Here is a 57,671-nt window from a genome sequence, read left to right on the forward strand (position 1 = left end):
GTTAGTTTTTGGATTTTCTCCCATAGCTCTACTATCAAGGCTTCTTTTGCCTCGTTCGATAGCTGTTTTAGGTCGGGGAGTTTTTCCATTCCTTGATCTAATGTCTATCTTGTTTTCTTGTCAAGGGGGTTGAGCAATTACGTTTTTTTGTTGGTTCGATATACAAAATTAAATCAGCAACAGATAAAGATAAAGACGCTAAGTATTCTTTTCTAGCTCATATTGACCACAAGCGTATTACTCACAGCACGTTGGAAAAGGTTATTGGCAGCTTTGTTGTAGAGCTTGACAAGGCTCTGCGATCTAAATCATCTGTCACAAAGCGAGAGGATGCGCTCAAATGGCTAAGTAAAGCTCATGCAGAGTTAAGCAAAACAGCTTCTAACTTACCACCTCTCAATGACCTTGTTGTGGAGCTAGAGTATGAGTTACGAAATACTATACCGAAAGTTATTGATGCCACCAATCCAGATAAGGAACCAAAATACAGCCCAGGTATAAACATTCTAATTGGAGGAAACCGCTTGGGGCGTGGTGTAACTATTGAAGGATTGATGATTACTTATTACGGGCGTGATGCCAAACAAAAGACGATGGACACAGTTCATCAGCACGCGCGAATGTTTGGTTATCGCCAGGAATTGTTAGATGTTACTCGCCTCTTTTTACCCAAACACATTTTAGAAGATTTCCGCGCTATTCATGAATCAGATGAGGGTATGCGTGAAGTAATTGATGAGGACACTGGCAAAATTAAGCTTACGCCAGTGTGGGTTGGTCGCCAACTTAGACCAACCCGTGCAAATGTCCTTAATCCAGCAGCTATTGGTGTATTTACCCCAGGATCTTCTATTTACCCCCGCGATCCATTATGGAAATCTTCGGAAGTTAAAAAACACACAGAAGCACTCGATAAACTTCTGTCTACATTTAACGGAGATGATGAATATCATGAAGTAGACATCGACTCTTTAATCGAGATTATTTCAGAAATGCCAAGCCGTTCCTGTTCTGGGTATGTCTGGGAAGATGAGCGAGTCAAACAGGCACTTCAATCAATGAAAAAACAAAAGATTCATAAGGGTATTCTCAACGTTCGTCGAGGTAAAAGGGGTGGTGATGGGCTGGGCTTGAAAAATCAAACTACTCGACCTTGGCGGGATGGTTTTGCACAAAGTCAGTGGCTAAGTAAGCCCAGACAAAAATACACTGATGTCCCTGTACTCGTTGTTATGTATGAAAAAGGTGAAAAACAAGATTATTGGGACGATCAACCTCTGTATTTGCCAACACTGATTCTGCCTAAGAACAAATTCGTCTTTATGTTTAATTACTCAGAGGAATCAGAAGAAGTAGAAGAGCAGCAAGAAGATGAACTAGAATGGGATGATTCAGAGAAAATAGACGAAAATTAATTGATACCACAAGCATCATCTAATTCACCATAAGTCGTCAGAGAAGGAGGATGATAATTTTTTGTATAGGTATAAAAAGCTTAGGAAAAATATTCTGGTGGTAGGGTAGAGATTCAATTTTTATTTGCAGAAGATGGATAGAAGAAACTACCGTAAAAGTGCGGGTACTCATCGCGCAATAACTTCTCATCATATCAGCCATAATAGTAACAAGTAAGTTTACTAAAAGCGAATAAATAACTATGGTCACTGCTACTGCTGCACAGAAGAATTTTACTTTAGAAGACTTCATGGCTAATCCCCCCGACAACATGGAATGGGTGGACGGACAACTCGTGGAGAAAAATGGAGCCACGCTCAAGCATGGTAAAATTCAATCAAGCCTGGGTTGTGCTTGGGCAAATTACATGATTTCCAGCAAACAAGGAGGAGAACTTTATATTTCACCACCTTGCCACACTAACCGACAAATTCGCCGGCCCGATGTCGCTTATCTCATACCCGAATTAGTTGCAAAACTTGGCAACCTTGCCACTTTGCCCCAAAGTTTTCCGTTAATTTCCGAAATAGTTTTACCCACCGATATTGCTGAAGATGTCTTTCTCAAAGCACAGGAATATTTAGAATCTAGCTGTCAGGAAGTTTGGCTAGTTTTTCCAGAAAGTCGTTTAATATTCGCGATGACTCAAAATCAAATATTGACATTTAGATCCGGCGATACCGCCAGCACCCAACAAATCCTGATCGGTTTTAGCATCGATGTCGATCGATTGCTAGCTTAAACATCAAACTAAATTGCTACAATATCTTTAAGACTCCCCCAGTCCGCGCAGGCGGACTTCGTTTGTATAGCCCCGAATTCTATTCGGTGGCGTTTAATCGAGACTTCGTTTGTATAGCCCCGAATTCTATTCGGTGGTGTTTAATCCTTCGTTTGTAGGGCCTCCGAATTCTATTCGGTGGTGTTTAATCCAGATTTAATATCCCACCATTATCGGAGCAAACCGCCATGTCAGACGACTTTTCCTTAAACGAGCTTTTAAATAGAAGTTACTACGCCTTCAAAGACGCAGAAAACCAAGTGGGACAGTGCAATGTTTTAGTCATCGGCAAAACCGGTGTCGGCAAAAGTACCCTGATCAATTCCGTTTTTCGCCAACGCTTAGCAGAAACCGGAGTCGGCCGCCCCATAACTCAAGGCATTCGCCAATATACCAAACCGAATTGCCCAATTACAGTCTACGATACTCCCGGACTCGAACTCAACGCCGAACAAATTAAAGTTATTCAATTAAACGTTGCTAAACTGATTGAAGACCAAAGACTCCTGCACCCAAAAGAACACATTCACGTCATCTGGTACTGCATCAATCACAGTGCCAATAGAATAGAATCTGTGGAGGAAAGCTGGCTAAAAGAAATGGAAGTCAAAGAGGTACCAGTTCTTTTAGTGCTGACTCAGACGACATCTAAAAAGCCGGGTGAGTTTTTCAAGCAACTGGAACACATGAATTTACCAGTCAGTCAAATCATCCCTGTGATGGCTGAGCCGGAAGAAATCGATGAGGATTATACAGTAAAGTCTCACGGTTTAGACAAGTTGGTAGATGCAACTGTTCAACTGTTGCCGGAAGTAGCTAAAAAAGCTTTTGTTAAAGAACAAATTGCCAATATTGCGCTCAAATCTGACATGGCATTTAAGTACCTAAGTGCTTATGTAGCCGGTTCTGCCATTGTCGGTGCGACTCCTGTACCGTTTGCTGATGCGCCGATTTTGATGACGATGCAAACGGCAATGATTGCTAATATTACTGTGATTTTTGGAATGCCCTTTGATAAGGGGTTTATTTCGGCCATGCTGTCTGCTATTAGCGGCGCTGGCGGGGTTACTGCTATCGGCAGAAGTATTGTTACTAATTTGATTAAAATGATTCCTGGTGCGGGTACTGTTGTGGGCGGTGCTATCTCCGGTGCAACGGCCGCAACTCTCACGCTTGCCCTCGGTTTGGCTTACATTGAAGTGCTTAAAGCTTATATGAAAGCTCAAATTAATGGGGAACAACTTTCTTTGCAGCAGTTGACAAAGATGTTTGTGGATTTTTATAAGGATTATGCTAGTTCTGGGCGTAAAACTTTGAAGGATGACAAACCGAATCAACCTAAGCCTCCCAATCAAATTAATATTGAGTAAATTGGGCATGGGGCATAGGGCATAGGGCATAGGGCATAGGTTATTTGTTAGTTCCAATTCCCAATTCCCAATTACCAATTACCAATTGATTGCTACAATATGAGTTAATTCTGCAAAAGAGAGTAAATGGCTATGGTAATGGCTGCCGTTTTATCAGAAAATGTTTCTCTAGAAGACTTCATGGCTAATCCCCCCGACGATATGGAATGGGTGGACGGGCAAATTGTGGAGAAAAATGGCATGACAGTAAAACACAGTCGAATCCAATCTAGACTTGATCGTTCTTGGGGAAATTACAAAGATTCTAGCGGACAAGGCGGCGAAGTGTATACAGAAGTTCCTTGCCGTACTGACAGGCGAGTGCGCCCTTCTGATGTAGCTTATCTGACTCCTGAACTTGTTGCTCAATATGGCGATGTTCCTAGTTTGCCTCAAAGCCCGCCGTTAATTGCAGAAATAGTTTCTCCTACTTATATTGCGGAAAAAATATTTCTGAAAGCACAAGAGTATTTAGATTCGGGTTGTCTGGAAGCTTGGATTGTTTTTCCAGAAAGTCGCTGGATATTGATAATGACTCAAACTCACAAGTTAACTTTTAACCTGGGTTATACAGTCAGCACTCAGCTAGTGCTGCCCGGTTTTAGTGTTGCGGTTGATGAGTTGTTGGGTTGAAGGCAAAAAATTAATTAGGTATAAGTGCTTTGTGGCACAGTTCCGCCGTGAGGCTTGTAATAATTTGTGAAAAAGTCATTGACAAAATGCCGCTCGCTCGCCCCAGCCAATTAATAAAAAAAATTATCAATAAAAACAGCAGTTGTAAATTTGCACAAAAGCACAAACAGCGGTAAAATACTGATTGCTTTGTTTCCAAATCTAGCGTAAATTCCAATTGGGGAATTAAAACCAATAATTGAAATATGTCTAAGACTTACACTGTTGAATTGATCCACCAAGGCTCTACCTATACCGTAGAAGTACCCGAAGATAAACAAATTCTCCGCGCCGCCAACGCGGCCGGCATTGAGTTGCCGAGTTCATGCAATGCGGGGGTTTGTACTACTTGCGCTGGTAAAATTATTGAAGGGAAGGTCGATCAAGCTGATGGTATGGGCGTTAGTCCGGATCTTCAGGAAGAAGGTTATGTGTTGCTGTGTGTTGCTTATCCCCGATCGAACTTGAAGATAGAAACAGAAAAAGAAGACATTGTGTACGATCGCCAATTCGGTAAATCCTAGGACTAAGCTAAAATTGACCTAAGTACCGTTAGCGGTAAAACCACTATGGATCGCCCTATGACCACCCATTTCATTTCCGCAGAAGTTGACCTCCACGAGACCGCCGAGCAACTGCACTCGGCTATTGAAATTGAACTGCAAAAGTACGGCGAACCCCTGCGGTGGGCAGTCACAGATGTGGATGTCGATCGGCAAAAGGCTGTGGTAGAAGGCTACGTGCTCGTGGAAGCATCCCCCGCAACACCGTGAACCCCCGCCCTTTGACAGTGGTTTTGATAGTCCCCACAGGCGTTGGAGCCTCGATTGGTGGGTTTGCAGGAGATGCGCTGCCGGTGGCTAGGGCGATCGCCCAAATTTCAGACACCCTGATCACTCACCCCAACGTCCTCAACGGGGCTCAACTTTATTGGCCGATACCTAACGCTCTCTACGTTGAAGGTTACGCTCTTGACAAATTTGCTGCCGGAGGCTGGGGCCTGCAACCGGTACATCAAAATCGCATCGGCTTAATCCTCGATTCCGCGATCGAACCAGACTTGCAGTTGCGGCACTTGCAGGCGGCTGATGCAGCGAGAGCTACATTGGGCTTGAATATAACTGATTGTGTTTTAACCGATCGCCCTCTGCAAGTAGAATTGCGTATTTCTGAATCAGGCGCATCCTGGGGGACGATCGGCAATCCCGACAGTTTATTGCGCGCGGCAGAAAAATTAATCACACAAGCAAGAGTAGAGGCGATCGCAGTTGTAGCCAGATTTCCCGACGATCAAGGCAGCCTCGCCCTCGAAAACTACCGCCGCGGCAAAGGAGTTGATCCCCTCGCCGGCGCGGAAGCTGTGATCAGCCACCTCGTCGTCAGGACGTTTAAAATCCCCTGCGCCCACGCCCCCGCGTTGTCTGCGCTTCCCCTCGATCCGCACCTGTCCCCGCGATCGGCTGCTGAGGAAATCGGCTATACTTTCCTACCTTGCGTGCTTGCCGGCCTCAGCAAAGCTCCCCAATTGGTAGCGCCAGAAAGCCAGCAGCACAATCAATTATCAATTACCGCCGATCGAGTCGATGCGGTGGTGATACCCGCCACAGCCTGCGGCGGCAGTGCTATTCTGAGTTTGAGTGGGCGATCGTCCGTACAAATTATCGCGGTGGGGGACAACAAAACCCAGATGCAGGCGACTCCAGAAAAACTCGGAATCAAAGCTTTGCAGGTAAACTCATATTTAGAGGCGATCGGAGTTTTGGTCGCTTTGCGAGCCGGCATCAGTCCAGCTTCCTTGGGTGCAGACATCTCCTCCCTGCGTTGTTTGTCTGACTAAACCCAACAAATCTCAAATCTCAAACCTCAAATCTAAAAGTGATTAAGTGGCAGAAAAAATTCCCGGAAATCCTGAAATTGAACCCTTGACGCGCACCCAAGTTTTAGTAGCAATGGGCGTGACAGCAATTATGTTGCTGGCGGTAGCTAAATTGTGGTTGCTATTTGGATCGGTATCGCTTTTGCCAGTCAAATTGATAGGAATGGACTTGCTCAAAGGATGTGCGCTCGGACTGGCAATTACAGGCGGCAGTGCGATCGTTTATCACCTCTGGCCGGGTTATCGCCGGAGTGCAGACGTTTACTTGGAAGTAGTTCTCAAACCTTTGTTTTGGCCTGATTTAATTTGGCTGGGACTGCTGCCGGGACTTAGCGAAGAATTGCTATTTCGAGGCGTGATGCTGTCTGCTTTGGGATTGAATCTTACCAGTATAGTTTTATCGAGTTTTTGTTTCGGCATTCTGCACTTGGGAGGCATGGATCAGTGGCCTTATGCTGTTTGGGCAACGGCTGTCGGATTGCTGTTGGGTTACAGCGTTTTAGCTACTGGCAATTTGTTAGTGCCAATTACGGCTCATATCTGCACGAATTTGATTTCGAGCTGTGTTTGGAAGTGGGAACACAATCTGGTGAAGCGTTAGCTCGATCGCAATTTTAAAGCGATTGAAATCGCGCCTGCGCGGAATATAGCAATAAATGCCAACGCGCAAGGGGGTTTTTAGATTGAACGAACCGCGAAGACGCTAAGGGCGCGAAGGAAGAGGAAGAGTTCACCAAGGTGAAAAGGTTTTAACCGCCGAGTTTTATCTGTCTTAAGGCAGTTTGTAGCTGCTCGATCGCACAATCAACTCACCTTGACTGGGGTTACGGCTGAAAATAAAAGCTCCTTCTTGAGTTTCACCACTTGACAAAAAATCAATTTGTTGATCGCCGGATTCTACAACTTCACCGTTGACGCGCAATTCGGCAATAATTTGCACTGATTCTGCCGTTTCGCCGCCCGTGTTTGTCACTGCAAACGGTACGTAAAATTGCCCTTGAGTTTCGCGAATAGGCGTGTTGCGAGTGACAGAAATAATCGGAGGTTCCTCTTTTTTAGTCACCCAGTTGTAGATTACGAGTCCGGTGAGGGTAAAAAGGATCAAGCAGGCGATCGCAAATGTCACCCATTCAGCAGGAGTTCTTTTTTCTTGCTGTTCGTTATTACTTTCACTCATACTGCCAACCTCCCCGCCGCGCCGCCAACAGCCGCCGGCAATCCCAATACTAACGTATAGTTCAACCAAATCGACCACGGGTCGTCAAAACTGAGTTTGTCGAAGAAAAACATCATAAATGCAGAAGCCGCCAGCGACACTAAATAGGCCATGACAGTTTCGCTGAGGGGACGCTGAAAAATCCCTTGCTGCTGCTGCCGTTTTGCTTGATAAGTAAAGCCTGCTACAAATACAATACCGTAGGAAATTAGCAGCGAAGCGGCGATAATTCCTAATTGCCAAGGCGGCGAAATCGCTGCTGCTAGCATGGGAATTTCGTCAGTTGGGGCGATGTTGAAAGCAATGATCATCGCGCCGATTAAAGTAGCGCCGATATCTGCTACAGTTGGATTAATGCTAGGTTCGTTTTCGCTGTCTGAACTTTGATAGCGATCGCCGCTCAAGAAACCGTTGGCCAGGGCTACTCCCAACGCAAACGGCAGGCCTTCAAAGATGATTTTCCCCAAAGTTTCTTGCAGCGGAGTCTCCGGGGTAATTTCTCGGAGCAAAAACAGGACAAAAGCGGCGCAGACAATACCAATGGCGATCGCTTCTACGGTATCGATTGCAGCATCTAGCCAGCGGATGTCTTTAGTTTTGCGAAAACCTTCCGTGCGAGTCAACAAGAAAACGACGAGAAAAGTAGTTGCGATCGCGATCGACATTGCCGCTGGTTTAGTATACGAACCGATCCACCAAACCTCCATCGTATAAAGAAGGGGAATTCCGAACAAAAAGCCACCCGATGCACCTCGAATGATGTCGTTTAGTTCATTTGACCACTGATTTTTACGTCTTTTTGATTTTTTCATGTTTGATTGAAAACGCACCTCAAAAAAGGCAATCTCTATTTTTACATATTTCAAGTGTTATCGTAGATAGCATCTGCACTCAAATTTGTGCCTAAGCTATTAAAAATTCCTCTCGAGAAATTCCCACCTGAGTATAAATTGCTCTCAGTGTCCCTGATTTTATTTTATCGTGGTTAGGCATTACTAACGGAGTCTCCGTGCCATCCTGATTCTCTCACACCATGACAATGTGTTCGCCTTCTCTAATAATCCGCAAACCCAACAACTGAAATGTTCTGATGACTTGTCTTTTAGAAGCATCGACAGGAAAGTTAGACATTAAATAGCCACCTCTGCTTCTACTAAAAAAGTCTCTATCGCAGGTGATTCCTTTTCCATTGTTTCTTTGCCAAATACTTCGATATAGCAGCGAATAACTGACGTGACATCCGCTAAGGCTTCTTCATAGGTGTCACCTTCACCAACTACGGCACCTTTCATACCAAGGGGATAGGCTACATAACCATCGGAATGTTTTTCAATGATGATTTTAAATTGTTTCATCTTCGCCTCTTTATTTTTAAACTAATTTAATTCACCACACCCGCGCGATCGCATAAGCATCAAAAATAGCATCAACGCTCAAAATCGGTATCTGTTCCGCCACAGATTGTGCAATTATCAGCCTGTCAAATGGGTCACGGTGATGCAAAGGCAGTGAAGCCACAACCTCAATGTGGTCGAAAGTTATTTCCAGTATATCAATTCTATTAACTGCGAGCTGCTGCTTGATAAACTCCATAAAAGGCATACTAAAAGTTAGCCTACCTATACTATGTTTGATCGCCATTTCCCAGACGCTAGCTGTACTGAGGAGAATATCGTTCTCTCCGTTGTCAATTAGCGATCGCCCTGTTGCGGTGAGTCTCGAACTGTCTGTCGTATACCAAATAAAGGCATGAGTGTCCAACAACAACCTCATTCCATGTACTCCTTAAACTCTTCTAGCGGTTCGTCAAAATCATCGGACATCCAAACCATTCCTTTGGCACTTCCTGCTTGCCGATTGGGTTTAGCTTGTTTGGGAATTACTACCAATTTTACAACAGGCTGGTTATCTTGAGTAATCGCCACTTCTTCGCCTCTCATCGCCGCTTCGATTAATTCCAGAAGCTTTTCTTTGGCTTCAATAATGTCTACTTGATACATAATTTGTGCCTGCTTACTATCAATCTATAACATCACCATTCTAACTCAATTAAACAAATCCTCTTCCTCCAAATCAACCGACTGCAACTGAGCCGGTGTAGCAGGAATCGCGGCAATAATTGCATCGATTACCTTCGCCACCGGAATAATCTCCATTCCTAACTCCGGCACCGGTTGATTCTTAGGAATAATCGCCCTTTTAAAACCCAATTTCGCTGCTTCCCTCAGCCGCAACTCTAATTGCGAAACCGGCCGCACCTGTCCCCCCAAACCCACTTCTCCAAGCAAAACAGTGCGCGCATCAACCACCCGATCGCGAAAACTGGCCACAACGGCGATCGCAACTGCCAAATCCGCCGCCGGTTCGTCCACCTTCAACCCGCCCACCGTCGCCAAAATCACATCTAATTTAGATAAAGGAATCCCCACCCTTTTCTCCAAAACAGCTAAAATTTGCTGCAATCTAGCATTATCCACACCAGTAGTAGTGCGGCGAGGCGAACCGAAACTTGCAGGGCTAACTAACGCCTGAATTTCCACTAAAATCGGTCGAGTTCCTTCGCAAGTAACAGTCGTCGAAGTACCGGGAGAAAATTCATCTCTATTCCCTAAAAACAACTCCGACGGATTATCTACTTCTCGCAAACCGTTGGCTACCATTTCAAAAACACCGATTTCGTGAGTAGCGCCAAAACGGTTTTTCATCGATCGCAAAAGCCGATGAGAAGCAAAGCGATCGCCCTCAAAATACAGTACAGTATCTACCAAATGTTCCAAAACCCTCGGTCCGGCCAAAGCTCCATCTTTCGTAACGTGACCGACAATAAATAAAGTAATATTTTCCCTTTTCGCTACCTGCATCAAAGCAGATGTACATTCCCGCACCTGAGCCACCGAACCCGGAGCCGATGTTAAACTAGCAAAATAAATAGTTTGGATGCTGTCAATCACCGCCACATTCGGTTTCAGCGCTTCCAACTCCCGCAAAACAACTTCTAAATCCGTCTCTGGAAGCAAATAGAAATTCTCCGCTGAATTGTCCTCGGAATCCTTTTTAGCTTCCCCGTTACTGCCAGATTTATGCCCGCCGTTGCTTGACAATTCAACCGGATTAGCCACGCCCAAACGCTGCGATCGCAACTTCACCTGCTGGCCGGACTCCTCCGCACTGACATACAGTATCCGATCCTTGCGGGCCAACATATTCGCCACCTGCAACAGCAGCGTCGATTTCCCGATTCCCGGTTCCCCCCCAATCAACACCAGCGATCCCGGAACAATCCCGCCTCCCAAAACTCGATCGAGCTCCCCGTAACCAGAAGGCCAGCGAGACTGAGTTTGGTCGGAAATCTGCGATAATCTGAAAGATACCCTTGGTTGACCCTTCGACTTATCAGGGGGCGAACCGCCCACTGTCTTAGTTGTCACCCCAGTTAAACCAGCCCGCGGCACACCAGCAGTAGGTTGCTCTAACTGCTCGTCAAAAGAATCCCACTTCTGACAGCTAGGACATCTGCCAAAATATTGTGGTGAATCATACCCGCATTCCCGACAAATATATTGTATTCGAGGCTTAGGCATTGTTTACTATGATAAATAGTCACCCTTAAAATTTGGAAAAGTCTGAGTTAAAGCAATTATCAAGCTTTCAGACCGATCGCCGCCCATGATTCAATTTGTGTCTTCTATGATAGGGTACAAAAAATTAACATTATCTGAAATGTAACTTAAGGAGTGCTCGGTAACTTGGAAAATCATAAAGAAAAAATTCTGGTAGTCGATGACGAAGCCAGTATCCGCCGCATTCTGGAGACTCGCCTTTCCATGATTGGCTACGATGTCGTCACCGCTGCTGACGGTGAAGAAGCTCTCGAAACATTTCGCAACACCGAACCCGACTTAGTGGTTTTGGACGTGATGATGCCAAAGCTAGACGGTTACGGCGTCTGTCAGGAGTTGCGTAAAGAGTCAGACGTGCCCATCATCATGCTAACTGCTTTGGGAGACGTAGCCGATCGCATCACCGGTTTAGAATTGGGCGCAGACGATTACGTCGTCAAACCTTTCTCTCCCAAAGAACTTGAAGCCCGCATCCGTTCGGTACTGCGGAGGGTTGACAAAAACGGCGCATCGGGGATTCCTAGCTCTGGAGTCATCCACGTCACCAATATTAGGATTGACACCAACAAGCGCCAAGTTTATAAAGGCGACGAACGAATTCGGCTCACGGGCATGGAATTCAGCCTGTTAGAACTGCTTGTGAGCCGTTCTGGAGAGCCTTTTTCGCGATCGGAAATTTTGCAGGAAGTGTGGGGATACACGCCAGAACGCCACGTAGACACCCGCGTAGTGGACGTTCACATCTCGCGGCTTAGGGCAAAGTTGGAAGACGACCCCAGCAATCCCGAATTAATTCTCACCGCCCGCGGCACCGGCTATCTCTTCCAGCGAATTGTCGAAATTGGAGAAGTAGGATAAAGTCACTTGGCAGTTGGCAGTTGACGGTTGACGGTTGACGGTTGACAACCAACAGTCAACAGTGAACAGTCAACAGTGAACAGCCAACAGTGAACAGCCAACAGTGAACAGCCAACAGTGAACAGCCAACTGACAAATGACTAAATCTGATCCCAATAAAGTTTTGCGGCAATTGCCCTTAGTTGCAGGAGGGTTAGCAGGTACGCTGCTAATGGTAAACCGCTTGCTGACAGAGCAAATTACAGATTCTCAAGCTCGATCGGACGCTTTGGGAGTAATTATCAGCGCTCTGCTGATTTTAACAGGTTTGCTGTGGCAGCAGGTGCAAGCGCGATCGCCCGATTCCGTAAAACTTATCGGCGAAGAAGGTTTTGAATTTGCGCCGGATTTGCCGGAGGCCGTGAAAATAGAATTAGCCTGGGCGTCGCGTTTGCTGTTGACAAATACCGCCACAAGGTCGATCGTAATTGTGTATCAGGGAAAAGTTCTATTGCGACGCGGTATTTTAGGCATCAATCCCGAAGTCAAACCAGGGCCGATTTTGCAGCGAGTGCTCGACAAAAACAAACCAATTTATTTAGTAAATCTCAATATTTATCCCGGCAAAATTGAATTTGACTATTTGCCAGAAAATACCCAAGGAGTCATCTGTCAACCTATCGGCAGCCAAGGCGTTTTAATCTTAGGTGCTAACGCGCCCCGCAGCTACACCAAACAAGATGAAAACTGGGTTGAAGGCATTGCCGACAAACTAGAAAATACCATCAATCAATTTTAGATTTTAGATTGTGGATTTTAGATTGTGGATTTTAGATTTTAAATTTTAGATTGTGGATTGCACAATGCCAGCTCTGTCAAGGTGCGATCGTCTTCGAGGGCTGCGCTAACGACGGATTTGCCTCATTCTCGGTGTTGGCTATCGGCAATAAACAAGATTTATTACCGATAATATCTTTTGAAAATAAAAAGAGCTAGCGCTGCCCCCAACAAAATTTCCAGGGTTTGAGGGTCTTCTTAACCACCCAGACGCGGGCTGCGTGTACAGGGCGCATCTTAGTCCTCAACAACGCTCTCCGGGTGCGCTAGGCCCACCTTACTAGCTCACAAATCGCAACTCAAAACTCAAAACTACTAGCGAGCCCAGTCAGTACCGCGCCACAGTGTAAAAAACAAAACACTAGAAATCAGCGCGCCCAGCAGCCACTTAACAGCATTTTTAAATAACCCCACGCGCTGACTTTGCTGAACCGCAGCACTTTGCGTCTGTAACCGTTCCTTAGCCGGAGTAATTCTCGAAAGAATTTGCTCTTTCAATTGCTGTGGGTTTTGGGTATCCGTTTGTACCCCCAAACGGGTAAGTTCCCCCGCCAAATTCCTTAAATCTTCAGGACTACCCTTCTTTAGCCGATCTTCCACCTGCTGCAACTGAGCTAATTGTTGGTTTGCTTGAGTAGTAATTTGCTGGTTGTTTTGGTTGTTCACATAGATAGTGCCAAAAATTCCCAAAGGCAGCATCAACAGAAAAACCAGACCTAGCAGCAGACAAACCCAAGACAAAACCTTCAAAAAAACGTCTTCCAAGCCTCTGCGATCGTACCCTTCTCCAAAAAATATCAGCGCCATTGCCAGTAAAGGAACTGGCACCCGTTCCACTACTGCCCCAATCGTCTGCAATTCCCAGAGGCGATTGCCAAAATTTGCTGGTATAAGAACTGCAATCGTATCTAATACAGACAAAATTAATAGACCGTAGCCAATCCAACGCAGTCTGTAGATAGAAAAACCTTGTTCGCCTTGTAAGTCATTCATAAAATAATCAGAGTTGTTGTTAAGAAAAATCTCTCTTGACCCCGCCCAAGAACGGATACAAGCCCCCGACAACAGTCGTGGAGAGTCAAAAATTTTAGACTCTTGTTCCAGCTTCCAGATTCACCTGTGGAGTAAGTCTAAAAGCTAAAAGCTAAAAGCTAAAATCGACTGAATCGAGTCAAGGCTCGGGGAATCGCGGCTGCCACCACTCATACCAAGAAACCCAAGCATTCTCTAGAATTTTTTTGGCATCTTCTGGAGTTGTTTTATCCAAAGGCACAGACATCTGAGTCCACAAACAGCGCCGGTCTTGAATATTTCCCCTACCCAACAACCAAAACAGAATACGGTTTGGCTGCCAATCGCGAGTATTTCGATTATATCTAAACTGTTGGGAAGTTACTGTAGCACTGCCACGAGGATTGATACACGAACTCAAATACAGTCGATTTTGCTGTTGCAAAATTCCGTGAAACCCCGCGCCTTGAGTGTTTACTAATGCTAGTTTACCAGGAGACGACTTGAGAACTGTATGTCCCTTCATCATACCTTCCACTTCCGCAATGGTGTCTACGGCATAGCGCATCTCTATTTCTAGAGCCATGCTATTTTTTTGATATTCATATTTCCTGGCAGCTTTGAATTCTGAATTCTTGCTAAGTTCGATCGGCGCGCTCTTGTTTAGTTTCCAATCGGCTAGAGGCACCGACTCGGGAAACTCAAACGGGGTTGCCACATTCTTGCCTTCCGATGGATAGAAAACCAATTTTCCGGCAACCAACAAAACCCCCCCCAAAGTAACAGCCAACAGGGAAAGCCTAAGTGGTTTCCAAGAGGTAATAGCCATTAGCAATTCTGTCCTTCCTTATTTTGGGGTTGGTCTTTCAAAATTGCAAACCAGCAGAATAACCCGAAAATAAATACAGCAATCATCGAAAATATTACTGAACCATTTCCTTCGTGCCAGTATTTAAATGCTTCGGGTTGAGATAGCGATACCAGCAGCGCCATGAGAGCAACTCGCGCGGCATTAACTAGAAATGCAGTAATTATGGCCACGAAGGGCAATACAATTTTCTGACCCGTAGTGGTAGGAAACATCAGTAAGAAAACCAGAGCTAGTCCTAACAATTGTAGTATCGCATTCACCCCCGAACAGCCGTGATACACTTCCACGCTGCCATTTTCCAGGATTAGAAAAACCCCTTTCCGCACCACTTCAAATCCTAGATAGTGGAGGAGGAAAGCTGAAAATTTTGCTGTTAATAGGGCGACATCAACGAATACTCCGATCAATCCGGGAGGAATAGCTGTATAGCCAAGAATTAGAAGTTCCTGCCTATATTGTTTCAGTCCTTTTGTTCCAGAAGCCAGCAATGCGAGACTGATTCCAGACAAAAAAGGCGTTGCTCTAATAAAAAAGTCGTATCCAGATATCGACGAACTTTTGAGCAATATGAAAGCAATTAATGAGGTCCCAAAGAAGCTGGCGAAAACTCCGCTTTCAAAAGTTAAGGATTCGTGCCTTTCCCAAATGAGAAATGCTACGACTCCCCAAAACAGTAACATTGTACCGAACAGGTCTGTGTCGTTTGTTCTGGAAGTTAGAGTTAGGTGTAGGGCAATCAAACCGGAGGCGATGCCTAACAGCCAGTATTTAGGTTCTTGGACGTGCTTGAGCCAGTTTATTTCGGTCATTGCTGCTTTTTGTTTTTCCTAAAAGCTTCTAAAATGCTTAAGCTTGTAACTCTATTAAAATTATCAGCTACAAACACTTGAATTTATGCCTTTGTGATGATTTTTAACTAAATCTTCACAAAGATTGACAAGGACAAATATGTGTGATAAGTACCTTCACCCAATTAATTTTGAAGTGAGGAGCAAAGACCAAAAAAAACAGGTTTTTTAACTCGGATCGATCGCACTCAACTAAAAATTTTCCTTTCTATAACCCTGTTTCTGCGCCGGGAGTTTAAATGTAAAGCTTGAAGGCAAGACAGAAACCTTTCTTGGACGCACTCTTGAGCTTGAAAACCAGTTTTTTACCGGTGCTGGTTTTTGGTAGCCCGTGCGTCCAAGAGTAGATTAATTAGAGTAGACTTTCCGGTAGTAAGTTTGATATTCCTCCGAAAGCAGGGGCTCCCACCACTCCCGATGGGCTAAGTACCATTCTACAGTCTGCCGCAAACCTTCTTCAACTGTTACTGAGGGAGTCCAACCTAACTCTGTTTTAATTTTGCTGGCATCAATAGCATAACGCCGATCGTGCCCGGCTCTGTCTTTGACAAATGTGATCAATTGTTCGCAAGGACGGGCGGGTAAATCAGAAGCTAATTCGTCCATTAGCTGACACAGCATTTTTACTAAATCGAGATTTTTTACCTCGTTGTTGCCGCCAACATTGTATGTTTCCCCAGGCTGACCACGGTCAATAACGGCATCTAAAGCGCGGCAGTGGTCGAGAACGTACAGCCAATCTCGCACGTTTTGACCGTCGCCGTATACTGGCAGCGGTTTGCCCAATAGCATATTGATGCACATTAATGGAATGAGCTTTTCTGGGAAGTGATAGGGGCCGTAATTGTTGGAACAGTTGGTGATAATTGTCGGGACGCCGTAGGTGTGGAAATAGGCGCGGGCGAGGTGGTCGCTGCCAGCTTTGGAGGCTGAGTAGGGACTGTTGGGCGAGTAGGCGGTTGTTTCTGTGAAGGCTGGGTCATCGGGGCCGAGACTGCCGTAAACTTCGTCGGTAGAAACGTGGAGAAAGCGCATTTGTGCTTTGAGAGATGCCTCATCAATTGCTTCAAAATGCTTGCGGAAGGCTTCTAAAAGCGTGAAGGTTCCGACAACGTTTGTTTGAACAAAGGCTGCGGGCCCGATAATTGACCTGTCAACGTGGGATTCTGCGGCAAAGTGCGCGACTGTGGTGATGTTTTCTTCTTTGAGCAAGGTATCGACTAAGGTACGATCGCAAATATCCCCCTGCACAAACCGAAAATTTTCGCCTCCTTCCAAAGTTGCCAGGGTTTGTCGGTTTCCGGCGTAGGTTAAAGCGTCGAGTACGACTACTCGATCGCCCGGATAGCTGCTGCACCAGTGATGGACAAAATTCGAGCCGATAAATCCAGCCCCGCCCGTCACCAACAATCGGCGAGGGGCTCGCTCAATGCCTTGAGTCGCGTTGTCTGTCATAAAAATAAGAGTTATTCCAATAACTAAGCCTTTACAAAAGTAGCCTTAAAAGTAGTTTGTCACCAAGTGTTTGCCGCCATGTAATTAAATTTTCTACTGTCTCACCTCAGATTTTCTGATTTGGGCGCGATCGAAGTATTGGTTCACAAAACTTGAACTTCTACCGAGCTGTTAGCCCAAACGCTTACAGAGCAAGCATTGCAGGTTTTTAAGCGGGCAAATTTAAATTTGAATTGCGTGAGGCTATAGTTGATATTTGCGATCGATCCTCGATATGGGCGGCGCGCAGAGTTGATACATTTGTAAAGAGCTGTTACCATTAATTTTTTAATTATCCTTTACAATCTGCACAGCACCATGAAGAAGTTTCAAGTGTTAGCTGGCATTGCTTCCGTAGTCGCGATCGCAAGCAGCATCGCCATAGGTGACGCTGCATCTGCTTTCCCCTGTTCCTACAGCAAATCTGGGGCGGCTAAATCTGGTTCTGCGACAACGATCCTAGGTTCCGGCGGCTCGGAGCGAATGAATCCGTGGAAATCTTACAAAACAGCAGCTCTCGGTTTCCTAGGTTTGGCTGGAGTTTTGGGTGGCGGAGCGGCCTACATGAGCTACCGCGCCGGCAAGCGCGCTTCTGCTGCTTGGGCTGCGATGACCGATAATTTTGAAGTTTCTGAAGAGTCGATCGATCTGATCGCAGATGCAGGTGTTTCTGGACACATGGAAGTTCCTGCCTTGCTCGATTTGGCGCCGGCGGGTGCTGTAGCTGAGTCAGCAGATGCGGTTGCAGCCGTTCGCGAACACCCAGAAGCTCCGGGCGGCGAGCTGGATTTGCCAGTTTCGGAAGTTGCTGAGTTGAGTTCTGAAATTGCGATCGAACAAGTCCAAAGCGCGAGCCTCAAATAGTTATCTCAAACCAAAGTATTCGCTGAGCGCACCTCCAATCTTCCAAGATTGGAGGTTTTTTGATTTGAAGTTATCTACCCCTACAATTTCTGGTCATTGCGATCGCGAAGCACTGCAAACAATAGACAGATGAATCAATAGCGCACAATATCATATTCCTGCGAAGCAAAGGAGCACCGAATTAATACCAATTTAAAAAAGTCTTGCTAAAATCCTCAATCTTATACCACTTATTAAAATATCAATTATTAAAAGTCGCAGCTCCCCGTCAGGACACGGCAGTGCCGTCTCCCTACTGTATTTGATTTGATTGAAAACAGCTATAAAATTAGATGACTAAAAGCGAGACAGTACACCGAGGCGATCGCTTTGAGTTCGACCGCCAGAAATACTCTTCATATCAATCTGAGGGTAGACGGCAAAAGTTCAAATCGCCTGTTACCGTGAGAAATATAGCCCTACAGATTACAACTATAGGTTATTATGAATGCTTGGCGCGATCGATTCAATCAATTTACAGGTAAAACTCGACTGGCAGTTTGCCGGGTGTTCGTTCACCTAACAGGCGGAGAAGTTGCACCGCTGTTAGGAGTTCTCAACCGCACCGCCAGAAAAGCAATTGATGCCGATGGCGACATAGTAGTTTTAGGAGAAGGTCTTGTAGAAATTTGCAATCACCTGTTGCAAGACGACAACTACTGGCAATCAGCCGCCAATGAAGGCGATGTTTTTTGGAATGAAGGGGAAGCCGGCGATTATGTGGATGAACTTTTCATTGATTCAGCCGATCGCTATCTCAGTGAGCCTCAATACAGCACATCTGTTTATGATAAAAATTCCCCCTTGTCTTTGCCGGTAACTAGAAATGTAGTGGTGATGCTGACAGTTGCGTATGAAGGCGAAGTTCCTGCCCTAGAAACTGACCTCGCTGACATCAGCGCGCTGAAAGTCGGTTTAAAAGCCCTGATTAATTTACATTACCAAGAAAGGCTCCGAGCTGTGCAAGTTCACTTTTCTCCCGCACAGTTGGGAGACGAACTTACCAACGACCAAGTGTTGGTCAATTTCCCTGAACTTATTCCGCTTTAAGGAAGGAAGAAGTTAGGCAACGGATTCAGTAACTGATGTCGGGAAGAAGGAAGAAGGAGCAATTATAAAACAACCCATGCCAAATTACAAATTACAAATTAAAAATTACTATTTATGATGCTGCGAAGACTGACAATTTATTTCATGGCTTTAACTTTTTTATGGACGGCAACCGCCTGCGGTTCTCCGAGCAGACAAACTTCGACAAATCCTGCTGGCAATCCAAATATTAACACAGTGCGTCCTGCACCAAATAATAATAACTTGGCTCAAGGTCAATATCCTGTACAGCAAGCTACCTACGACGATGCTGATGGCGAATACAGTTTGATGTTGCTGAATACTCCCCCTGGCAGTCCCCCAGTTTACCGCACTAGGGATTTGCAAATGGCTCGCTTAACAGATGAAGAAATATCGGCAGGCAAGAAAAGTTATCTAAATGTGGATAACAATCAAGCGGTTTTGCATTTGACAGAAGATTTTAAAATTGAGTACGTTCACAACGTTACGGAAACTGTTCCTAATCCTCAAACAGGTCAGCCACAAACCGTAGTGGTGCGTCAGCAATCTGGCTTCTGGGCACCGTTTGCTGGGGCTGTAGCTGGTCAGGCGATCGGCAGTTTGTTATTTAGACCGCGATATTATATGCCGCCAGTCTATCAGCCGGGGATTATGACAGGATATGGCGGGTATGGTAATACTTACAACCAAGCTGTTCAGCAGTATCAAACTCGGTATCGAACTCCGCCTCCTGCTGTGAGAAACCGTCAAGTTTTAAGGACAACCGGCCGCTTGCGATCGCCCACATATAACCAGCCAGTAAGACCCTCAGCACGGCCAAATGGCAATCGATCGACCGGTTCGGGTTACGGTGGCAGCACTTTGAGGCGATCGCCCAACTCAAATTCCCGGCAGCAAAGGCGGAGTCCGAGTTTTGGTAGCGGCAGGAATTCTCGTCAACCGAGTCGGAATCGCTCTTTCGGGAGTGGCAGAAGGCGTTAAGAATGTAGGGTGCGTCGCCCTCGAATATCTGCGCCTTAGTGGGAAGTTTCCCGCAGCGACACACCCTACAACTACCCAGGTAGATCGAGTTATATTGTTACGCGGGGATTTTTACCGACTTATAGGGTTGGATGAGAATTTCAGCGGGAATCCCCAGTTCTTGATTCAACTTCCAAATCATCTCCAATGTCAAGGAACGTTTACGAGATAAAACCTCAGACACCCTAGCCCGACTACCGAGACATGACTCTAAATCGCGACGAGACCATCCGCGAGTTTCCATGTAATAATCAATCGCTTCGATCGGATCGGGGATTGCGATCGGAATGTGTTTCTTCTCGTAGGCTTCCACTAAGGTGCTGAGTACATCTAATCGATCGTACTCAGGAGTGTTTGGGGCGGCATTAAACAGTAACTCGATCTCTCGAAGCGCTTCCTGATAGTCCGTTTCATTTCTAATTGGGCGCAATTCCATACATTCACCTCTGTTTAGACTATTTTTGCATCTACTTTGTCATACTCAGCATGAGTGCCAATAAATCGGATGAAAATAATACCAAGGTCATAGCGAATTGCCACAATCAGCCGATACTTCTATCATAACGCGATCGCATCTTGCTCACTAGAAGGTAAGGTTTTCAATCGGGCGCTCGCACGTTCAAGTAACTTTAACCATGTGCATCACTCACCATTTTTTCACGGATGCAAAGATGCGCGTAACTTTTTAAGCTCATCATCCTGAAAGCACTTGGAAAAAGAACGAGCTTTGTAGGCATTTGGATGTGGAAGGAAAGCAAAAAATCTTTCACTGCTCCCTATCTTTATTGCCTCAGACACTGAGATTTTTTCAGGGATATTGAATTGACTTTGAATTGCTTTCCTTGCACCTCCTCCCAGCACCACAATTACTTTTGCCCCTGCCAGTTCTAAAGTCCTCAACAAATAGGTTTCAACACATTTATATTGCGCTCGTTCTACGCCAATTTCATTATGGGATTTACAATGCACTATTTCGGTAAGCGCATAATCAATTCCTGGAACCACATCCCGTTCAAATAACTCCATAGCACGTTGCCGGACTGCTGCCCAGAACTTAACAGCATGGCTATATGTCCCGTCCATTAGTAAGGATTTCGTACCATTGACGATCCATTCCTTGCGTCCCCCTCCAAAACGATAACTGAAGTAATCTTCCATATCATCGTCTGACCAAGACCAATTTGGGTAGTTTTCAACAGAGCCAATTGATGGATTTGAACTCAGAAAAAGAATAGGAGCTTTCTCTATATGTCCACTCCAAGGCTCAGGTACTTGAAACTTGTCTAAATTGAGCGATCTTTGATAATCAACAATTTCGCTACATGGATGTTCAGCAGCAGGATTTTCTCGACAGAACCGTGCATGGGGGCAATGAGCAATTTCATGTAGCAGAGTTATCTCAGACATTTTAAATGTTGGATTGCTGAATGTTTCAATTATTTGCGGCTTTTCCAATACCCAGGCTCTCGACTGCAATGCGTTACTGCGAGGATCAAAATGTAGTCTTGCTCGATCGTGTAAAGGATGCTATAGGGAAATTTCCGCGTCAAACATCGGCGAACATCTTCATCAACTATAGCCCAGCGAGTCGGAGATTCCCTAATTCGATACACAGCATCCTCAATAGCATTAATGAACATCTGTGCTACTTCAGAACGTTGTTCTGCATAGTATTGGACAGCTTCAGAATATTCAGCAAGTGCTTCAGGATGAAATACATATCTCATGGATCGAGCAACAGCCTCACTTGAGCTAACGCTTCATCCCCCGGAATTGCTTGCACAGCACCACTTCGGATCTCGTTACGTCGTCTATGAGCCTCAGTTGTCCAAGCTGCCTGAATTATTGGGTCGATATCTAATTCTAAACTTTCTGCGAGTTTTTCTGCCAAAAGTGCTCTTGATTCTCTAGGCAAAGATAAAAGCTCTTCTGTCAGTTGTTCAATTGACCGCATAGCTCGTCGCCAAATGCTTAATTACGATCGTAATGTAACAGACTTTAGACAAATAGAAGGTCATTGAGCCGGGGTTGATGTGCTTCGCGATCGCGGCGATCAAACAGTGAGCGACCAACAGTATAAAGCCTCTCAATCGGCGATCGCTATGCTCTAATTAATAAAGCATCTGTCCTTTCACCATCGGATAGCTGACATGACACAAAGCTTCAACCCCACCACATTACCTCCCGCCTTTCCCGATCACACGCAACTCCCAGACTCCGACGGCACGTTTGTGAAAAACTTCCAAGAACATCCCCAGAGTATCCTACTCACCGACTCCCTGGAAACTACACTGCAAACCCTCCACCCGGACGGACAATATGCGATCGGGCAAGATTGTGGCATTTACTGGCGCGAAACCGACCCTCCAGAAAAGGGAGCCGAAGCGCCTGACTGGTTCTACGTTCCCAACGTTCCGCCCCTAATAGATGGGGAAATTCGCCGCTCTTACGTGATTTGGCGCGAATATATTGTGCCATTGATTGCGATCGAATTTGCTAGTGGTAATGGCTCTGAAGAACGAAACAATACTCCCTTATCTCGCTTACCAGAAGGTGCCAACCAGAAACCCGGAAAGTTTTGGGTATACGAGCAGATTATTCACATTCCTTACTATGCAATATACATCATTAAAACGAGCGAATTGGAAGTCTATAACTGGGTGAATACTCGTTATCGCCGTTTGCAACCAAACGATCGCGGACATTATCCGATCGACCTGATGGGAGTAGAGTTAGGTGTGTGGGAAGGTAGCTATCAAAATCAGCATCAGCGATGGTTGCGTTGGTGGGATAATGAGGGTAAGTTGTTGTTAACTGGTAGCGAACAAGCTAGACTCGAACGCCTCCATACCGAACAGGAACGCCAAAGGGCCGATCGCGCCGAACAAACCCAACGGGATGCGATTCCCCAACTGCTGGCAATGGGTTTAACTGTAGAGCAAGTGGCTCAGGCGCTTTCGCTGTCGGTGGAAGATGTACAGAGATTGGGTTGACAGTTAACTTTCATGATTCAGAAACCAAATCTCTTTTCTCGAATTGCTGGTATTTCTACGATCGCCCTTTGTGCAGTCGGCGGATTGTTGTACGTCAAAAAACCCGTACAATCTATTCCCGCAAAACCAGCACCCGAGGAAATTGTACTAGATGCCGAAGTGCGATCGCTCCCCGGAAAACTCGACAACATCCCCCTCTTCAACAGCAACAGTCCCGAATGGGTCAAAAAAGAAGGCATTTTGCTCTCAACCTTTCCCCCAGACGGCAAAAAAGTCCCTGCAGCTCACCTTAACTTTGCCTTTCAAGGGCAATTCAACCTGTTTGCTCACCACTTTTCTCACACTCCGCTGAATTTGAGAACTTTGTATATCGCCGCTTTGCTCTACAATCCCGGCTCCGAACCCGTGACGGTGGAAGTGTTACAGGCAGCCAGTTACCTGATGGAACCAGACGCACCGTTCAAACAAAAGCCAGCACTAAGTGAGAGTCCCAACGGCGAAGTATATTCCGGCCCTGGGATTCGCGCTGTCGATAACGTTTTGCGGGGAATGCGGCAGCCGGATTTTCCCGAAAAACTGCTGATTGCACCGGGAGAAACCGCATTGTTGATGAATCGCCCTATTCCCGTGCGGGGTCTGGAAAAGCCGATAAATGGTCGTTCTACCTTTGTGCGGCTCAAAAGTAGCGGCAAGGTTTATGCCGCTACTTTGGCAATGTATGCACCTCAAAATGCTGATGGGGGCGATCATCGCGCGCCAACTCTGGAAGAATGGCAGCAATTGCTGAATAATGGCGGTTTGGCAGGCCCCCGCGACAAAACCCCGACTCCCCCCGCCGCGACTTCGGGAAGCCTGATTTACGGCCGCGTGGCAGGGGTGCAGCAAGGTTCTGGATGGGAAGCGGAATTAGTCGATCGCGATGCTAAACATCTGGCAATTCCCCAGACTGGAAAAGCGATATCCTATGGGATCTCTACCTTGCGCGGGGGCACTTTGGGAACCCAACAAGTGCAAGCCGGAAAAATGCTGGTGCGCTATCCCGACACCGCTTACGAAGCCCACGGCAATTACGGCGTACACTACAATCTGATTGTGCCGCTGCATAACACTGCCCAAAAACCGCAAACGGTAGCGGTGAGTTTGGAAACGCCTTTAAAAGAAGATCGACTCTCAAAAAATGGATTGCGATTTCGCCAACCTCCCCTAGATTTTCCCTATTTTCGAGGTACTGTGCGGCTGCGCTACCAAAATGATGGAGGTTACGATGTAACTCGCTACGTGCATTTGTGGCACCGTTTCGGTCAAGTTGTGGAACCGATGGTAAAGTTGAGGTTAGCTGCGACAGAAACGCGATCGGTAAAAGTTGATTTTATTTATCCTCCCGATTCCACGCCGCCGCAAGTATTGACAGTGAGAACTTTGGAATAGTTGATTTATTTATTTCAGTCAGTACCAGACCCAAAAAATATGTGATTTAATTTCTACATTGGTATGTAGGTGACAATATGTCTTCTTCACAACCCCCGTCAGGGGAAAGAAACCCTCTAGGATTGGATGAATTGATTGCTATCTTGGTGGCCTTCGGCACGATGGGAGCAATTTTATTTTGGGTAACAGGTAAAAATCCCGATCGATTGAATGCCAGAAATTGGCAATTTCCAGCCGTTTTCTCTCAGCCTGCTGTTACGCCCGCGACTCCGGGAATATTAACGCCAGAATCGCCAAATTCGGATTTGCGATCGCCCGCTACAACCCTGATTCCCTCAGAACGGGAAGTCGCACCTGTGGGACCTTTAGGGCCGATTTTACCGCAAAATCCTCCGGTGGGTGTGATCGTTGTTCCTCCCAACAAGCCAATTGCGCCATCGACTCCCGATCCAGCAATTACCAAACCGAAAGCCGATAAACCGAAAGCCGATAAACCCAAAGTTGGGCCCGTTAGATTCTCCGATGTTCCAGACAAATATTGGGCGCGTCCGTTCATTGTCGCTTTAGTCGATCGGAAAATCTTTACTGATTTCACCGACAGCAAATTTCGTCCCGACGAACCGATGACGCGAGCCGAACTAGCGCGCTTGATTCAGCGAATGTCCGACGACAAAGAGCCGATCCGAAAACCAATTAATTTTAAAGACGTAAAAGACAAGAGTCCTGTAGCTCCTGCGATCGACCACACCGTCAAAACTGGATATCTTAAAGGATACCCAAACAATGAGTTCCGTCCCGACAAAAATATTCCCCGCGTGGAAGTCATCGCAGCATTGGCGAGCGGTTTGAGGCTGAAACCATCAACAAAAGCAAGCAAAACTTTACAACTTTATACAGACAGGACAAAAGTGCCGAAATGGGCAGTTAACAAAGTAGCATCAGCCACAGAAGCTGGCATTGTGGTCAACCACCCGAAGCGCGCACTTTTGCAGCCTAATAGAACAGCAACTCGAGCTGAAGTAGCAGCCATGATTTACCAAGCTATGGCCAAAAAAGGCCAAGTACCTGCTAAGTCTTCTGAGTATGTTGTGAAGCCTGTAAAGCTGTCCAAGTAATATTTTAGGGGCGTTGCTCCTAGCCCGCCCCACAATAACATTTAATCGTTATTGTTTGTAGTCAGGACTGAAGCCTTCACTACGAAGCAGCTAAATTAATCTTGAAACACCATAATACTGCCCGAATAGCAAGCTACCCAAACCTGATTAGTTTCAGGATCGTAAGTAATTCCGATCGGACTTGAATTAACCTTCACTGTTTGCAGCACTTTCATATCGCTTGTCCTAACTTTGCTAACAGTATTCGAGAAATAGTTGACCACATAAAGCAGTTTTCCCTGATCGGAAATTGTCATGCTGCGAGGTGCTTTTCCGGTCGAAACTTTGTCTACCACTTTACCAGTTTTTAGGTCAATTTTTGCCACATTTCCTTCACCATTTAAAGTGGCATAAAGATACCTTCCGTTGGGATCGATCGTCAAATGACGCGGCGCATTGCCAATCTTTCTCAGCCATTCTACCGAAAAGTCTATGAGATTCACTTTCGCAATATTGGAAGAACCCATGATGGCAACATAGGCATTTTTTGAGTCGGGAGTAACAACAATACCCCGAGGATATGCACCCAGTTTCACACGCTCGATTTCGAGATTTTTATTGGTATCAACAACGCTCAAATCCCAACTGCACCAATTGGTAGCAAGCGCGAAGCGATTGTCAGGCGAAACAGCATTGAATTTCGGAACTGCACCTACAGGAATTACCTTTTCTATTTTCAAAGTTTGGGTATTGATGCGGTACAGAAAACTTTGGTCGTGTTTTGCGGCTGGAGAGCACCTGTCGGTTCCCGGATTTCTAAACCCGGAACCGTACATTTTGTAGTTGGAGACGTAGGCATATTTGCCATCGGTTGAAAAAGCAGCTTCTACGGGAGAGCCTTGATAATTGCCTTTGAATTTAGAAAAGCCGAACTTCGACAAGTTTACTGTATCGGGAATAGTCTTGACTAATTTAAAGTTCCTGTCGTAAACTGTGATTGTGTGGCGGTACATCATGTTTTGAGCAAAAAACAAACCCGATCCCGAATAAACTATTGATTTGGGCGATATATTACCGTAAATGGTTTTTTTCAAGGTCATTTTTCCTTGAGTATTATCGGGAGGATTTACGAGCTTTGTGGGTGGCAACTCACTTTCTTTATCCTCGGAATTTTCAGTTTTAAAGGGCGGTAAAGAGGGTTCTTGAAATAGAGGTTCTTGGGTCTGAGTGTTAGTTTGATCTTCGTCGAGTTCGTTTGTGTTATCTGTGGCGGTAGGAGATGGCGAAGATCGATCGACATTTGGCGAGATTTTTTCTGCCGCTTCCATGCTGGCGTCTTCCGGCTTACCTTTCAGTGCTGACAAGGTTTTAGGGCCAACAATTCCGTCAACTTTCAGGTTGTTCTCTGCTTGAAACTTTTTCACAGCAGCCTGGGTGAGAGAACCGTAAAATCCTGTAGCCTTACCGCTAAAATAGCCTGCGTTTTGTAGAGTTTTCTGAAGTTGGGCTACTTCCGGGCCTGAATCACCTTTTTTGATGGCGAGTGCGGGATTGACTAAATTGACAATTGTGAGAGCGATCGTAAAGAAAAGTAAAGGAGTATAGGCTAAATTTCGGTGCATTTTTGAGTGGGTCGATCGAGCTTGACCCGCAGCCGTTTCCCAAGTTTCAGCTAAATGTAGGTAGGCCAGTCCGTCCATAGTTTTTACCGGGTATTTTTGGTGCTATGATACACCAGTTAACTTTGATGAAAGAGAGAATCTTATTATAATCAAACTTAGGGTAAAATCTCCAAGCAGTTTTTAACGGTGCAAGCAAGTAGGAGCGATCGACAATGTGGAGTGGGGAAAAAACAACCGCAGAATCAACGACAAAAGAATCCCGCCAGACGTTGCTGGGGGACGGCGACGGGGGACTTTGCCAGCGGGCTTGGGTAGAAATGGATTTAGCAGCTTTAACTCACAATGTAAAACAGCTTAAAAAGCTCTTATCTCCCCACACAGAACTGATGGCAGTTGTGAAAGCCGATGCTTACGGTCACGGTGCTGTTGCAGTCAGTCAAATAGCATTGCAAGCAGGGGCTAGTTGGCTGGGAGTGGCGACAATTCCCGAAGGAATAGAATTGCGAGAAGCTGGGATAGAAGCGCCGATTTTGCTGTTGGGGGCAACCCATACACCGGAACAGGTAAAGGCGATCGCCCATTGGCACTTGCAGCCCACTATTTGTACTGCCAAACAAGCCCTAATTTTTTCGGAAGTTCTCGCTGGTCTTAACCAATCTTTGCCGGTTCACGCTAAGTTAGATACGGGAATGTCTCGCTTGGGTACGCCCTGGCAAGAAGCTACAGAATTTGTGCAATTAGTCAAGCGGTTGCCAAATTTAAAATTAGCCAGCATTTACTCTCATTTGGCGACAGCAGATAGTCCCGACCCCGCAGTTATGAGAGAGCAGCACCAGCGGTTTCAACAGGCGATCGAGCAAATTAAAATAGCAGGAATTAGCCCCCCTCGCCTCCACTTGGCAAACTCTGCTGCAGCCCTCGCTGACCCGGATTTGCACTACGATTTAGTGCGAGTCGGTTTAGCTACCTACGGTCTTTATCCAGCGCCTCACTTGCAGTCGATCGCCAATTTGAAGCCCGCAATGCAGGTAAAAGCTAGGGTAACCCAGGTGAAAACAATTGAAGCAGGAACCGGCGTCAGTTACGGCTATCAATTTATAGCTCAGCGCCAGACACAGATTGCCGTAATTGGTATCGGCTATGCAGATGGCATTCCGCGCAATCTTTCTAATAAAATGCAGGTTTTAGTCCGGGGTCACTTCGTGCGGCAAGTGGGCGCGGTAACGATGGATCAATTAATGCTGGATGTAACTGATATTCCCAATTTAGAAGTCGGCGAAGTGGTGACGCTGTTGGGCAAAGATGGGGAATATCAAATTACGGCAGACGATTGGGCCGCGACTTTAGGAACTATTTCGTGGGAAATTCTCTGCAGTTTTAAACACCGATTGCCCCGCGTAGCAGTACACTATTAGCAGTAGTCCGGCAGGGGTTTAAACCCCTGCCTCATAGCAAAATTCGGTTAATTAAAACAGACTCAAGATTTAGAGCGAGGAAATTATTGATTTTAGTCCTCTTTGAGAGGACTTTAGCTATGAGACAGGGGTTTTCAACCCCCGTCGGACTCTCGTAATAAGCGATAAGACTGAGACTGCGTTTACCAATGCCCAATGCCCAATGCCCAATGCCCAATTCCCAATTTCCAATTGATATGACAGTTATTCAGACGTTTTTACCAATAGCTCAAACTTTCTATTCTCAGCTAAATGCAGAAAGAACACAAGCCTTGGAAGTAGCCCAAGAATTCTCGAAAAAATTCGTAGAATTGGGGTTTAAAATTGTACCTCAACTGCTGTGGGCGATCGGCATTTTGTTAATTACGCGATTTGCGATCGGCTTTGCGGGCCGCGTGACTCGCCGAGCACTGAGTCGCACCGAAGCCACGCTGCGGAAATTCTTAGTTCAAGCTGCTGAAATTACGATTTTGGTAGTGGGAGTAGTCGCCGCTTTGAGTCAGTTGGGAATTCAAACTACCAGTGTGGTTGCGGTAGTGGGTGCCGCGGGTTTGGCCATTGGTTTGGCGTGGCAAAATACTTTGTCCCACTTTGCTGCTGGGGTAATGTTGATTAGTTTGCGACCCTTTGAAGTCGGGGATGGGATTGAAGCTGGCGATGTTAAGGGAGTGGTGGACAGCATCGGGATTTTTTCAACAACCGTGGTGACAGACGATCGCATAAAAATTATTGTCCCGAACAATCAGTTGTTTAACGGTACACTGAAAAATACAACGGCAATGGGAACGAGGCGAGTAGACTTGAGGATTGATATTGGCGATCGGCCAATTCGTCCAACTGTAGCTGAGTTATTAGAAATTGCCCACTCTCACCCGCTGGTGCTGGAGAATCCGCCCCCGACTTGTTTGGTAGCCGAGATTACTCCAGATACAACTATTTTATCTCTCCGACCTTGGTGCGCGTCGGTGGCCTACGAACAAGTGCGATCGCAAGTTCAACAATACGTCAAAGAGGCAATGGATGCCGAAAACAATCAAGAACAATAGATATCAATCTCAAATCTAAAATCCCCAAGTGATCCGAGGTATTTCCCATGAGCAAGTGGTATCCGCAGCAAATTTTGCAAGAACCCGGTGTCAGAATCACCGCCACCGAAAAACAAACAATTCTCAGCAAATTTCCGCCTCCAGACGAAAACGGTCAAATCTATGCCGACGGTGTTTTTGAAGGCGGCGGCGTGCGCGGAGTTGCGTTTTTAGGAGCACTCCGGTGTTGTAGCGATTTGGGCATCAACTGGCGAAAATTGGCCGGCACTTCGGCAGGTGCAATTACTGCTGCAGTATTGGCAACCGACTTGTCAATTGATGATTTAGAGGAAATTTTAGGACAGCTCGATTACAGCATATTTTTAACTCAAAAAAACAGTCCTCTAATTTTAAACGGCGACCCCGCCGACGACTTGCAATCTCCTGCTTGGACGCTGCTTTTCCTAACAGTTAGCCGTCAGATGGGAGAATATTCGGCGCAGCCATTCCGGCAGTGGCTAGAAGCAATGCTCGGTCGAGGTAACTTGCAGAGTTTTGCCGATGTCAAACAAATCGTAAAAGACCGGGAATTAAAAGTAGTAATATCCAACCTCACTCGCGGTGAAATGTTGGTGCTGCCCGACGACTTACACCGACGCGAATCGACCGATTCCGATACTTTGTATGAGCAGTTGCGACTCCCAAGTGCTGAACATTTTAGCGTGGCTGAAGCCGTTCGGTTGTCGATGAGTATTCCCCTATTTTTTGAACCAGGAAAACTCGGCGATGACTTAATTGTAGATGGCGGAATTTTGAGCAATTTCCCCCTGTGGATTTATGACAAACAATCCGTCGGTTCGACTCCTGCACCGCCGCGCTGGTTTACCTTTGGGTTTCGATTAGTCGATACCGGAATTGAGACTAAAGCTAAGATTGATACTCCCCTGTCGATGCTGGCGGCGATGTTCAGAACGATGATGAAAGCAAGAGACCGCTATCACCAGCGAGAAATGGATAAAGGCAGGGTGATTAATATTGATGTGACTGAAGCTGGGGTGACGACGACGGACTTTAATCTCGATGGCGATCGCAAGGCTAACCTGTACCGCTTGGGCTATTTGTATACTAAGAGGTTCTTTTTGAGTTCCAATTTTAGTTGGGAAAAGCACTTGAAAGCTAGGGGCTTTGGGGAATAGGCTGGAGGTTGAGGTGGCGAAAAGTATACAGAGTAAGGGATTGAGGAATTTTTAAATTAGGGGTTGGCAAGAAGAAGATGTGTGTGCTATAGTTAGTTACTGTCATCTTGGAGAGGTGGCTGAGTGGTCGAAAGCGGCAGATTGCTAATCTGTTAAGGGTGTTAACATCCTTCGAGGGTTCAAATCCCTCCCTCTCCGTTCTATTTAATCATTTATCTATAAAGGTTTTTGGATTGGTCCAACCCTTAAAAGTTGCGTTTTCCGCTCATCTTTTGCTCACTCTTCGCGATCGGTAGTGCCACCTCAGTCTGCCGTGAGGGTCAATGAAGCTATCGCTGCGATCGCAATTTTCCAAACAACGATCGCAATATGGTACGCTCAAGAGCCGGATATTCATCTGTGTTAAGGTGTGAGGAAGTGATTCCAGAATTCGATGAAAACGGCAACTTACCCCCAAGAGTTCATTTTTGCGAATGGGAAGAATTTGTAGAACGATTTGGAAGCAACGAGCTGAGGTTGCGTTTAATGCGCGGACTGCGAATGGCAATGGAGCAACTCAAAGCAGGTGGTTGCCGGACAATTTATATCAACGGCAGCTTTGTTACCATTAAGCCAGACCCAGGAGATTTTGATGCTTGTTGGGATAGCGAGGATGTCGATTACGATTATCTCCGAAAAAATGCCCCTCGATTACTAAATCATTTGGATCGTAGCGCACAGAAATCCAAATATAAAGGTGAAATTTTTCGTTCCGATGAACCTGTAGGAGATTACGGCTTAAATTCTATAGAATTCTTTCAGCGTGACAGACAGTTAAATCCTAAGGGCATTATTGCTATAGATTTATTAAGGTGGAACCCATGATTAAAAATGAAAAAGAGTATGAATATAGTCAAGAATGCGCCCGAAAATTTGAATATTCTATTAGGGCGTTAGAGCAAGAGGAGGAACTGAAGAAAAAAGACCCCGAAGGGTGGCAACTTTCTGGCGATGTCAAACAATCTCACCTGATGGCTTTACAAGCAGAAATTGCTGAATATGACAGGCTTACATCTCATGATCGCAACACCCCAATAGTATTAACACTTGATGATATTGATTATTTACCCCAAATCTTGATTAAAGCTCGCATGGCAGCTAAGCTAAGCCAAAAAGAATTGGCAGATTTAGCTGGGCTGAAAGAAGAACAAATTAAACGTTATGAAGATAATGACTACGAAGATGCCAGTTTTTTGGATGTAAGATTTGTTATTGATGCACTGGATATCAAAATAAAAAAATGTGAGTTTCTAGTTCCTTTAGATACTCTCAGAAGAACGCCAGTTACCAAAGAGGAATTACTTTCCTCAACTCATCGTTTTCACAGCAAACAAGATCAACGAATGATTGGGCAAGTTCAATTTTAAAATTAGCCTTGACAGTTGACGCTTTTAGAACCCCGGCTTCTTTCAGAATTCGGGGCTCTGGATGTATAGTTTTCAATTTATCAACCTAAGTCTAATTCAGTGTCTTCATCGCTTCGACAACTTGCCGCGAGATAAAAGGTAAAATTTCTTCATTCTTGCTATTCTCTTTCCCCTCGGTAAATACAACTAACAAATACGGCCGCAAGCCCGATATTTCAATATAAGCAGCATCGTGACGAACTTGACTTGTCAGTCCTGCTTTTGACCACAATTTTGCTGATTCTGGCAATCCCCCGCCTAAAAAACCTGTAACTTGATTTTCGGGATCTGCCTCTAATTCTGCTGGGTCTAAACTGCGTTTCATTAAACCCATCATTTCTTGCGATGCTTGGGCAGAAACAGCTACGCCGCCGATTATACTGTGCAGCAAACGCGCCGCTGCATTGGTGGTCAGCATATTTCTATTTTCCATTAATTCTCCCACAAATGCTCGCTCGCGACCGTAGGGGCCGTCACACCAGGTTTTTTGATTGGCGTTAATATTTTGTAATTCCGGCCAATCCAATGATTGAAAGTAACGGTTGATGATGTTTCGCTGCTGTTTCCAAGTTTCAAAGGGGGCGGGTGATAATTCTGGGCCGCTGGTGGTGCCGGTGAGGGCGTCTACTACTAAACTGGTGGCGTCGTTGCTGGAATCAACTATCATATCTCGCACGGCGCGTTCTAATTCTGGCGATGTTTGAATCATGCCTTTTTGCGCCCATTCCCAGATGGCAACGAGGTAGAATAATTTGACGATGCTGGCGGGATAAATTCGTTCGGAAGCTCTAGCGCTAAAACCTCGCGGTTGATATTTCCAAAATTCTTCTGCACTCAGGGCGCCGCCTGTATTGACTCGCACCGGCGGATCGTAGACTATCCAGGTAATGGCTATACGATCGCCACTTAATCCTGTAAATTCTGACAATGCGGAGTCTATAATGCTACTGCCGAGGGTTTCTAATTGTTCGTCTTTGTGAAAAAATGTCATGGTTAATGGCTGACGGTTAACGGTTAACGGCTAGCAGCTAATGGCAATCTATCGTTAAATGCGAACAATAAATGCGAACAATTAACAGCAAACAATGAGCAATTAGCAATGGCCAATTATCAATTATCTGATGTTGTGGAGTACCGAGCCCGATCGCACATAAATATTTACGATTCCCCAAAGTGCGATCGATTGGCAACTCAAGCAGCGCTGGGGCGACATTTGCGCGTCGTCGAACTCCCCCTAAGACAGAGCGATGTAAACTTGGATACAACGGCTGTGATGGTGCGGCTGTGCGAAGATGATTATCCGGGATGGCTGGATATTCGAGATGTTGAGTTGCTCGATGTGGCAGAAACAGTGTATCATCCTCTGGTGGTTTCTGAGGCCCAAATCAAGGAAAAATTACCAATTGTAATTGCTTTCGCTCGCGAGGCTATGAACCAATCCAATTATTATCTTTGGGGCGGTACAGTCGGGCCGAATTATGATTGTTCGGGCTTGATGCAAGCGGCGTTTGTGGCTGCGGGCATCTGGTTGCCGAGGGATGCTTATCAGCAGGAAGCTTTTACTAAATCTATTAGTATCAGTGCTTTAGAACCGGGGGATTTAGTATTTTTTGGTACGCCCGAAAAAGCCACTCATGTAGGATTGTATCTCGGAGATAATCGCTACATTCACAGTTCGGGACAAGCACAAGGTCGCAACGGTATCGGTATCGATGTTTTGTCGGAGGATGGCGATCGAGTCAGTCAAGCTTATTACCAGCAATTGCGGGGATATGGTAAAGTTGTGGCAAGTTATCAACCTAGTTAGTTGTTGACGGTTGACTGTTGACGGTTGACTGTTGATATTATCGAATAAAAAAATGGACGCTGCATTATTTTTGGAAAAATTGGCTGCACAGCAGGCTGCCTCTGAGGTTGTTCCTGACGTTTCGGTGGTGGTGCCGGTGTATAATGAGGTGGAAAGTTTGCCTCATTTGATTGAGGCGATCGCCTCTTCTATCCAACCATCTGGACTCAGCTATCAAATTATTTGTGTAGATGACGGTTCTAAGGACGGTTCTGCTGAACTTCTCCAGCAGTTAGCCAGCACTCGCGATGACCTTTGTGCTGTAATTTTGCGCCGCAATTACGGGCAAACTGCTGCCATGTCCGCAGGTTTCGATCGCGCTCGCGGCCGTGCTATTGTTACCCTTGACGGCGATTTGCAAAATGACCCGGCTGATATTCCGCTATTGTTGGCAAAGTTAGATGAAGGCTACGATTTAGTGAGTGGCTGGCGGAAAAATAGGCAGGATAATACTATTAGTCGGTTGATTCCTTCTAAAATTGCGAACTGGTTAATTGGTCGCGTTACAGGCGTAACTTTGCACGACTACGGCTGTTCTTTGAAAGCTTATAAATCCGAGTTGGTAGCAGACTTGAATTTGTACGGGGAATTGCACCGCTTTTTGCCTGCTTTGGCGTTTATTGAAGGGGCGAGAATTGCAGAACTGCCTGTGCGACATCACGCCCGCCGTTTCGGTCAAAGTAAGTACGGAATTTGGCGGACTTTTCGCGTGTTGATGGATTTGTTAACTATTTCTTTTATGAAAAAGTTCCTGACTCGACCGATGCACGTTTTTGGACTTTTGGGACTGAGTTCTATGACGTTGGGGACGGTTTTAGGGATTTATTTAACTTTCCTAAAATTTGCTTTTGGTCAAAGTATTGGCAATCGTCCTTTGCTGATTTTGGCTGTGGTTTTGCTGTTGACTGGCGTGCAGTTATTTTGTTTTGGTTTGCTGGCGGAAGTGATGATGCGGACTTATCACGAGTCGCAGGGAAAACCTATTTATCGAGTGCGCGAGGTGTTTGGTTCTAAGTAAGGGGTTGATCCCAATTGTACTCCTTGATAAAAAGAGGAAAAGTTTTGAGTTGTAAGTTAAATAATTTAAAACTCAAAACTCAAAACTACTTCCTAATCTTCCATTCTCTCATCTAAAATCTCAAATCTCAAATCTAAAATTGATTGACTTTTTGAGCTTGTCGGAGAGATTGAATAGTTGCGATCGCGTGTTCGGCGACTGCATCTATTTCTGCTTCGGTGTTGAACCGGCCAATACCAAACCGAATTGAAGCATAAGCTAATTTGTCCGATCGCCCGATCGCTGCTAAAACATGAGAGGGAGATATTTTCGCCGAAGTGCAAGCAGAACCCGAAGAAACTGCCGCCGCCGGTTGCAAACCCAACATCAACGCTTGACCGTCAACCCCGCCTACACTAATATTGAGATTCCCCGGCAATCTCTTCGTAGCGTGACCGTTGAGAAAAACATCGCCCAATTCACTCAAATTTTCCCACAAACGCTGGCGCAAATTAACCACTCGTTCTGTTTCCGACGGCATTTCTGCAATTGCCAATTCTACTGCTTTGGCAAACCCAACTATTTGCGGTGGGTAGAGAGTTCCAGATCGCATTCCCCGTTCGTGGCCTCCTCCGTGCATTTGCGGCGCTAGCTGAACTCTCGGTTTGTTGCGGCGCACGTAGAGAGCACCGATCCCTTTTGGGCCGTAGATTTTGTGGGCTGTCAAGGACATTAGATCGATATTCATCTCCTCTACGTCGAGGGGAATTTTGCCGATCGCCTGTGCCGCATCTGTGTGAAAAATAATGTCATTTCCGCGACAAATTGCTGCAATTTCTGCGATCGGCTGGATGACGCCAATTTCGTTGTTAGCCGTCATCACTGAAACTAAAATTGTCTCTGCCCGAATCGCTTTGATCAAATCGCCTATATCAATCAGCCCGTCGCTTTTCACCGGTAAAACAGTAATGTCAAACCCCAATTTTTGCAAATAGGTACAGGGGTCGAGAATTGCATTGTGTTCGGTTTTTACTGTGATAATGTGCTTTCCTTTACTGAAATAAGCTTCAGCGATGCCTTTAATCGCTAAGTTATTTGCTTCGCTGGCGCCGCTGGTAAAAACAATTTCTTCTGGGGAGGCGTTGATCGCTTCTGCTATGATTTGGCGTGACTGTTTTACCGCTGCTTCTGCTTCCCAGCCGTAGATGTGGTTGATACTGGCTGCGTTGCCGAATTGTTCCGTGAAATACGGCAGCATCGCATCAAGTACCCGTGGATCTACGGGGGTTGTGGCGTGGTTGTCGAGGTATATAGGACGTTCGGACATAGTGCAGTTTTGGGTGAAAAAAGTGTTAGGTTTATTGTAGACGAGCCCTTTGTTCTACAACAAAACTTTATATTTAACAAATATTTGTAAAGATTTATGCGACCTGACATTCAGGGATTAGAAATTACTCTCGGTGAGCTCAAGCACCTCACCGGCGCCGGGCCCGATCGCGTATACCGGCCGCCGACAGCGACTAAGTTTGCCCGCGAAGCTTTGAAAACAGTCAGTTTAATTGTTTTGGTTCTAATCAGTTGTTGGCTGCTAGTTGCGATATTTCCTAGGGCGTATGTGTGGTGGTTCGTCCTTCACTTCGCTGCGATAGTTGGTTTAATCTTGGAGGATGCCTGGAAAATTTGGTGCAGTCGGCAAAACCAACATTTAATCAATCTTTTTGATGATGTCGATCGCTATAATGGTATAATCAAAGCGATTGAAATTAATGACAAGATAGAAGATGCTGGCAATCCGGAAGTCAAAATCGGCGATCGCGCAAAAGTTATTCAAGCTTTGCAACTAATCAGAGACGATTTAGTTCGAGCTTTGAAAACTGAAAGAATTCTTAGGGAAAACAAAAAATTTGTCGCTACTAATTCCGAATTGTTTGCCAATAACTTAAGAAATTTGAATGCCCTGCAAATTAGCGATCGAGCCAGCGAACAAGGACGATTGCTCAACGAAGCTTTGCAGGTAGCCGTGGAAGTTCAAGCAGAAATGAAAAAGTTGCAAGATCAAAACGCTGCTAATTTTTAAAATGGCAAAATTTAGTAGTGTGCAAGGCTGGATGCGCCTCTTACCCAGTAGCAACATGAAGCTTACTGAACGGATATAACTCAAACATATTCTCCAAATTATAAGTTATGAGAATTGTGAAAAAAATATCATAATTATTGTAAATTTTTTCCTGTTACGTAACAGGTAAGGATATCTTGGAAAGGTGACGTTAACAACCAGGTCAGTATGTCTTCTGTTAAACCCAAGATTATAGTTCTCGACGACGATCCGACTGGTTCTCAAACCGTGCACAGTTGCTTGCTGCTGACACGTTGGGACGAAGACACCCTGCGTTTGGGGCTGCGGGACAAGTGCCCGATTTTCTTCATACTGACAAATACTCGATCGCTAACTCCCGAAAAAGCAGCCTCCGTCACCCGCGAAGTGTGCCAAAATCTAAAAAGGGCGATCGCCAGCGAAAAAGTCGAAGACTTCCTAATAGTTAGCCGTTCCGATTCTACCCTGCGCGGTCACTATCCGATCGAAACCGATGCGATCGCCGAAGAACTGGGCCCCTTCGACGCTCATTTTCTGATTCCCGCCTTTTTTGAAGGAGGCAGAATTACCCGCCACAGCGTGCACTACCTAATAGTTAACAGTGTCCCGACACCAGTACACGAAACCGAATTTGCCAAAGATTCAGTCTTCGGGTACAGTCACAGTTACCTGCCAGACTATGTAGAAGAAAAAACCAAAGGTCGCATCCCCGCTGATGCAGTCGATCGCATTTTACTCGGAGACATTCGCTACGGAAGTTTAGATCGACTGATGGACATGACAGACAACCAATGTGCGGTTGTTGACGGCCAAAGCCAAGGCGATTTAGACACATTTGCCAAACACATTCTCAATGCAGTCAGTCAAGGCAAAAAGTTTTTATTCCGCAGTGCAGCCAGTATTTTAACATCCTTAGCTAACCTCGGCCCGCAGCCCGTAGCAGCCGACGAAATGGCAAAATACGTCAGGGGCGGCAAACCGGGTGCAGTAATAGTTGGTTCCCACGTTAAGAAAACTACGGAACAATTGGAGCGCTTGTTAAAAGAGCCCAATATAGTTAGCATTGAAATAGATGTATCTCACTTGCTAGAAGATTCACCAGAGTATCGCACTCAAATGCTCGATGAAATTCTCGAAAAAGTCCGCACTGCTCATGCAGATGGCAAAACGCCTGTAATTTATACCAGCCGCAAGGAACTCGAATTTGACAATGCAGAAACCCGGTTAAAATTTGGAGAGGCGGTTTCTGCTTTGTTGATGGATATCGTGCGGGGACTGCCTGCCGATATCGGGTTTTTGATTAGCAAGGGCGGCATTACTTCTAATGATGTTTTGAGTACAGGTTTGTCGCTGAAAAGTGTCAGGCAAATCGGTCAAATTATTGCCGGTTGTTCGGTGGTGAAAACAGAGGCTAATCATCCTCTGTTTCCCAATTTACCAGTTGTTTTGTTTCCGGGAAATGTGGGGGATAGCCATGCTTTGGCTACGGTTTACAAGCGGCTGAGCAAGTAGTATAGCTCGACCAATCGCAGATTAACCCAGATGAATTTAGCTTCTAGGCAGGGAGGAGAATGTTCATCTGCGGTTGGTCGATGGGTTTCAATGCTCGATCGAACTTTATGGCAACTGCCACTGCACGACCACTTCAAAAAAAATCTCTCGCCTACTTTTTCCTTGCCCAATCCACCTAACTATGATATCATAGAGAGTCTGTCTGTAAGTAAAGCCGATCGCCCCATCTCCAAATTCCCCCTCAGCAGTCGCTCTCAAAAAAATCAAATTTAGGAAAAAAAATTAAGGCAGAACTCTACATATAGAGCCAACAGCGCAACAGCTACTGCTATCAGTAGCGTTTCCAGCTTGTACCCGCCTAAATTTTAAAATTAAGTAGAAATTTCCACATAGTAATTTTTAGCTGAAAGGATTAGCATATAAGGGTGACAGAACATTATCATCCCCTAAACTCATTAAAAGATGGCCATTGGTTCAAGCTGATCTGTGGGGCGAGCTTTCAACACCTGCCTGCTGTACGGAATCTCACCTTGGCTTACACCTTAGCAGGCGCTGACTGTATCGATGTCGCGGCAGATCCCGCCGCCGTCGCCGCAGCGAAAGAAGCCCTACAAGTGGCCAGCGACTTACAGGCAAGAACTCAAAACCGCAGGTTTGGTGGCAAAGGGTTGCCGTTGCTGATGGTGAGTTTAAACGATGGGGAAGACCCGCATTTTCGCAAAGCCGAATTCAACCCAGCGGATTGTCCGGCGGACTGCTGGCGGCCGTGCGAAAAAATATGTCCAGCCGAAGCAATAGTTTTTCAGAGTGCTGGCAGTGGTTTTTCCGGGGTGATAGACCAGCAATGCTATGGCTGCGGTCGCTGTCTGCCGATTTGTCCGAGCCAACTCATTTATACTCGTTCTTACGTGTCTGCTCCCGCCGCGATCGCACCTTTAATCTTGCAATCCGGTGCGGACGCCCTAGAAATCCACACGCAAGTAGGCAGAGAGGCAGATTTTGCGCGACTTTGGTCGAGTATAGCTCCCTGGGTCGGTCAACTCAAGGTAATAGCAATTAGTTGCCCCGATGGAGACGGTTTGATTGATTATTTGCGGACACTCTATCAAATAATTTCCCCCCTTCCTTGTCCGCTAATTTGGCAAACGGACGGTAGGCCAATGAGCGGAGATATCGGAACAGGAACTACTAGAGCCGCGGTCAAACTCGGTCAAAAAGTTTTGGCTGCCCAGTTGCCGGGATACGTGCAACTTGCAGGCGGCACTAATGCTCACACTGTCAGCAAGTTGAGAGCCGAGGGACTGATGAAGGATGCCGGGAAAAATTTGTCAGCTCCCCCTGTCCAATACATTGCAGGTGTAGCTTACGGCAGCTATGCCAGGGTTTTGCTATCGCCAATTTTAGAACAATTAGAAGCAATGCAGACCGATCGAGCCTATGCCGTTCCGGTGGCAGTCGCGCGGTCAGCAGCCGAAGTTCAAACATCTCGGCTACCTCAGCTCGAAGCCGTCCCAGAACTTCTCTCGGAGGCCGTGAGTTTAGCTTGTTCTCTAGTTTCCCAGCTCAAAGAATTTTAGTCATTGGGCATGGGGCATTGGCCAAACAGGGCATTGGGCATTGGGCATTGGTACTAATGACTAATGACTAATGACTAATGACTAATGACCACTGACTAAAAAGTTGAAAAAGTCACCGAACACATCGAGGCGAATGCAGATTACAGACGACCTCAACAGATTATTAGACATCGTGCCAGATGAGATCCGGCAGCCCTTAGAGCAGCACCCGCAGCGCAACAATCTCATTGAGATTGTCATGGATTTGGGCCGCCGACCAGAAGCTCGTTTTCCATCCTTGGCCGAACCTCTTTCCCAAACGCCGATTTCCAAGGCACACCTCAACTATTGCATCGAGCGAGTCGGCCACTTCGGTGGCGACAACCGAGCCGGTATCGAGCAAACCCTGCACCGAATTAGCGCCCTTCGCAACCGCAGCGGCGAGATTATCGGCTTGACTTTGAGGGTGGGCCGCGCTGTGTTCGGGACGATCGGCATTATCCGCGATTTAGTGGAAACCGGTCAGTCAATTTTGATGCTCGGCCGCCCTGGGGTTGGCAAAACCACGGCCCTGCGGGAAATTGCCCGCGTGCTCGCCGATGACTTGGAAAAACGGGTAGTAATCATCGACACCTCCAACGAAATTGCCGGAGATGGAGATATTCCCCACCCAGCGATCGGCAGAGCTCGCAGAATGCAAGTTTCCCGTCCCGAACTCCAGCACCAAGTCATGATCGAAGCAGTGGAAAACCATATGCCGCAAGTGATCGTGATTGACGAAATCGGCACGGAACTCGAAGCTTTGGCGGCTCGGACGATCGCCGAAAGGGGCGTGCAGTTGGTCGGTACCGCCCACGGGAACCGGATCGAAAACTTGATGAAAAACCCGACTCTGGCAGATTTAATTGGGGGCATCCAAGCGGTGACGCTGGGAGATGACGAAGCAAGACGGCGCGGTTCTCAAAAGACGGTTTTGGAGCGCAAAGCACCGCCAACTTTTGAAATTGCCATCGAAATGCTGGAACGCGAGCGCTGGGTAATCCACGAGCGAGTTGCAGATGCGATCGACACTTTGCTGCGGGGACGCGAACCGCACCAGCAAATCAGAAGCGTCAGCGAGACTGGAGAAATAATTATCGAGCGCGAGTCAGCCGCTCCCCCCGCCCGGTTTCCGGGGATGGCAGCTTCCAGCGGCCCGGCTGCTGTCTCAGCAATCCGGCCCGTCACACCGCTCTCTGGGTGGCGGAGTGCTGGCAAAATGGTGCCGATGCCCGCTCCCAGCGAGAACTTCGCTGCTAAAAGCGCGCCGGTTGCTGAGACTCGGTATTTCGAGCAACTGCTCGAAGAATCCCTGTCCGTCGAACCAGTACCCACCCCCGGACGTTTTTCCCAGAATCTCGGCCCTAACGGCGAAGATTTGCCCCTCCACGTTTATCCTTACGGCATACCTCGCCACCAGCTCGAACAGGTGATTTCGACGCTGAACCTGCCGGTGCTGCTGACAAAGGATATTGAGAGTGCTGACGTGGTTTTGGCTTTGCGATCGAACGTTCGGAACCAGTCGAAATTGAGGCACTTGGCCAAAACTCGCCAAGTTCCTCTGCACACAATTAAGGCCGGCACGATACCCCACGTAGCGAGAGCTTTGCGGCGTCTGTTGGACATGGATGACCCCGGCACCCCGGAAGTGGCAGACCTCGCCTTATTCGCCCGCAGCGGTTCTTCTGACGAGCTCGAAGCTCTCGAAGAAACGCGCTTAGCAGTCGAGCAAATTGTCATTCCGAAGGGACAGCCGGTGGAGCTCCTGCCCCGTTCTCCCAACGTCCGCAAAATGCAGCACGAACTTGTGGAACACTATCACCTGAAATCCCACAGTTTTGGAGAAGAACCCAATCGTCGCTTGCGGATATATCCAGCTTAAAGTTGGAGATTAGTGTTTTGGAAGGCAGAAGGTAGAAGGCAGAAGGGATAATTTTTTCCTGGCTTCTACCTTCTGCCTTTTGCCTTTTTCCTTTAAGTAGCTGGCAAGTTTCTGATATGATGTGGTGTAACACTGTTCTTGTTAATGCGATCGGCTAAATTCTCAATTTATAATTTCCAATTCCCCAATTTCCAATTACCAATACTTCGACTACGCGAGCTTACAAGTTCCCCTATTCTCAATAGTTCAGCTACGCACTTCCCTTCGGCTCCCTTCGGCTTTACGAACGGATGAGCCGCAGGCTAGCAGCTATGCTCAGCACAAACTCAGCACCAGCTCAGTAAAAGTTGCCACTTCCCAAATTATTAAATTAATCTCCCTGAGTTGACATGAATGATTCCATAGTTCAGCTATTTATCAACTTAATTACTACGGAAATTGGTGTGCGAATTAGGTCACAAGATCGAGCTGGTCTGTCTCATAAAATTATGACTCGAATGAGAGCCAAAAAAATCGCAGAACCAGAAAAATATTATAAGCTTTTAACTGCCAAAAATTGGGAAAGTAAAAATGAATGGTCAGAATTAGTATTGCTACTAACAACAATTGAAAGTTATTTCATGCGAGATAAAGGACAGTTTTCTCTGTTAAAAAAAGTAATTTTTCCTGAATTGATAGAGCAAAAAAGAAACTTGCACAAGATATTGGGAATGCAGCCGACACTGCGAATTTGGAGTGCGGGCTGCTCTACCGGTGAAGAACCTTATTCTTTAGCTATTGTTTTAAAAGAATTGATTCCCGATTGGGAACAATGGAAAATATTAATTTTAGGTACAGATATCAATGAAAAAGTAATCAAAAAAGCGCCCCAGGGAGTTTACAGTCATTGGTCATTTCGCTTGGTTGAACCGCAGATACAAAAGCAGTATTTTCATCAGAGGCAAAATGATTGGCAAATCAATAAAGAATTGCGCGAAAGTGTAACCTTTAACTGTGTAAATTTAATCACAGATGAGTTTCCTAATATTTACCAAAATCTTTATAACATAGACTTAATTTTGTGTAGAAACGTATTTGTTTATTTTGAACATAAGTATATTTCACTGGTACTGAAAAAATTTGCCAATACCCTGAGACCTGGAGGATATTTAATGACCGGTCACGCTGAAGTTTACGGTCAAATTATGAACGAGTTTGAACCCAAGATTTTCCCGGAGTCGGTGGTTTATCAGCGTCGGGATGCAGTAATGGAGGAAGGCTCTCAAATAGAGTCTAGAGTTGCGACGGTAGGGGCAGCCAACTTGGCATTTCGGGAATTGCCCAAAGCAGATACTATGGGCGATGATAGTGGTGAGTTGCTAACAGGGGAAACGATGCCACCTCGTTTTACTACTAACAGCAATTTTCCAGAGATAGAGATGCCACCCGTATTAAAAATAAGTAATCCGCTGGGGAAGATGCTGCCCTCTCCCTATCGGGAGGACGGCTTGCCGAACAATGCCGTGTCAGTTACAGAAAAAATAATAGCAGAAAATAGTCAAAATAAAACGCCTCAAATGCTAATTTTAGAGGCTAAGAAATTATTTAAAAATCAAGATTATGCTGAGGCTATCAACAAGGCACAAGAGGCAATAGACTTGCAGGGACATAATTTTGATGCTTATTTTTTAATCGCTCAAGTTCAGGCCAATGCCGGCAATTATTCTCAGGCAATAGAATACTGTAATCGAGCTAGAAAAGTAGAGCCTGGGTCAGTATATACTGATTATTTACAGGCTCAAATTGCTGAAGAACAGGGGCAATTAGAAACAGCAAAGAATTTATTAAAGAGGACTATTTATATGTGTCCATCTTTTGTTTCAGCTTATATAGAACTAGGGAATATATACAATAAAGAAGGTCAAGTAAAAAGAGCTCTTAAAATGTACAATTCATCTTGTGAAATCCTGAAAGCACTACCGCCCAACACTCCCATAGATTCACAGGGGAAAATGACCGCTAGTCAAGTTCTGATGAATGTTAAAAAAAAATTGTTAAAATTATACAGTAAAGAAACTGTACACTAAAATATGGAAACTAAACCGTATCTTATCTTTGAACAGAACGGTTTTCTCTGCGGTATAGAAGCCTGCTACGTTCGGGAAATTTTCTTTCTGCCGGAGTTGACAGCAATTGCAGAAGCACCTCAATATATTGTTGGGGCGATCGACCTTCGGGGCGAAATTCTGCCCGTGATGGATCTGAATCTCCGTTTTGGATACGCTTGGCAGGATTATGCTGTGACAGATAGTACGATCGTCATCGAGTGGCAAGAATCGAAAGTCGGTATAATTGTCAATCAAGTTCGCGAAGTTAGAGAACTTTCAGAAGAAGCCATCACTCGGCAGCTATCTTACGGACGAGAGAACTCAGAAGCCTCTCATTATTTTGTAGCTGGACTTGCCCGCTGCGAAGCCGATATTATCATGCTGCTGAATCTCGATCACTTAATTCGATATTCTCCCGAAAAGTCAGACGACAGTTGGCCTGTTTTTCCAAGCAATCCAGGTAGTGAAGCAGCAGCCGGTGAGGCAGAAATAGAAAATTTACAGTGGCAAATAAATGCAAAATTGTTAGGCAAAGATCCTAAAAATTTGAGCAATCGTCACGTTTTTTGCCCGCAGGCTACCCCGGAAGAAAAAGCAATTTTTAAATCGCGCGCTAATCATTTGAGGCGGCGCGGCGAGGGGGACAATGATGCTGCAATTAATATGTCCCTGGCGGTGTTTGTTTTGAATAGCGAATACTTTAGTCTTCCTTTGGATCTAGTGCGCGAATTTACGGATATTAGCCAAGTAACTCCGGTTCCTTGCACTCCCGATCGCATAGTGGGAAATATAAATTTACGGGGAGAAATTGTGACGCTAATTGATATTCGCAGTGTTTTAAATATGTCTTTAAATATGTCGGAGGCGGCAAATGATCTCTCTAAGGCGATCGTTGTTGAAGTTGCGGATTTGATCGCTGGTATAGTTGTTGACGAAATATTAGATATTATATACTTAAATGTGTCGGAAATTGCGGCTGTTCCGGCAGCACTGCATTCTGCTAACCGCGAATATCTACGGGGGACAGCTATTTACGGCGAAAAAATGATGGCTATTCTGAACTTGCAAAAACTGCTGACAAAAGGAGGAGTAGTTGTTGATGAAGAGGTTTGAATCCAGAACAGGACTTACGCAAAGCATATGTGCCCTGAGTCAAGTGAACCATCTGGCTTGATACTTCCTTTCCTTCGCAATCCCGATCCAACGCAGAGATCAGGACTGATAACCAGCGGGACTTAGCATGAGAGAATTATCTTGAAATGCGTCTAGGACTAAAGAAGTTAGTTATACCAAATCCGCTTTTCAAGCGATATTTGACAAAGGAATCTAATTCGTGTAGGCACTTGTTTAAATTAAGGAGAAAAATATGTTTGCTAAAATAAACAACTTAAACATTAGAAACAAGATGCTGCTCGGATATCTAGCGCCAGCACTTATATACTTAGGGTTTCCCGTAGTAGTTATTGCTACTACAAATCAGGTGTTTAAAACTTTTCAAGAAACGGAAAGGGTAGAGCAGGTAGTCGGAGAAACAACTAATATATCCCTAGGTGCAGAGCAAATGGTACGGGGACTGCGCGGGTATTTAATTAATAAAAATCAGCAGTTTTTAAAGGATTTTCAAGCAGGTGCAGAGTTGGCTCGCCAGTCGGCCAATAATGTAGAGCAGACGGTTAAAGATCCCGAACAGAGAATCCGTTTGCAAAGGATGCGGCAGCTAGTAAATCAATATTATGATGGTTGTAACGAAGAAATTGTTCGCTTATTGCAGGAAAATCAGACTGCGAAAGCTCTCGCTGTATTTAATACAGGCAAGTACACAAATTTTCTGAATGAATTTTTAAAAGTGAACGGGGAATTTCGGGAAACAGAATTAAATATTGTTAAACAAAAAACGAAAATGACGAAGGAAGCTTTAAGCTTTTTGGTATCTACGCTGCTGGTTGGTTCGGTGCTGTTAGTGCTGTTTGGTGCGGGGCTAGCTTGGCTGATTTCGTCAGGAATTGCCCAAACTATCGATCGCGCAATTAGCTCGATCGCAGCTTCTTCCACTGAGATTGCAGCCACCGTGGAAGAACAGGAACGCATGGCAAGTCAGCAAGCAGCTTCAGTAAATCAAACTACTACTACAATGGACGAATTGGGAGCCTCTTCCAGGGCGACATCACAGCAGATAGAAACAGCCGTGGCTCAAGCAATGCAAGCTTTGAATTTAGCTGGAGGTGGCACAAAAGCTGTAGAACAAACTTTAGAAGCAATGGCAACTCTAAAAACTAAAGTTCAGGATATCCAAGGACAAATTATAGAGTTGAGCGAACAAACAGATCACATTGGTAATATCTCAACTGTAGTTAGCGATTTAGCCAATCAGACTAATATGTTAGCACTCAACGCTGCTGTTGAAGCTGTGCGAGCGGGGGAACATGGCAAGGGGTTTGGTGTGGTGGCGTCAGAAATTCGCAAACTTGCCGATCGCAGTAAAAAGTCAGGAGCGCAAATTAATTTATTAGTTGCTGATATTCAAAGGGCGATTAACTCAACGGTAATGGTAACAGACGAAGGAACTAAAACAGTGGAATCGGGCGTGAATATTGCCTCAGAAACTGCCGCAGCATTTGCAGGAGTTGCCAATGCCATTAACAATGTAGTTTTGAACTCTCAGCAAATTTCGCTAAATGCCAAGCAGCAATCGATCGCGATCGAACAGGTAGTGCAAGCTATGAACTCTCTCAATCAAGCCGCAGCCCAAACCGCTTGCGGTATCAGTCAAACTAAAGTTGGCACTCAAAAATTGAATGAAGCAGCCTTAGATTTGAAGGCAGTTTTGTAGGAGAGCGATGAATTATGAGTAGTTCCCCAAAAATGCCAAAACTGCCAAATATATCCTTAACAATAAAAACAATTGCTTTGGCGATTGACATCGCTACAATTCCAGCGATATTAACGGGAGTAATAACTTGTTTTTGAGGAAATCTGAACCTAATCTCAAATCAGCAGTGTAGTTAGTTGTGAGTTGTGAGTTATTATTATTTGGGAGTTGTTATTTTTTTTACTACCCATTCACAATTGCCAATACTTCGGCTACGCGATCGTACAATTTTCCAATTCCCTATACTTATACTATGCGAGCGTACAAGTTACCAGTAACCGATTCCCAGTAACCAATGATTAACAAATTTTTCCAAAAAATGCAGCATCGACTGTTGCTGCTCCTAATTTTAAGTACCTTGATTCCAGTATCCATTGTTGGTTGGTATGGAATTTATTCTTCAACAGAAGCCCTGCAAAAGTTAGCATTAATAAGCCTTAGTGACAGTGTTAATTCTACCGCTACTCAAATGATTAACAAATTTGAAAATTTTAGAGCAGATATTTTGTTTCTCCGCAAAACTCCCGCTGTTCAGGGACTGATTAGAGCGAGAGAAGGAAATGGAGTAGACAAACAGACTAATTCAACTTATAAAGATTGGCTTTATCGAATGCAACTCACATTTTTATCCATGATGGAAGCCAAGCCATATTATATGCAATTGCGTTACATAGATAACACTGGCAAGGAGATCGTGCGCGTAGATTCTGACGGCACAAATATCCAAGTTATTCCAGATTCTCAACTACAAAATAAAGCAGACACAGATTACTTTTCGGAAACTATGAAGCTAAAACCAGGAGAAGTCTATGTGTCTTCCTTAAATCTGAATAAGGAAAGGGGGAAAATAGAAATTCCTTACAAGCCAACAATTCGCTACGCAACTCCAATTTTTGATCCCAAAGGAGAAAGACAAGGCTTTTTAATTACGAATGCTCTGGGTAGCACTCTGATCGATATGGTTAAAAATTTTAATCCTGAACTATCAGACCAATCTTTTATCTTAAATCAAGATGGGTATTATCTGGCTCATCCCAATTCTAAAAAAGCATGGGGATTTGAACTCCAAACTAAGGAAAATGTCCAAAATGATTATTCAGGAGACATTGTTGCTAAAATACTCTCAGGGGGTCAGGGAAATATTGATGATAAGGATTTAGTGATTAGCTATAATACAGTTTTTCCCAGCAAAGAAAATACAAACAAATTTTTAGTAATTGTGGATACTTCACCCAAAAAAGTGCTATTTTATTCTATAGATTCTCTTCAAAAAATTGCTGCATTTATTGCTATTTTTTCCCTGGCGGTGGTGCTGGGATTGGGATGGTTTTTTTTGCAAAAAATTGTTGCTCTGATTCGGGGATTGATTTACCAAATATCGTCATTTTCAATGCAAATAGAATCAAATATGAACCGACAAGAGCAAATAGCAAATAGGCAATTTGTCTCGGTTAATCAAACAACTATAACTCTAGAAAATTTGGGCAGATCTTCTCAGCAAACAGCCGAGCAAGCTGAGTCTGTTGCCATTGCCGCTCGCCAAGCTTTAAATCTAGCCGAAGAAGGTACTAAAAAGGTAGATCAAACTCTCAATCAAATGCTGAATCTTAGAGAAGCTGTGGTGGCAATTTCTAAGCAAAATCATCGACTCGACGACAGCACGAGTCAGATTGGCAATATATCGACTCTCGCAAGTTTGGTTAGCGATTTAGCCAGCCAAACTAATATGCTGGCTCTCAACGCCGCTGTTGAAGCAGTCAGAGCCGGCGAGTACGGTAAAGGTTTTGCGGTGGTAGCAAGCGAAATTCGTAAGTTAGCAGATGAAAGCCAACAAGCAGCACAAAAGATTAATGGTATTATTCCAGAAATTAAGGGTGCGATCGACTCAACGGTAAAAGCAACTGAAGATAGTCGCAAAACGGTTGCAGAAGGGGTGAAAACAGCACAAGATACGGCAGAAGCTTTTACGGGTGTGAGGGAAGCTTGCAATCTGGTGTTTGCTAGCAACCAGCAAATTTCATTTAATGTTAAACAGCAGGCGATCGCAATTCAGCAAGTAGGTGATGCCATGAGTTCTATGAAGGAATCCGCGTCTCAAACAGTCAGCGGCATTACTCAAGTTAAAATCGGTACTCAACAACTCACAGAAGCTGCATTTAATCTTAAAGAAGTAGTGTAGTCATTAGTCATTAGTCATTAGCAATCGACTGACTATTCAACATAATTATCATTACCACTTACCCATGAGCCATGCTCAATTACCTATTACTCAAAAACATATATGATGATTGAAGATCAAGAACTTCGAGATGTATTTAAAGTCGCTAGTCAAGAACACTTGCAGAAGCTAGACGACGGATTGCTGTACTTAGAACAACATCCGAGCGACTTAGCTAAGTTAGAACAATTGTTGCGAGAAACCCATTCTCTTAAAGGTGATGCTGGGATGCTAGGCGTAAAAGATGTAGCCTCTTTAGCTCATCAAATGGAGCATATTTTGGGAGGCATCAAGCGGGGAGAAACTCAACTGAATTCGGATATTAGCGATCGACTTTCGCAAGGTTTAGAAGCCATGCGGAAACTCGTTGACGAAGCCGTTACCGGCGAAGATTCCGGCGTTAATACTTTTTACATCCTCGCTAGCATGATGGGTGCTTCTAGTCAGCCACAGCCACAGGCAGCAGCCTCAATAGTAGATCCCTCATTTTCACAAGTACCAGAACAACCGTTGGTAGAACCGCAATTTACTGAGCATCTTATTCAAGAACTAGAAACAAATGTTGAAACTTCTGAAGTCCTTAACTTAGAGAAAAATTCCTCTTTTTTACCCTTACAATCCAAGCCCGAATTTCTACGGCAAGCTCAAAACTTGCCTGCACCTTCTGAACCAGCCACTGCGTCGGCTTCGCAGTCGGCAGTTACTGCCTCCTCAACCTCATCTTACCGCATTGAAACCATTCGCGTTGCTACTCAAAATTTAGACGATTTAATGACTCAAGCAGGGGAACTTACTGTCACAAAAACTCGGCTAGGACACCGAGTTGCAGAGATCGAACAAATTACAACTTTGTGGGAAGAGTGGAGCCGAGAATATTTTGTAACGAGCTTGAATGTCGATCGGATGGAAATAGATGAAAACGGTATTAAAGCCAACGGTAAATTTAGCCAATTGCAGGATTACTATCAACGTACAGGAGAACGTTTAGAACCTCTCGGAGCTTTAGTCAACGGCTTGAGAAATCGAGTTTATGAAGATACTGCCCGACTCGAATTAATCGCTGAGGCATTAGAATCAGGAATTCGCACTCTGAGACTGCTGCCTTTGTCTACTATTTTTAATTTATTTCCTCGCACTGTTCGAGACTTAGCGAAACGGGAAGGTAAAGAAGTTGCATTAGTGATTGAAGGAGGGGAAACTACAGCAGATAAACGCATTTTAGAGGAAATGAAAGATCCTTTAATGCACATGATTAGAAATGCAATCGACCACGGTATTGAAACTGTTGAGGAGCGTAAAAAACTAGGTAAACCTCCCGTGGCTACTCTCCGAATAAAAGGCTATAATGTTGCTAGCAATATTATTATTGAAGTTGCTGATGATGGCCGGGGACTAAATCTAGAGAGCATTAAACAAACGGCTGTAAAACGTAATATTTGTACGTTTGAACAACTGGCAGAAATGACCGAAAGTCAAGTACAATCTTTAATTTTTACTCCGGGTTTTTCGACAAAAAAATTTGTTACCGAAGTATCGGGGCGCGGGGTGGGTTTAGATGTAGTTCGTACTAATGTTGAAGCTCTAAAAGGTAGTATTCAAGTAGAGTCTTTACCGGGGAAAGGATGCACTTTGAGGCTGCAAATCAGCACGTCTTTAGCTACAGCAAATGTATTAATTGTCATAGTTGAAGACATTCCTTATGCTCTGCCAGTCGAGTTTGTAGACACGGCTCAACAGGTGTCTCAGTCTGAGATATTTGCTATAGAAGGTAAGGAAACTATACTTTCAAATGGTCAGCCTCTGTCAGTTGCTCATCTGACAGATTTACTAGAATTAAACAATAGACAAGGGTGGCAAAAAAATCGGTATTGGAGACAGGAAAACGGGAGCGAAGCTCTGAGAAAAAATCCCAACTACTTTCTAAATTCAACTTCTTCAAAAATGCCTTGTATTGTTTTGAAAGTTGGGGAGGAAAGATTGGGATTATTTGTAGATGCTTTGATAGACGAACAGGATGTGGTGATGAAACCTCAAAGTCAATTGCTGAAACGGGTGCGAAATGTTTCGGGCGCCACAATTCTGGGTACTGGGGAAGTTTGTATGGTACTCAATCCCCACGATTTGATAAAATCTGTACGCCAGCAAGTTTCGTCTCGTGGGGTTTCTGGTGCGCGATCGCAACTTGAGACTGCCAGCAGAAAACAAGTTATACTATTAGCAGAAGACTCGATAGCCACGCGCACTCAAGAAAAGCGCATCCTGGAAGCTGCGGGTTACGAAGTTGTGACTGCGGTAGACGGATTGGATGCTTTCCATAAATTGAAAACTCGCGATTTTGATGCTGTGATTTCTGACGTACAAATGCCAAATTTAGACGGTTTGGCTCTGACTATTAAGATTCGGGAGCAAAAAGAATACAGTGAGTTGCCGATAATTTTAGTGACATCTTTGGCATCGGATGAAGATAGAAAAAGAGGGGCTGATGCGGGGGCAAATGCTTATATTCCTAAAGGTACTTTCAATCAAGATGTGTTGGTAGAGACACTAAAAAGGTTAGTTTAGTCATTAGTCATTACTCCTTGGTTATTAGGCATTTGTTATTTACTAGCAATTAGCAAGACCGAATATCCAGTGCCCAGTGCATCATTACCAGTGCATCGATGCCCAATACCCAATACTTTGACTACGCGGTTACTGAGCGACTCGTGCTGAGCTTAGCCACTCGCCCTGCGCGCCTTGCCCGCTAAGCTTCGCCGAAGGGAAGTAAGTCGAATGGCAGCACAAGTGCCCTATTCCCCATTCCCCATTTCCCATTCCCCATTCCCCAGCAAACTAATGTTATCGCCCATTAAACTATTGTTAGTTGAAGATTCTCCAGTAGTTACGCTCGTCCTCAAACGAATTTTTGAGTCCTCGCCAGACATCCAAGTTGTAGGAACAGCTTGCAACGGATTAGAAGGACTAGAATTAATCCCCAAACTTCAGCCCCAAGTAATCTGTACGGATTTGAATATGGCACCAATGAACGGGTTAGAATTTACGGAAGAAGTAATGAAGAAATATCCGCTACCAATTTTAGTAATTAGTGCTTCAGTGCAAGCGAATGATACTCACAATGTATTTCAAGTGTTAAATGCTGGTGCATTGGATGTTTTTCCGAAACCGATTGGCGGGTTGGTATCTGATTACGCTCGCCTAGCCAATCAATTAATAGCTAAAGTTAAAATACTCTCTGGAGTTAAAGTATTTACACGGCATCAAAAAAAGATGCCAACACAAGATAATAATCAAATTGTAAAAATCAACCAAGCACCTGTTCCTAATTACAAATTTTCTAACGAAAATGTTAAATTCCCAACTATTAAAGTATTGGCTATAGGGGCTTCTACAGGGGGGCCACAAGCACTGTACGCAATTATTTCTAAACTTCCGGCTAGTTTTTCCGTGCCTATAATTTGTGTTCAGCACATCAGTGAAGGTTTTTTACAAGGATTAGTTGATTGGCTGGGTAATGAATCGAAACTGCCTGTTAAGATCGCTTCTTTTGGGGAATTGCCACAAGCAGGGACTGTTTATTTCCCGCCCGAAAAACGTCATTTAGAATTGGACTCTCAAGGGCGATTTGTTTATTCAGAAGCTGCTCATGTCGCGGGACACTGCCCTTCTGTAACGGTGACATTTAAGTCGGTAGCTAATTTTTATGGCCGGACAGCAGCGGGAGTTTTGCTGACAGGAATGGGTAGAGATGGTGCTGACGGAATGTTGGCTATCGCCAGACAAGGGGGGTTGACAATCGCCCAAGACGAAGCTAGCTGCATTGTCTTCGGAATGCCCAAGGAGGCGATCGCCCTCGGTGCAGCCCAATATGTTCTACCTGTCAGTGCGATCGCTCCCCTACTCCTGGCTAAATTAAAAATTTAGGACTTACCCCGCAAAGAGTGCACAATACCCCGCGCCGGAACTGGTTAAAAAAATCGGGGATAAGAAAGCGCGATCGCAACTTTTTACTTCATAATTACTCAAATTACTTCATAATTACTCAAAACTGAATTTTTTTTCTAAGTCCGATTATTTGATTTTGATAAACTTACCAATTACCTCGCGCAACTTCTCAGCATCAAACGGTTTAGTTAAATACTCTGTTGCTCCCGCCAAACGCCCCTGTACCTTATCAAAGGCTCCATCTCGCGCTGTCAGCATTACGATCGGCAAATTCTGAAACTGAGGCAAGCTCCGCACCGTGCGGCAGAGTTCCAATCCGTCAATACCAGGCATCGAAACATCCAGCAACAAAACAGAAATTTGTTCGTGATAAATAGTTGACAAAGCATCCACTGCATTGTCGGTTACGAGAACTCGAAACTCTTTGCTTAAGGCCTGTTTAACAAGTCCTTGCATCACGACGCTATCATCAACTGCCAAAATAGTTGGTACTTGACTGCTACTTGCAGACATATTCTTCTCCCTGTTTATTTATAGTTCTTGAAAATACAAAGCATACTTACCCCGTCATTTTTTTAGAGTTGCCTCTGTGCAATAGTTGCCAACCCCGTTGGAACATTAGTAGAAAGTTTAGTCCTGTTTTTTTACATCAAACTCGAAAAAAGGGATTGGGAGAGTTGTCGATCGGCAATTACAACAGTTGCAAAATGTGCATCTGGGCCCAGAAACCCTAGAAGGTCGAGTTGGAGTAACTATTGTTACAAAGTTTAACATCTTACCAATCTTTTGTAATTCATCTCCTAACTGTAGTTGAACAACCATCTAAGGCACAGCTCGCTAAAGGACACTGGTATTGTGGCACACACCCCTGATTTAAATCTACCAGCAAGCCAGCTACCCAGGATTAGACAAGTTTGTTAAAATACAATTAAACTGATTAAAAAATTCTAGGTAAGCAATCGCGTTATATTTTGGAAAGCTGCTTCCTCTCAACAGAGGCTCTTAGATTTAGAGAGCCGGAGGTATTCAAAAGCATAGTCAACGGGAAGTATAATTTATATAGTCTTAAGATTTGGGGTACTCTAACTCCCATAACTCAAAAGTTTCCAGATCGGTCAAGAGGTTAGTCTGAATTCGGCGCAAGCAACCTGCGCCGAACTTGCGCCCAGAGTCTCACAGCACAGAATTCATAGCTTGTTTTTCAAGGGAAGTATTGAGAAGGGCGGTTGCCAGCAATTAAACGGGCAGTTACACATGATGAAAGCACCCTTGCCTCTTGGTAAAAAAGTGTTCAAGCTCCATAACATTGACTTGTATCAGCTTCTCGGCTCTGCTCCCGAGGCTTGCTTGGACAATTTAGTTGGCTTGGCAGCTCAGATTAGCCGAACTCCTATTGCTTTCTTGAGCTTGATTGACGGTAACCGCCACTGGTTGAAGTCCCAGTTAGGTATCGATCAAAGTTTGGCCCAGCGTTACCTGAATTTTTGCGATCGCGCCCTGAACCAAACTCCCGAAGAGTTTGCCCAGAGATCAAACTCAAACTCGGAATTTGACCGGGCAATTTCCCTGCAACAACCGCCAGTTGCTCCCGAATTTGCGATCGAACCCCCTGCAAATTCCTTCAAGGAACCGCCTGTGGCCATTGTCCGAGACGCTTCCACAGACGTGGGATTTGCCGAGCATCCGCTGACGCTTTCCTACCCCTTCGTGAAATTTTACGCCGGAATGCCAGTCGTCACCTCAGATGGGCAGATGCTGGGAGTGCTATCCGTCATGGACTTCGTGCCGAGAGACTTGACAAAAGAAACGATAGAAGCTATGGAAGCTTTGGGTCGGCAAGTTGCGAGTTTGGTGGATCTGCGCTGGCAATTACTCAAAGCCCAGAAACACTTGCCAGAAGTAGAAGACATCACCCCCGATAGCCAGCTAATCTCGGAGTTAGTTGGTGGCAAGAACCGATCGAGCTTGTGTGGCGAACAGACGCCAGAGAGCGGCACGAGAATATACCGAACAAAAAAGCTCCCGACGCTGGGGGAAACAGGCACATCTCAATATTTGTGGGAAGCTTCAGCGGGCATCGGGCACGCGGACCATACCCAACAAATCCGAGAAATGGTGGCCGGATCGCGGGACACCTCCGATAGTCAACTAACGGCAGCGTCCCTACAAGAGCGATCGCGCTTGGGAACCCTGCAAGGTAAAGTCGGTGCAGCCCTCGGACAAGGCGGGAAAATATCGGTCATCCTCAGCCGCTGCACCGAGGCAATGGTAGATTACCTCGACGCCAAAGAGGCGAGTATCTGGACGTTCAACCCGCAGACAGAGCAGTTAGAATTGCAGGCCGATTCAGGACTCAGCACCGAAGGGTGGGAACGGGAAATAGAAGATTGGGTGCGAGCAGAACCGGGAAAACTCCAAACGGCTCCTGTATGCCTACTGTCGAACCCGTCTCTCTGCGCCATTGCCTATCCGCTGATAGTGGAGGAGCGGCTCGTGGGAGTGATGGCTCTGTGCAGTAGCGCTTTGGTAAGCGAGGGAGCGCTAGAAGTTCTGGGCTGCATGGCTAACGCCATCGCCGTGGCGATAGATCGCATCACGGCCCGAGAAGAATTGTTGAGCCGCCGGGAAGGCCTGCTCTTCGGCCTCGCCAGCCAGATGCGGAATTCCCTCGACCTCGACAAAATTTTAGATACGGCTGTCAACGAAATTCGCAGCTTGTTGCAGGTTGACCAGTGCTACTTTTTGTGGTATTCCATCTCGCCAGACGGGCAGCCAAGCTTTGCAATCACCCACGAGGCGGCAAATCCCGAACTGAAAGAGCGGCTTACAGAATACCCGATCGAACAAGTAACCCTGCTGGCCGAGAAAATTTCCCACCGCCAAACGCTCCGGATCGGGGACGCGGCAACAGCACTCTGCATAGAACCGCCCACGCGAGATTTTTTGACCAGTCTCGGGATTTTTTCTAACCTGCTGCTGCCGCTCAAGACTCGCTCCGGTCAAATGGGTGCTGTAGTTTGCAACCATTACAGCAGCCACCGTTCCTGGACGACGAGCGAAGTGGAATTGCTGCAAGCGGTGGTGGATCAACTGGCGATCGCGATCGACCAAGCCGAACTCTACGCCCAAACCCGCGCGGCAGCCTTAGCAGCCCAAACTCAAGCCCGCCAACTGACGGAAACTTTGCAGCAGTTGCAGCAGAAAGAAGCTCAGCTCATCCAAAACGAAAAAATGTCCTCTCTTGGTCAAATGGTCGCCGGCGTCGCCCACGAAATTAACAATCCGGTTAATTTTATTTACGGCAACTTGACTTATTGCAAGCAGTACATGAAAAATCTGCTGGATTTACTGCACTTGTATCAAAAGCACTACCCCGATCCTTGCCCCGAAATACTCGACAAAAACGAAGAAATCGATGTTGATTTCATAGCGCCGGATTTGCTGAAAATTCTGTCTTCAATAGAGATGGGAACCGAACGCATCCGCCAAATTGTCCTGTCTCTGCGGAACTTCGCACGGCACGACGAAGCAGAGATGAAGCGGGTGGACATTCACGAAGGGATTGACAGCACGCTGCTGATTTTGCAGAGCCGCTTGAAGTCAAACGGACTCGTACCGGGAATTGAGGTAATTAAAGACTACGGCAACTTGCCGAAGGTAGAGTGCTATCCCGGACAGCTAAACCAAGTATTTATGAATATTTTGGCGAATGCGATCGACTCTTTGGAAAATCAGCCCCCACCCAAGACGATCAAAATCTCGACGGCGGTGGTGGCCCCAGACTCGGAGGCTGATCAGTCAGGAAAGTCGATCGGTCAATTTGTGGTGATTCGGATTCAAGACAGCGGGCCGGGATTGGCCGAAAAAGCTAAATGCCACTTGTTTGACCCTTTCTTTACCACTAAACCTGTGGGCAAGGGTACGGGACTCGGCTTGTCTATCAGCTACCAGATTGTGGTGGAAAAACACGGAGGAAGCTTGAACTGTATCTCGAAACCGGGACAGGGAGCTGATTTCAGGATTGAAATCCCGGTAGCTCGCCCCCCTGCGATCAAAGAATAAACCTGCGGGCGATCGGTTTCAAAAAGATTTTTTAAATTTTATTGTCAAAATGCTTGACAGATTGCTGTGTTTGAATGTTAAGATAGTGAAGGTTAAGACGTTGGGGCGTCGCCAAGTGGTAAGGCAGCGGGTTTTGGTCCCGCCATTCAGAGGTTCGAATCCTTTCGCCCCAGTTAAATTGTGTCCGGTCAATAGATTTGAGATTTGAGATTTTAGATTGAAGCATTGACCCCACGGATAAATTCGGGGGCTGGTTTAATCGATTTGAGATTTGAGATTTTAGATTGAAGCCTTGACTCCACGGATAAATTCGGGGGCTGGTTTAATCGATTTGAGATTTGAGATTTGAGATTAAAGAATGGAAGCATTGACCCCACGGATAAATTCG

At 45.4% G+C, this 57,671-nt stretch carries 54 protein-coding genes and 2 tRNA genes; 37 read left to right on the forward strand and 19 right to left on the reverse strand.

The window, feature by feature from the left end; genetic code table 11:
* Nucleotides 1-167 precede the first annotated feature (167 nt).
* From NDI35_RS23955 to NDI35_RS23990, 8 genes are all read left to right on the forward strand, one after another.
* Nucleotides 168-1,415, forward strand: coding sequence for a Z1 domain-containing protein (locus NDI35_RS23955; protein WP_445314944.1), 1,248 nt, complete (start codon nt 168-170; stop codon nt 1,413-1,415).
* A gap of 242 nt (nt 1,416-1,657) precedes the next feature.
* Complete coding sequence (locus NDI35_RS23960) at nt 1,658-2,197, forward strand: Uma2 family endonuclease (RefSeq protein WP_445314899.1); 540 nt, start codon at nt 1,658-1,660, stop codon at nt 2,195-2,197.
* A 227-nt stretch (nt 2,198-2,424) separates the two neighbouring features.
* The gene (locus NDI35_RS23965; protein ID WP_445314900.1) at nt 2,425-3,606 is read left to right on the forward strand and encodes a YcjF family protein; all 1,182 of its coding nucleotides are present in this window, start codon (nt 2,425-2,427) and stop codon (nt 3,604-3,606) included.
* A 126-nt stretch (nt 3,607-3,732) separates the two neighbouring features.
* Complete coding sequence (locus tag NDI35_RS23970) at nt 3,733-4,278, forward strand: Uma2 family endonuclease (RefSeq protein ID WP_445314901.1); 546 nt, start codon at nt 3,733-3,735, stop codon at nt 4,276-4,278.
* 245 nt (nt 4,279-4,523) lie between these two features.
* Nucleotides 4,524-4,841: a 2Fe-2S iron-sulfur cluster-binding protein gene (locus NDI35_RS23975; RefSeq protein ID WP_445314902.1), complete on the forward strand. Its 318-nt coding sequence runs from the start codon at nt 4,524-4,526 to the stop codon at nt 4,839-4,841.
* A 57-nt stretch (nt 4,842-4,898) separates the two neighbouring features.
* Nucleotides 4,899-5,090: a DUF8621 family protein gene (locus tag NDI35_RS23980; protein WP_015175652.1), complete on the forward strand. Its 192-nt coding sequence runs from the start codon at nt 4,899-4,901 to the stop codon at nt 5,088-5,090.
* Nucleotides 5,087-6,154: a DUF3326 domain-containing protein gene (locus tag NDI35_RS23985; protein ID WP_445314903.1), complete on the forward strand. Its 1,068-nt coding sequence runs from the start codon at nt 5,087-5,089 to the stop codon at nt 6,152-6,154. Before NDI35_RS23980 ends, NDI35_RS23985 begins: the two co-directional genes overlap by 4 nt.
* 46 nt (nt 6,155-6,200) lie before the next feature.
* Complete coding sequence (locus NDI35_RS23990; RefSeq protein ID WP_445314904.1) at nt 6,201-6,794, forward strand: CPBP family intramembrane glutamic endopeptidase; 594 nt, start codon at nt 6,201-6,203, stop codon at nt 6,792-6,794.
* A 171-nt stretch (nt 6,795-6,965) separates the two neighbouring features.
* Here NDI35_RS23990 and NDI35_RS23995 read toward each other — a convergent pair whose 3' ends face one another.
* From NDI35_RS23995 to radA, 6 genes are all read right to left on the reverse strand, one after another.
* The gene (locus NDI35_RS23995; protein ID WP_445314905.1) at nt 6,966-7,370 is read right to left on the reverse strand and encodes a TIGR02588 family protein; all 405 of its coding nucleotides are present in this window, start codon (nt 7,368-7,370) and stop codon (nt 6,966-6,968) included.
* A complete protein-coding gene (locus NDI35_RS24000) occupies nt 7,367-8,221 on the reverse strand; it encodes a TIGR02587 family membrane protein (RefSeq protein ID WP_445314906.1) in 855 nt (284 codons plus the stop codon). The genes NDI35_RS23995 and NDI35_RS24000 overlap by 4 nt, the downstream gene beginning before the upstream one ends.
* A 318-nt stretch (nt 8,222-8,539) precedes the next feature.
* Nucleotides 8,540-8,764 (reverse strand): type II toxin-antitoxin system HicB family antitoxin, encoded by a 225-nt coding sequence (locus NDI35_RS24005; RefSeq protein ID WP_445314907.1) that lies wholly within the window; start codon nt 8,762-8,764, stop codon nt 8,540-8,542.
* A gap of 31 nt (nt 8,765-8,795) precedes the next feature.
* Entirely contained in the window at nt 8,796-9,182 is a 387-nt protein-coding gene (locus NDI35_RS24010; protein ID WP_445314908.1) for a type II toxin-antitoxin system VapC family toxin, read from the reverse strand.
* A complete protein-coding gene (locus NDI35_RS24015; protein ID WP_333256474.1) occupies nt 9,179-9,409 on the reverse strand; it encodes a type II toxin-antitoxin system Phd/YefM family antitoxin in 231 nt (76 codons plus the stop codon). Before NDI35_RS24015 ends, NDI35_RS24010 begins: the two co-directional genes overlap by 4 nt.
* Before the next feature lie 45 nt (nt 9,410-9,454).
* Complete coding sequence (gene radA / locus NDI35_RS24020; RefSeq protein ID WP_445314909.1) at nt 9,455-10,990, reverse strand: DNA repair protein RadA; 1,536 nt, start codon at nt 10,988-10,990, stop codon at nt 9,455-9,457.
* Between the two features lie 165 nt (nt 10,991-11,155).
* Here radA and rpaB point away from each other — a divergent pair, with 165 nt between their 5' ends.
* Nucleotides 11,156-11,887: a response regulator transcription factor RpaB gene (gene rpaB, locus NDI35_RS24025; protein ID WP_071587789.1), complete on the forward strand. Its 732-nt coding sequence runs from the start codon at nt 11,156-11,158 to the stop codon at nt 11,885-11,887.
* Between the two features lie 136 nt (nt 11,888-12,023).
* Complete coding sequence (locus NDI35_RS24030; RefSeq protein ID WP_445314910.1) at nt 12,024-12,665, forward strand: cofactor assembly of complex C subunit B; 642 nt, start codon at nt 12,024-12,026, stop codon at nt 12,663-12,665.
* Nucleotides 12,666-13,018: 353 nt separating this feature from the next.
* On the opposite strand, the gene hpsJ-A is transcribed toward NDI35_RS24030, so the two are convergent.
* The 4 genes from hpsJ-A to rfbB all read right to left on the reverse strand — a co-directional run bounded on the left by hpsJ-A (nt 13,019) and on the right by rfbB (nt 16,888).
* Nucleotides 13,019-13,696 carry an HpsJ-like protein, cyanoexosortase A-associated gene (gene hpsJ-A, locus NDI35_RS24035; protein ID WP_445314911.1) on the reverse strand — a complete coding sequence of 226 codons (678 nt, stop codon included), beginning with the start codon at nt 13,694-13,696 and terminating at the stop codon, nt 13,019-13,021.
* 178 nt (nt 13,697-13,874) lie between these two features.
* On the reverse strand, nt 13,875-14,543 hold the full coding sequence (locus NDI35_RS24040) for a cyanoexosortase A system-associated protein (protein ID WP_445314912.1): 669 nt from the start codon (nt 14,541-14,543) through the stop codon (nt 13,875-13,877).
* Complete coding sequence (gene crtA / locus NDI35_RS24045; protein ID WP_445314913.1) at nt 14,543-15,394, reverse strand: cyanoexosortase A; 852 nt, start codon at nt 15,392-15,394, stop codon at nt 14,543-14,545. The genes NDI35_RS24040 and crtA overlap by 1 nt, the downstream gene beginning before the upstream one ends.
* A gap of 387 nt (nt 15,395-15,781) precedes the next feature.
* Nucleotides 15,782-16,888 (reverse strand): dTDP-glucose 4,6-dehydratase, encoded by a 1,107-nt coding sequence (rfbB, locus tag NDI35_RS24050; protein ID WP_445314914.1) that lies wholly within the window; start codon nt 16,886-16,888, stop codon nt 15,782-15,784.
* A 357-nt stretch (nt 16,889-17,245) separates the two neighbouring features.
* Between rfbB and NDI35_RS24055 the strand changes: the two genes are divergently transcribed.
* The 3 genes from NDI35_RS24055 (at nt 17,246) to NDI35_RS24065 (ending at nt 19,882) form a co-directional block, all read left to right on the forward strand.
* The gene (locus NDI35_RS24055) at nt 17,246-17,791 is read left to right on the forward strand and encodes a hypothetical protein (RefSeq protein WP_445314915.1); all 546 of its coding nucleotides are present in this window, start codon (nt 17,246-17,248) and stop codon (nt 17,789-17,791) included.
* A gap of 483 nt (nt 17,792-18,274) precedes the next feature.
* Nucleotides 18,275-18,880: a DUF1517 domain-containing protein gene (locus NDI35_RS24060; protein ID WP_445314916.1), complete on the forward strand. Its 606-nt coding sequence runs from the start codon at nt 18,275-18,277 to the stop codon at nt 18,878-18,880.
* A 114-nt stretch (nt 18,881-18,994) separates the two neighbouring features.
* The gene (locus NDI35_RS24065) at nt 18,995-19,882 is read left to right on the forward strand and encodes a hypothetical protein (RefSeq protein ID WP_445314917.1); all 888 of its coding nucleotides are present in this window, start codon (nt 18,995-18,997) and stop codon (nt 19,880-19,882) included.
* A 97-nt stretch (nt 19,883-19,979) separates the two neighbouring features.
* Here NDI35_RS24065 and NDI35_RS24070 read toward each other — a convergent pair whose 3' ends face one another.
* The 5 genes from NDI35_RS24070 to NDI35_RS24090 form a co-directional block, all read right to left on the reverse strand.
* Nucleotides 19,980-20,357, reverse strand: coding sequence for a helix-turn-helix domain-containing protein (locus tag NDI35_RS24070; RefSeq protein WP_445314918.1), 378 nt, complete (start codon nt 20,355-20,357; stop codon nt 19,980-19,982).
* Between the two features lie 14 nt (nt 20,358-20,371).
* Entirely contained in the window at nt 20,372-20,467 is a 96-nt protein-coding gene (locus NDI35_RS24075) for a type II toxin-antitoxin system HigB family toxin (RefSeq protein WP_333029073.1), read from the reverse strand.
* Nucleotides 20,468-20,578: 111 nt separating this feature from the next.
* Entirely contained in the window at nt 20,579-21,376 is a 798-nt protein-coding gene (locus NDI35_RS24080) for a uracil-DNA glycosylase family protein (RefSeq protein ID WP_445314919.1), read from the reverse strand.
* A complete protein-coding gene (locus tag NDI35_RS24085) occupies nt 21,358-21,648 on the reverse strand; it encodes a type II toxin-antitoxin system RelE/ParE family toxin (protein WP_333200387.1) in 291 nt (96 codons plus the stop codon). Before NDI35_RS24085 ends, NDI35_RS24080 begins: the two co-directional genes overlap by 19 nt.
* Entirely contained in the window at nt 21,645-21,875 is a 231-nt protein-coding gene (locus NDI35_RS24090; RefSeq protein WP_332954782.1) for an addiction module protein, read from the reverse strand. Before NDI35_RS24090 ends, NDI35_RS24085 begins: the two co-directional genes overlap by 4 nt.
* A gap of 196 nt (nt 21,876-22,071) precedes the next feature.
* On the opposite strand from NDI35_RS24090, the gene NDI35_RS24095 reads away from it, so the two are divergent.
* The 3 genes from NDI35_RS24095 (at nt 22,072) to NDI35_RS24105 (ending at nt 25,457) form a co-directional block, all read left to right on the forward strand.
* Nucleotides 22,072-22,914 (forward strand): Uma2 family endonuclease, encoded by an 843-nt coding sequence (locus NDI35_RS24095; protein WP_445314920.1) that lies wholly within the window; start codon nt 22,072-22,074, stop codon nt 22,912-22,914.
* Between the two features lie 12 nt (nt 22,915-22,926).
* The gene (locus NDI35_RS24100; RefSeq protein ID WP_445314921.1) at nt 22,927-24,342 is read left to right on the forward strand and encodes a DUF3370 domain-containing protein; all 1,416 of its coding nucleotides are present in this window, start codon (nt 22,927-22,929) and stop codon (nt 24,340-24,342) included.
* A 77-nt stretch (nt 24,343-24,419) separates the two neighbouring features.
* Nucleotides 24,420-25,457: an S-layer homology domain-containing protein gene (locus NDI35_RS24105; protein WP_445314922.1), complete on the forward strand. Its 1,038-nt coding sequence runs from the start codon at nt 24,420-24,422 to the stop codon at nt 25,455-25,457.
* 95 nt (nt 25,458-25,552) lie between these two features.
* Here the strand turns inward: NDI35_RS24105 and NDI35_RS24110 are convergent, their stop codons facing one another.
* Nucleotides 25,553-27,136 (reverse strand): peptidoglycan-binding protein, encoded by a 1,584-nt coding sequence (locus NDI35_RS24110; protein ID WP_445314923.1) that lies wholly within the window; start codon nt 27,134-27,136, stop codon nt 25,553-25,555.
* A gap of 134 nt (nt 27,137-27,270) precedes the next feature.
* Between NDI35_RS24110 and alr the strand changes: the two genes are divergently transcribed.
* The 6 genes from alr (at nt 27,271) to NDI35_RS24140 (ending at nt 32,139) form a co-directional block, all read left to right on the forward strand.
* The gene (gene alr, locus NDI35_RS24115; RefSeq protein ID WP_445314924.1) at nt 27,271-28,473 is read left to right on the forward strand and encodes an alanine racemase; all 1,203 of its coding nucleotides are present in this window, start codon (nt 27,271-27,273) and stop codon (nt 28,471-28,473) included.
* 209 nt (nt 28,474-28,682) lie between these two features.
* Nucleotides 28,683-29,558 carry a mechanosensitive ion channel family protein gene (locus NDI35_RS24120; protein ID WP_445314925.1) on the forward strand — a complete coding sequence of 292 codons (876 nt, stop codon included), beginning with the start codon at nt 28,683-28,685 and terminating at the stop codon, nt 29,556-29,558.
* Nucleotides 29,559-29,605: 47 nt separating this feature from the next.
* On the forward strand, nt 29,606-30,733 hold the full coding sequence (locus NDI35_RS24125) for a patatin-like phospholipase family protein (protein ID WP_445314926.1): 1,128 nt from the start codon (nt 29,606-29,608) through the stop codon (nt 30,731-30,733).
* A gap of 109 nt (nt 30,734-30,842) precedes the next feature.
* Nucleotides 30,843-30,931, forward strand: a tRNA-Ser gene (locus NDI35_RS24130).
* Between the two features lie 171 nt (nt 30,932-31,102).
* Nucleotides 31,103-31,597, forward strand: a complete 495-nt coding sequence (locus NDI35_RS24135; protein ID WP_445314927.1) for a DUF6932 family protein — start codon at nt 31,103-31,105, stop codon at nt 31,595-31,597.
* Nucleotides 31,594-32,139 carry a helix-turn-helix domain-containing protein gene (locus NDI35_RS24140; RefSeq protein ID WP_445314928.1) on the forward strand — a complete coding sequence of 182 codons (546 nt, stop codon included), beginning with the start codon at nt 31,594-31,596 and terminating at the stop codon, nt 32,137-32,139. Before NDI35_RS24135 ends, NDI35_RS24140 begins: the two co-directional genes overlap by 4 nt.
* A 91-nt stretch (nt 32,140-32,230) precedes the next feature.
* On the opposite strand, the gene NDI35_RS24145 is transcribed toward NDI35_RS24140, so the two are convergent.
* Complete coding sequence (locus NDI35_RS24145; RefSeq protein WP_445314929.1) at nt 32,231-33,169, reverse strand: serine hydrolase; 939 nt, start codon at nt 33,167-33,169, stop codon at nt 32,231-32,233.
* Nucleotides 33,170-33,277: 108 nt separating this feature from the next.
* On the opposite strand from NDI35_RS24145, the gene NDI35_RS24150 reads away from it, so the two are divergent.
* Both NDI35_RS24150 and NDI35_RS24155 read left to right on the forward strand, forming a co-directional pair.
* Nucleotides 33,278-33,985, forward strand: coding sequence for a C40 family peptidase (locus NDI35_RS24150; RefSeq protein ID WP_445314930.1), 708 nt, complete (start codon nt 33,278-33,280; stop codon nt 33,983-33,985).
* 52 nt (nt 33,986-34,037) lie between these two features.
* A complete protein-coding gene (locus NDI35_RS24155) occupies nt 34,038-35,042 on the forward strand; it encodes a glycosyltransferase family 2 protein (RefSeq protein WP_445314931.1) in 1,005 nt (334 codons plus the stop codon).
* Between the two features lie 133 nt (nt 35,043-35,175).
* On the opposite strand, the gene NDI35_RS24160 is transcribed toward NDI35_RS24155, so the two are convergent.
* Entirely contained in the window at nt 35,176-36,348 is a 1,173-nt protein-coding gene (locus NDI35_RS24160; RefSeq protein ID WP_445314932.1) for an IscS subfamily cysteine desulfurase, read from the reverse strand.
* 96 nt (nt 36,349-36,444) lie between these two features.
* Here NDI35_RS24160 and NDI35_RS24165 point away from each other — a divergent pair, with 96 nt between their 5' ends.
* The 11 genes from NDI35_RS24165 to cheB all read left to right on the forward strand — a co-directional run bounded on the left by NDI35_RS24165 (nt 36,445) and on the right by cheB (nt 53,200).
* Entirely contained in the window at nt 36,445-37,098 is a 654-nt protein-coding gene (locus NDI35_RS24165) for a hypothetical protein (protein ID WP_445314933.1), read from the forward strand.
* Nucleotides 37,099-37,305: 207 nt separating this feature from the next.
* A complete protein-coding gene (locus tag NDI35_RS24170) occupies nt 37,306-38,628 on the forward strand; it encodes a four-carbon acid sugar kinase family protein (protein ID WP_445314934.1) in 1,323 nt (440 codons plus the stop codon).
* A 30-nt stretch (nt 38,629-38,658) separates the two neighbouring features.
* Complete coding sequence (locus NDI35_RS24175) at nt 38,659-38,901, forward strand: hypothetical protein (RefSeq protein WP_445314935.1); 243 nt, start codon at nt 38,659-38,661, stop codon at nt 38,899-38,901.
* A 152-nt stretch (nt 38,902-39,053) separates the two neighbouring features.
* The gene (gene ldpA / locus NDI35_RS24180) at nt 39,054-40,205 is read left to right on the forward strand and encodes a circadian clock protein LdpA (RefSeq protein WP_445314936.1); all 1,152 of its coding nucleotides are present in this window, start codon (nt 39,054-39,056) and stop codon (nt 40,203-40,205) included.
* 133 nt (nt 40,206-40,338) lie between these two features.
* A complete protein-coding gene (locus NDI35_RS24185) occupies nt 40,339-42,105 on the forward strand; it encodes a R3H domain-containing nucleic acid-binding protein (RefSeq protein WP_445314937.1) in 1,767 nt (588 codons plus the stop codon).
* A gap of 389 nt (nt 42,106-42,494) precedes the next feature.
* Nucleotides 42,495-44,171, forward strand: coding sequence for a CheR family methyltransferase (locus NDI35_RS24190; RefSeq protein ID WP_445314938.1), 1,677 nt, complete (start codon nt 42,495-42,497; stop codon nt 44,169-44,171).
* 3 nt (nt 44,172-44,174) lie between these two features.
* On the forward strand, nt 44,175-45,305 hold the full coding sequence (locus NDI35_RS24195) for a chemotaxis protein CheW (RefSeq protein WP_445314939.1): 1,131 nt from the start codon (nt 44,175-44,177) through the stop codon (nt 45,303-45,305).
* A gap of 253 nt (nt 45,306-45,558) precedes the next feature.
* Nucleotides 45,559-47,022, forward strand: coding sequence for a methyl-accepting chemotaxis protein (locus NDI35_RS24200; RefSeq protein ID WP_445314940.1), 1,464 nt, complete (start codon nt 45,559-45,561; stop codon nt 47,020-47,022).
* A gap of 334 nt (nt 47,023-47,356) precedes the next feature.
* Entirely contained in the window at nt 47,357-49,240 is a 1,884-nt protein-coding gene (locus NDI35_RS24205; protein WP_445314941.1) for a methyl-accepting chemotaxis protein, read from the forward strand.
* A gap of 105 nt (nt 49,241-49,345) precedes the next feature.
* Nucleotides 49,346-51,841, forward strand: coding sequence for a hybrid sensor histidine kinase/response regulator (locus NDI35_RS24210; protein ID WP_445314945.1), 2,496 nt, complete (start codon nt 49,346-49,348; stop codon nt 51,839-51,841).
* A gap of 273 nt (nt 51,842-52,114) precedes the next feature.
* The gene (cheB, locus tag NDI35_RS24215) at nt 52,115-53,200 is read left to right on the forward strand and encodes a chemotaxis-specific protein-glutamate methyltransferase CheB (protein WP_445314942.1); all 1,086 of its coding nucleotides are present in this window, start codon (nt 52,115-52,117) and stop codon (nt 53,198-53,200) included.
* Between the two features lie 147 nt (nt 53,201-53,347).
* On the opposite strand, the gene NDI35_RS24220 is transcribed toward cheB, so the two are convergent.
* Nucleotides 53,348-53,734, reverse strand: coding sequence for a response regulator (locus NDI35_RS24220; RefSeq protein ID WP_006631154.1), 387 nt, complete (start codon nt 53,732-53,734; stop codon nt 53,348-53,350).
* A gap of 741 nt (nt 53,735-54,475) precedes the next feature.
* Here NDI35_RS24220 and NDI35_RS24225 point away from each other — a divergent pair.
* Nucleotides 54,476-57,283, forward strand: coding sequence for a GAF domain-containing protein (locus NDI35_RS24225; protein WP_445314943.1), 2,808 nt, complete (start codon nt 54,476-54,478; stop codon nt 57,281-57,283).
* 101 nt (nt 57,284-57,384) lie between these two features.
* Nucleotides 57,385-57,456: transfer RNA gene (locus tag NDI35_RS24230), tRNA-Gln, on the forward strand.
* Nucleotides 57,457-57,671: the final 215 nt, after the last annotated feature.

The organism is Microcoleus vaginatus FACHB-2002 (genome assembly GCF_040004035.1).
Taxonomy (GTDB): domain Bacteria; phylum Cyanobacteriota; class Cyanobacteriia; order Cyanobacteriales; family Microcoleaceae; genus Microcoleus; species Microcoleus vaginatus_C.

Coding starts and splice junctions, on each gene's coding strand:
- NDI35_RS24065 (WP_445314917.1), top strand. CDS start 18,995: ATGATGCTGCGAAGACTGACAATTTATTTCATGGCTTTAACTTTTTTA.
- radA (WP_445314909.1), bottom strand. CDS start 10,990: ATGCCTAAGCCTCGAATACAATATATTTGTCGGGAATGCGGGTATGAT.
- NDI35_RS23980 (WP_015175652.1), top strand. CDS start 4,899: ATGACCACCCATTTCATTTCCGCAGAAGTTGACCTCCACGAGACCGCC.
- NDI35_RS24155 (WP_445314931.1), top strand. CDS start 34,038: ATGGACGCTGCATTATTTTTGGAAAAATTGGCTGCACAGCAGGCTGCC.
- NDI35_RS24040 (WP_445314912.1), bottom strand. CDS start 14,543: ATGGCTATTACCTCTTGGAAACCACTTAGGCTTTCCCTGTTGGCTGTT.
- NDI35_RS24220 (WP_006631154.1), bottom strand. CDS start 53,734: ATGTCTGCAAGTAGCAGTCAAGTACCAACTATTTTGGCAGTTGATGAT.
- NDI35_RS24150 (WP_445314930.1), top strand. CDS start 33,278: ATGGCCAATTATCAATTATCTGATGTTGTGGAGTACCGAGCCCGATCG.
- NDI35_RS23965 (WP_445314900.1), top strand. CDS start 2,425: ATGTCAGACGACTTTTCCTTAAACGAGCTTTTAAATAGAAGTTACTAC.
- NDI35_RS24160 (WP_445314932.1), bottom strand. CDS start 36,348: ATGTCCGAACGTCCTATATACCTCGACAACCACGCCACAACCCCCGTA.
- NDI35_RS24030 (WP_445314910.1), top strand. CDS start 12,024: ATGACTAAATCTGATCCCAATAAAGTTTTGCGGCAATTGCCCTTAGTT.
- NDI35_RS24165 (WP_445314933.1), top strand. CDS start 36,445: ATGCGACCTGACATTCAGGGATTAGAAATTACTCTCGGTGAGCTCAAG.
- NDI35_RS24175 (WP_445314935.1), top strand. CDS start 38,659: ATGAATTTAGCTTCTAGGCAGGGAGGAGAATGTTCATCTGCGGTTGGT.
- NDI35_RS24140 (WP_445314928.1), top strand. CDS start 31,594: ATGATTAAAAATGAAAAAGAGTATGAATATAGTCAAGAATGCGCCCGA.
- NDI35_RS24005 (WP_445314907.1), bottom strand. CDS start 8,764: ATGAAACAATTTAAAATCATCATTGAAAAACATTCCGATGGTTATGTA.
- NDI35_RS24090 (WP_332954782.1), bottom strand. CDS start 21,875: ATGCGGTCAATTGAACAACTGACAGAAGAGCTTTTATCTTTGCCTAGA.
- NDI35_RS24110 (WP_445314923.1), bottom strand. CDS start 27,136: ATGGACGGACTGGCCTACCTACATTTAGCTGAAACTTGGGAAACGGCT.
- NDI35_RS24105 (WP_445314922.1), top strand. CDS start 24,420: ATGTCTTCTTCACAACCCCCGTCAGGGGAAAGAAACCCTCTAGGATTG.
- NDI35_RS23960 (WP_445314899.1), top strand. CDS start 1,658: ATGGTCACTGCTACTGCTGCACAGAAGAATTTTACTTTAGAAGACTTC.
- NDI35_RS24135 (WP_445314927.1), top strand. CDS start 31,103: ATGGTACGCTCAAGAGCCGGATATTCATCTGTGTTAAGGTGTGAGGAA.
- rfbB (WP_445314914.1), bottom strand. CDS start 16,888: ATGACAGACAACGCGACTCAAGGCATTGAGCGAGCCCCTCGCCGATTG.
- NDI35_RS24055 (WP_445314915.1), top strand. CDS start 17,246: ATGAAGAAGTTTCAAGTGTTAGCTGGCATTGCTTCCGTAGTCGCGATC.
- NDI35_RS24145 (WP_445314929.1), bottom strand. CDS start 33,169: ATGACATTTTTTCACAAAGACGAACAATTAGAAACCCTCGGCAGTAGC.
- NDI35_RS24225 (WP_445314943.1), top strand. CDS start 54,476: ATGATGAAAGCACCCTTGCCTCTTGGTAAAAAAGTGTTCAAGCTCCAT.
- NDI35_RS24200 (WP_445314940.1), top strand. CDS start 45,559: ATGTTTGCTAAAATAAACAACTTAAACATTAGAAACAAGATGCTGCTC.
- NDI35_RS24100 (WP_445314921.1), top strand. CDS start 22,927: ATGATTCAGAAACCAAATCTCTTTTCTCGAATTGCTGGTATTTCTACG.
- NDI35_RS23995 (WP_445314905.1), bottom strand. CDS start 7,370: ATGAGTGAAAGTAATAACGAACAGCAAGAAAAAAGAACTCCTGCTGAA.
- NDI35_RS24170 (WP_445314934.1), top strand. CDS start 37,306: ATGTCTTCTGTTAAACCCAAGATTATAGTTCTCGACGACGATCCGACT.
- NDI35_RS23975 (WP_445314902.1), top strand. CDS start 4,524: ATGTCTAAGACTTACACTGTTGAATTGATCCACCAAGGCTCTACCTAT.
- cheB (WP_445314942.1), top strand. CDS start 52,115: ATGTTATCGCCCATTAAACTATTGTTAGTTGAAGATTCTCCAGTAGTT.
- hpsJ-A (WP_445314911.1), bottom strand. CDS start 13,696: ATGAATGACTTACAAGGCGAACAAGGTTTTTCTATCTACAGACTGCGT.
- NDI35_RS24015 (WP_333256474.1), bottom strand. CDS start 9,409: ATGTATCAAGTAGACATTATTGAAGCCAAAGAAAAGCTTCTGGAATTA.
- NDI35_RS24185 (WP_445314937.1), top strand. CDS start 40,339: ATGCAGATTACAGACGACCTCAACAGATTATTAGACATCGTGCCAGAT.
- NDI35_RS24070 (WP_445314918.1), bottom strand. CDS start 20,357: ATGGAATTGCGCCCAATTAGAAATGAAACGGACTATCAGGAAGCGCTT.
- NDI35_RS24060 (WP_445314916.1), top strand. CDS start 18,275: ATGAATGCTTGGCGCGATCGATTCAATCAATTTACAGGTAAAACTCGA.
- NDI35_RS24010 (WP_445314908.1), bottom strand. CDS start 9,182: ATGAGGTTGTTGTTGGACACTCATGCCTTTATTTGGTATACGACAGAC.
- NDI35_RS24000 (WP_445314906.1), bottom strand. CDS start 8,221: ATGAAAAAATCAAAAAGACGTAAAAATCAGTGGTCAAATGAACTAAAC.
- NDI35_RS24120 (WP_445314925.1), top strand. CDS start 28,683: ATGCCCAATTCCCAATTTCCAATTGATATGACAGTTATTCAGACGTTT.
- NDI35_RS24095 (WP_445314920.1), top strand. CDS start 22,072: ATGACACAAAGCTTCAACCCCACCACATTACCTCCCGCCTTTCCCGAT.
- NDI35_RS23970 (WP_445314901.1), top strand. CDS start 3,733: ATGGCTATGGTAATGGCTGCCGTTTTATCAGAAAATGTTTCTCTAGAA.
- NDI35_RS24205 (WP_445314941.1), top strand. CDS start 47,357: ATGATTAACAAATTTTTCCAAAAAATGCAGCATCGACTGTTGCTGCTC.
- NDI35_RS24085 (WP_333200387.1), bottom strand. CDS start 21,648: ATGAGATATGTATTTCATCCTGAAGCACTTGCTGAATATTCTGAAGCT.
- NDI35_RS24190 (WP_445314938.1), top strand. CDS start 42,495: ATGAATGATTCCATAGTTCAGCTATTTATCAACTTAATTACTACGGAA.
- NDI35_RS24195 (WP_445314939.1), top strand. CDS start 44,175: ATGGAAACTAAACCGTATCTTATCTTTGAACAGAACGGTTTTCTCTGC.
- NDI35_RS24210 (WP_445314945.1), top strand. CDS start 49,346: ATGATTGAAGATCAAGAACTTCGAGATGTATTTAAAGTCGCTAGTCAA.
- alr (WP_445314924.1), top strand. CDS start 27,271: ATGTGGAGTGGGGAAAAAACAACCGCAGAATCAACGACAAAAGAATCC.
- crtA (WP_445314913.1), bottom strand. CDS start 15,394: ATGACCGAAATAAACTGGCTCAAGCACGTCCAAGAACCTAAATACTGG.
- NDI35_RS24125 (WP_445314926.1), top strand. CDS start 29,606: ATGAGCAAGTGGTATCCGCAGCAAATTTTGCAAGAACCCGGTGTCAGA.